This window comes from Flavobacterium sp. (assembly GCF_040383245.1).
In the GTDB taxonomy this organism is placed as follows: Bacteria; Bacteroidota; Bacteroidia; order Flavobacteriales; family Flavobacteriaceae; genus Flavobacterium.
The window spans coordinates 57672-98949 of the sequence record NZ_JBEIDX010000007.1 but is presented as its reverse complement, the minus strand read 5'-3'; the positions used below and the strand labels follow the sequence as shown (position 1 = coordinate 98949).

Annotated in this window: 38 protein-coding genes and 1 riboswitch (1 of these 39 running past the window's edge); of the genes, 29 read left to right on the top strand and 9 right to left on the bottom strand. The window is 33.5% G+C overall.

Going from position 1 to position 41278, the window contains the following annotated elements; translation table 11 throughout:
- Positions 1 to 284: 284 nt before the first annotated feature.
- Positions 285 to 1535 (bottom strand): methionine adenosyltransferase, encoded by a 1251-nt coding sequence (gene metK / locus ABWO08_RS04945; RefSeq protein WP_353083948.1) that lies wholly within the window; start codon positions 1533 to 1535, stop codon positions 285 to 287.
- Between the two features lie 298 nt (positions 1536 to 1833).
- Positions 1834 to 1938: riboswitch (SAM riboswitch) on the top strand.
- A 210-nt stretch (positions 1939 to 2148) separates the two neighbouring features.
- On the opposite strand from metK, the gene ABWO08_RS04940 reads away from it, so the two are divergent.
- The 3 genes from ABWO08_RS04940 to metF all read left to right on the top strand — a co-directional run bounded on the left by ABWO08_RS04940 (position 2149) and on the right by metF (position 6842).
- Complete coding sequence (locus tag ABWO08_RS04940) at positions 2149 to 3120, top strand: homocysteine S-methyltransferase family protein (protein WP_353083947.1); 972 nt, start codon at positions 2149 to 2151, stop codon at positions 3118 to 3120.
- Between the two features lie 14 nt (positions 3121 to 3134).
- Positions 3135 to 5810, top strand: a complete 2676-nt coding sequence (metH, locus tag ABWO08_RS04935; RefSeq protein ID WP_353083946.1) for a methionine synthase — start codon at positions 3135 to 3137, stop codon at positions 5808 to 5810.
- A 72-nt stretch (positions 5811 to 5882) separates the two neighbouring features.
- The gene (gene metF, locus ABWO08_RS04930; protein WP_353083945.1) at positions 5883 to 6842 is read left to right on the top strand and encodes a methylenetetrahydrofolate reductase [NAD(P)H]; all 960 of its coding nucleotides are present in this window, start codon (positions 5883 to 5885) and stop codon (positions 6840 to 6842) included.
- 1 nt (position 6843) lies between these two features.
- On the opposite strand, the gene ABWO08_RS04925 is transcribed toward metF, so the two are convergent.
- From ABWO08_RS04925 to gldA, 3 genes are read right to left on the bottom strand one after another with little or no spacing between them, the layout of a single operon-like run.
- Positions 6844 to 7593 carry a head GIN domain-containing protein gene (locus ABWO08_RS04925; protein WP_353083944.1) on the bottom strand — a complete coding sequence of 250 codons (750 nt, stop codon included), beginning with the start codon at positions 7591 to 7593 and terminating at the stop codon, positions 6844 to 6846.
- Positions 7594 to 7596: 3 nt separating this feature from the next.
- A complete protein-coding gene (locus tag ABWO08_RS04920; protein WP_353083943.1) occupies positions 7597 to 8685 on the bottom strand; it encodes an acyloxyacyl hydrolase in 1089 nt (362 codons plus the stop codon).
- 18 nt (positions 8686 to 8703) lie between these two features.
- Complete coding sequence (gene gldA / locus ABWO08_RS04915; RefSeq protein ID WP_353083942.1) at positions 8704 to 9603, bottom strand: gliding motility-associated ABC transporter ATP-binding subunit GldA; 900 nt, start codon at positions 9601 to 9603, stop codon at positions 8704 to 8706.
- Positions 9604 to 9804: 201 nt separating this feature from the next.
- Between gldA and ABWO08_RS04910 the strand changes: the two genes are divergently transcribed.
- The 11 genes from ABWO08_RS04910 (at position 9805) to dnaG (ending at position 20377) form a co-directional block, all read left to right on the top strand.
- The gene (locus tag ABWO08_RS04910) at positions 9805 to 10887 is read left to right on the top strand and encodes a chorismate mutase (protein ID WP_353083941.1); all 1083 of its coding nucleotides are present in this window, start codon (positions 9805 to 9807) and stop codon (positions 10885 to 10887) included.
- Between the two features lie 96 nt (positions 10888 to 10983).
- Positions 10984 to 11961: a ribosome small subunit-dependent GTPase A gene (gene rsgA, locus ABWO08_RS04905; protein WP_353083940.1), complete on the top strand. Its 978-nt coding sequence runs from the start codon at positions 10984 to 10986 to the stop codon at positions 11959 to 11961.
- A gap of 30 nt (positions 11962 to 11991) precedes the next feature.
- Entirely contained in the window at positions 11992 to 12351 is a 360-nt protein-coding gene (locus ABWO08_RS04900) for a four helix bundle protein (RefSeq protein ID WP_353083939.1), read from the top strand.
- A 50-nt stretch (positions 12352 to 12401) separates the two neighbouring features.
- Complete coding sequence (dtd, locus tag ABWO08_RS04895; protein WP_353083938.1) at positions 12402 to 12854, top strand: D-aminoacyl-tRNA deacylase; 453 nt, start codon at positions 12402 to 12404, stop codon at positions 12852 to 12854.
- Between the two features lie 2 nt (positions 12855 to 12856).
- On the top strand, positions 12857 to 13183 hold the full coding sequence (locus ABWO08_RS04890) for a nucleotide pyrophosphohydrolase (RefSeq protein ID WP_353083937.1): 327 nt from the start codon (positions 12857 to 12859) through the stop codon (positions 13181 to 13183).
- 2 nt (positions 13184 to 13185) lie between these two features.
- Positions 13186 to 14442 (top strand): 3-phosphoshikimate 1-carboxyvinyltransferase, encoded by a 1257-nt coding sequence (aroA, locus tag ABWO08_RS04885; protein WP_353083936.1) that lies wholly within the window; start codon positions 13186 to 13188, stop codon positions 14440 to 14442.
- Positions 14443 to 14613: 171 nt separating this feature from the next.
- Positions 14614 to 15663, top strand: coding sequence for a tRNA preQ1(34) S-adenosylmethionine ribosyltransferase-isomerase QueA (gene queA, locus ABWO08_RS04880; RefSeq protein ID WP_353083935.1), 1050 nt, complete (start codon positions 14614 to 14616; stop codon positions 15661 to 15663).
- A 197-nt stretch (positions 15664 to 15860) separates the two neighbouring features.
- Positions 15861 to 16421, top strand: coding sequence for an RNA polymerase sigma factor (locus tag ABWO08_RS04875; protein WP_353083934.1), 561 nt, complete (start codon positions 15861 to 15863; stop codon positions 16419 to 16421).
- The gene (locus tag ABWO08_RS04870; RefSeq protein ID WP_353083933.1) at positions 16408 to 17127 is read left to right on the top strand and encodes a hypothetical protein; all 720 of its coding nucleotides are present in this window, start codon (positions 16408 to 16410) and stop codon (positions 17125 to 17127) included. The genes ABWO08_RS04875 and ABWO08_RS04870 overlap by 14 nt, the downstream gene beginning before the upstream one ends.
- A gap of 47 nt (positions 17128 to 17174) precedes the next feature.
- Positions 17175 to 18278: a hypothetical protein gene (locus ABWO08_RS04865; RefSeq protein WP_353083932.1), complete on the top strand. Its 1104-nt coding sequence runs from the start codon at positions 17175 to 17177 to the stop codon at positions 18276 to 18278.
- Between the two features lie 122 nt (positions 18279 to 18400).
- Positions 18401 to 20377 carry a DNA primase gene (gene dnaG / locus ABWO08_RS04860; RefSeq protein ID WP_353083931.1) on the top strand — a complete coding sequence of 659 codons (1977 nt, stop codon included), beginning with the start codon at positions 18401 to 18403 and terminating at the stop codon, positions 20375 to 20377.
- 43 nt (positions 20378 to 20420) lie between these two features.
- On the opposite strand, the gene ABWO08_RS04855 is transcribed toward dnaG, so the two are convergent.
- Both ABWO08_RS04855 and nadE read right to left on the bottom strand, forming a co-directional pair.
- Positions 20421 to 21035 (bottom strand): LuxR C-terminal-related transcriptional regulator, encoded by a 615-nt coding sequence (locus tag ABWO08_RS04855; protein ID WP_353083930.1) that lies wholly within the window; start codon positions 21033 to 21035, stop codon positions 20421 to 20423.
- 79 nt (positions 21036 to 21114) lie between these two features.
- The gene (gene nadE / locus ABWO08_RS04850) at positions 21115 to 21921 is read right to left on the bottom strand and encodes an NAD(+) synthase (protein WP_353083929.1); all 807 of its coding nucleotides are present in this window, start codon (positions 21919 to 21921) and stop codon (positions 21115 to 21117) included.
- A gap of 58 nt (positions 21922 to 21979) precedes the next feature.
- Between nadE and gldB the strand changes: the two genes are divergently transcribed.
- Together gldB and gldC are read left to right on the top strand one after the other, a co-directional pair.
- Entirely contained in the window at positions 21980 to 22945 is a 966-nt protein-coding gene (gldB, locus tag ABWO08_RS04845; protein WP_353083928.1) for a gliding motility lipoprotein GldB, read from the top strand.
- Positions 22938 to 23270: a gliding motility protein GldC gene (gene gldC / locus ABWO08_RS04840; RefSeq protein ID WP_353083927.1), complete on the top strand. Its 333-nt coding sequence runs from the start codon at positions 22938 to 22940 to the stop codon at positions 23268 to 23270. The genes gldB and gldC overlap by 8 nt, the downstream gene beginning before the upstream one ends.
- A gap of 41 nt (positions 23271 to 23311) precedes the next feature.
- Here the strand turns inward: gldC and ABWO08_RS04835 are convergent, their stop codons facing one another.
- From ABWO08_RS04835 to ABWO08_RS04825, 3 genes are all read right to left on the bottom strand, one after another.
- On the bottom strand, positions 23312 to 23878 hold the full coding sequence (locus ABWO08_RS04835; protein WP_353083926.1) for a hypothetical protein: 567 nt from the start codon (positions 23876 to 23878) through the stop codon (positions 23312 to 23314).
- A gap of 136 nt (positions 23879 to 24014) precedes the next feature.
- Positions 24015 to 24635 carry a ribosome biogenesis GTP-binding protein YihA/YsxC gene (gene yihA / locus ABWO08_RS04830; RefSeq protein ID WP_353083925.1) on the bottom strand — a complete coding sequence of 207 codons (621 nt, stop codon included), beginning with the start codon at positions 24633 to 24635 and terminating at the stop codon, positions 24015 to 24017.
- A gap of 4 nt (positions 24636 to 24639) precedes the next feature.
- Entirely contained in the window at positions 24640 to 25431 is a 792-nt protein-coding gene (locus ABWO08_RS04825) for an alpha/beta fold hydrolase (RefSeq protein ID WP_353083924.1), read from the bottom strand.
- 403 nt (positions 25432 to 25834) lie between these two features.
- Between ABWO08_RS04825 and mraZ the strand changes: the two genes are divergently transcribed.
- The 13 genes from mraZ to ftsZ form a co-directional block, all read left to right on the top strand.
- Positions 25835 to 26308: a division/cell wall cluster transcriptional repressor MraZ gene (gene mraZ, locus ABWO08_RS04820; protein ID WP_353083923.1), complete on the top strand. Its 474-nt coding sequence runs from the start codon at positions 25835 to 25837 to the stop codon at positions 26306 to 26308.
- Complete coding sequence (gene rsmH / locus ABWO08_RS04815; protein ID WP_353083922.1) at positions 26295 to 27191, top strand: 16S rRNA (cytosine(1402)-N(4))-methyltransferase RsmH; 897 nt, start codon at positions 26295 to 26297, stop codon at positions 27189 to 27191. Before mraZ ends, rsmH begins: the two co-directional genes overlap by 14 nt.
- Before the next feature lie 39 nt (positions 27192 to 27230).
- Complete coding sequence (locus ABWO08_RS04810; RefSeq protein WP_353083921.1) at positions 27231 to 27578, top strand: FtsL-like putative cell division protein; 348 nt, start codon at positions 27231 to 27233, stop codon at positions 27576 to 27578.
- Positions 27569 to 29575, top strand: a complete 2007-nt coding sequence (locus ABWO08_RS04805; protein ID WP_353083920.1) for a PASTA domain-containing penicillin-binding protein — start codon at positions 27569 to 27571, stop codon at positions 29573 to 29575. Before ABWO08_RS04810 ends, ABWO08_RS04805 begins: the two co-directional genes overlap by 10 nt.
- Before the next feature lie 10 nt (positions 29576 to 29585).
- Positions 29586 to 31034: a UDP-N-acetylmuramoyl-L-alanyl-D-glutamate--2,6-diaminopimelate ligase gene (locus ABWO08_RS04800; protein WP_502902955.1), complete on the top strand. Its 1449-nt coding sequence runs from the start codon at positions 29586 to 29588 to the stop codon at positions 31032 to 31034.
- Positions 31035 to 31057: 23 nt separating this feature from the next.
- A complete protein-coding gene (gene mraY / locus ABWO08_RS04795) occupies positions 31058 to 32284 on the top strand; it encodes a phospho-N-acetylmuramoyl-pentapeptide-transferase (RefSeq protein ID WP_353083918.1) in 1227 nt (408 codons plus the stop codon).
- Entirely contained in the window at positions 32284 to 33618 is a 1335-nt protein-coding gene (murD, locus tag ABWO08_RS04790) for a UDP-N-acetylmuramoyl-L-alanine--D-glutamate ligase (protein WP_353083917.1), read from the top strand. The genes mraY and murD overlap by 1 nt, the downstream gene beginning before the upstream one ends.
- Before the next feature lie 66 nt (positions 33619 to 33684).
- Positions 33685 to 34977, top strand: coding sequence for an FtsW/RodA/SpoVE family cell cycle protein (locus ABWO08_RS04785; protein ID WP_353083916.1), 1293 nt, complete (start codon positions 33685 to 33687; stop codon positions 34975 to 34977).
- A gap of 7 nt (positions 34978 to 34984) precedes the next feature.
- Positions 34985 to 36079 carry an undecaprenyldiphospho-muramoylpentapeptide beta-N-acetylglucosaminyltransferase gene (gene murG / locus ABWO08_RS04780; RefSeq protein WP_353083915.1) on the top strand — a complete coding sequence of 365 codons (1095 nt, stop codon included), beginning with the start codon at positions 34985 to 34987 and terminating at the stop codon, positions 36077 to 36079.
- Positions 36080 to 36098: 19 nt separating this feature from the next.
- Positions 36099 to 37439: a UDP-N-acetylmuramate--L-alanine ligase gene (murC, locus tag ABWO08_RS04775; protein ID WP_353083914.1), complete on the top strand. Its 1341-nt coding sequence runs from the start codon at positions 36099 to 36101 to the stop codon at positions 37437 to 37439.
- On the top strand, positions 37436 to 38158 hold the full coding sequence (locus ABWO08_RS04770; protein ID WP_353083913.1) for a cell division protein FtsQ/DivIB: 723 nt from the start codon (positions 37436 to 37438) through the stop codon (positions 38156 to 38158). Before murC ends, ABWO08_RS04770 begins: the two co-directional genes overlap by 4 nt.
- 44 nt (positions 38159 to 38202) lie before the next feature.
- A complete protein-coding gene (ftsA, locus tag ABWO08_RS04765; protein ID WP_353083912.1) occupies positions 38203 to 39603 on the top strand; it encodes a cell division protein FtsA in 1401 nt (466 codons plus the stop codon).
- Between the two features lie 44 nt (positions 39604 to 39647).
- Positions 39648 to 41278 carry the 5' portion of a cell division protein FtsZ gene (gene ftsZ / locus ABWO08_RS04760; RefSeq protein WP_353083911.1) on the top strand. Its footprint extends 292 nt past the window's final position, so the window shows 1631 of its 1923 coding nt (coding positions 1-1631); the start codon lies at positions 39648 to 39650; its stop codon lies beyond the right edge, outside the window.

The window sequence follows — 41278 nt, the reverse complement described above, 5'->3', positions numbered from 1 at the left end:
TTATGTGGGAGAGTATGTCGCCGCCTTTTTTTATAAAACTCCAATCTGAAAAGATTGGAGTTTTTTTGTTTTAGTGCGGCGTGTTCGCAAGCTCGGTTCGCCGCCTTGTCATTGTGAGGAGGAACAACGTGGCAATCTCATTTTCGCGTGAGGGATGGCAGCGATAATCCTTTGTGAAACAAAGATTACAGCGAACAGCCCGACCCAGAGGGGCACGCCCAAGTAACATAAAAAAAACAGCAGCCCTTTCAGACTGCTGTTAATGAAATAATAATTGGTTTCTTTTATAATTTAAAAGCTTCTTTCACTACAGCTACATAATCTAATTTTTCCCAAGTGAATAGTTCTACTTCAATAGTTTTGCTTATTCCACCTGGTGCAGCGAAGGTTTTTGTAACGGTTTTTGGAGTTCTACCCATGTGACCGTAGGCAGCAGTTTCACTATAAATAGGGTTTCTTAATTTTAAACGTTGCTCGATAAAATACGGACGCATATCAAAAATCTTTTCTACAATTTTGCTGATTTCACCATCTGTCATTCCAACTTTAGCAGTGCCATAAGTATCTACATAGATGGAGGTTGGTTTTGCAACTCCAATAGCATAAGATACTTGAACCAATACTTGATCGCATAATCCTGAAGCAACTAGGTTTTTCGCAATATGACGCGTTGCATAAGCCGCACTTCTATCTACTTTACTTGGATCTTTTCCAGAGAAAGCACCACCCCCGTGAGCTCCTTTTCCACCGTAAGTATCAACGATAATTTTTCTACCAGTAAGTCCGGTATCTCCGTGAGGCCCACCAATTACAAATTTTCCTGTTGGATTAATGTGGTAGGTAATATTATCATTAAAGAAATGTGCATATTGTGGGTATTTCGCTTTAATTCTAGGAATCAATATTGATACTAAATCGCTTTTAATTTTTGCCAACATTTTTGATTCTTCATCAAAATCATCGTGTTGTGTAGAAATTACAATCGCATCAATTCGTTGTGGTTTATTATCGTCAGAATATTCTAGAGTAACTTGAGACTTAGCATCAGGGCGTAAGTAAGTTATCTCAGAATTTTCTCTTCTTAAGTTTGCCAACTCAATTAATAAGGCATGCGATAAATCTAATGCTAAAGGCATGTAATTTTCGGTTTCGTTAGTTGCATAACCAAACATCATTCCTTGGTCTCCTGCACCTTGATCTTCTTTCTTAGCTCTGTCAACACCTTGATTAATATCGGCTGATTGCTCGTGAATTGCTGATAAAACGCCACAAGAATTAGCTTCAAACATGTATTCGCTTTTGGTGTAACCAATCTTCTTAATTACTTCTCTTGCAATGCTTTGTACATCAAGATAGGTATTCGATTTTACTTCACCAGCAAGTATAACTTGCCCTGTTGTAACTAAGGTTTCACAAGCTACTTTTGATTCTGGATCAAATGCTAAAAAATTGTCAATTAATGCATCACTAATTTGATCTGCTACTTTGTCTGGATGTCCTTCACTTACCGACTCTGACGTAAATAAATATGCCATAATAATTTTGTTTTTATACTGATTTCAGTATCAATTAATTAAATTTTTTAAGAAAAAAAGTGATTTGCAAAAAGTACTAAAGAAGAGGTTCTGCTTTAGCATTTTTTAATGAGGTTGCAATCAGTTCAAATTTTTCCTCTTATTCTGACTGCAAATGTAAGAAATCAATTTGAATTGTAAATGATTATAAATAAAATATTTTTGGCATCCTCACCCAAATGATTTGGATATTATTTTAAATAAATCTTGCATATAACAATTCTATGTCCGTACTTTGCAGAGTTCATAAACATATTGCTTGTTATCACGAAAGCCTGAGGGAATAGACCCTACGAAAGCTTAGCAACCCTACCCTGTAGAAGGTGCTACATTCTATTTCGATTTTATCGGAAAAAGATAACCACGAGAAAATCCCCTCTCCTTTCATGATAACTTTACTAATTTCAGAATTCCTTTTTGGATAATCTGAAGCAAATGGCTTGCGCATTTTAGCAATCCATTTTCCCGCTTTTCGTTGCTCCCGATAAAAAATCGGGATCCACTTCAATCGGGGCTAGCATTAAGCTATGTTTTGTGAAATTAATTATAATATTTAGTGTCAATACTATAAAATATGACTTTAATTGAACAAGCAATAAAAGAAAGAATCCTAGTTTTAGATGGAGCTATGGGAACGATGTTGCAACGCAATAACTTTTCCGAAGAAGATTTTCGCGGAGCGCGTTTCAAAGATTTTCCGCATCCTTTAAAAGGAAATAACGATTTACTTTCGATTACCCAACCCGAAGCTGTAAAGCAAGTCCACCGTTTGTATTTTCAAGCCGGTGCCGATATTGTAGAAACCAATACCTTCTCAGGAACAACCATTGGAATGGCCGATTACCACCTTGAAGATATCGTATACGAACTCAACTACCAATCAGCTAAAATTGCTCGTGAAGTAGCCAATGAATTTACCGATCGCCCTCGTTTTGTTGCAGGTTCAATTGGGCCAACCAATAGAACGGCATCTATGTCGCCTGATGTGAATGATCCAGGATACCGCGCAGTAACTTTTCATGATTTGCGAATTGCCTACAAACAACAAGTAGAAGCTCTAATTGATGGAGGTTGTGATGTACTTTTGGTGGAAACAATATTTGATACCTTAAATGCTAAAGCAGCACTTTTCGCCATCGAAGAAGTTAAAGAAGAACGAAATATTGCTATTCCAGTAATGGTTTCAGGAACGATTACCGATGCTTCTGGCAGAACACTTTCTGGGCAAACCGTAGAAGCATTTTTGATATCAATTTCGCACATTCCCTTATTAAGTATTGGCTTTAATTGTGCCTTAGGTGCCGATCAATTGAAGCCTTATTTGAAGCGCTTAGCTATGAATACCCAATTAAATATTTCGGCACACCCTAATGCAGGTTTGCCAAATGCTTTTGGACAATACGATCAAACGCCAATAGAAATGCAAGCGTTGATTAGAGAATATCTTAATGATAATTTAGTCAATATTATTGGAGGTTGTTGTGGTACAACTCCCGAACATATCAAAGCAATTGCAGAAGTTGCTAAAGATTTTAAACCAAGATAAATAGGATTTTAATTATGTCAAAAATAAACTTACAACTCTCTGGTTTAGAACCGCTTTTCGTTGATGAAAATTCCATTTTCGTTAATGTGGGTGAACGAACCAATGTTACGGGCTCTCGAAAATTCCTTCGATTAATTAAGGAAGAAAATTACGAAGAGGCACTTTCTATTGCTAGAGATCAAGTAGAAGGTGGCGCCCAAATTATTGATGTAAATATGGATGAAGGAATGTTGGATGGAGTTTATGCCATGACCAAATTCCTGAATCTTATTGCTGCCGAACCCGATATTGCTCGAGTGCCAATTATGATTGATAGTTCGAAATGGGAAATCATTGAAGCCGGACTGAAAGTAGTCCAAGGAAAAGGCGTCGTAAATTCTATTTCATTAAAAGAGGGCAAAGAGCAATTTATCCATCATGCCAAATTAATAAAGCGTTATGGAGCAGCAGTAATTATAATGGCATTTGATGAAAATGGCCAAGCGGATACCTATGAAAGACGTATTGAGATTTGTAAAAGAAGTTATGACATTCTAGTTAATGAAGTACATTTTCCGGCAGAAGATATCATTTTTGATCCTAATATTTTTCCGGTTGCTACCGGAATGGACGAACATAAATTAAATGCTTTAGATTTTTTCAGAGCCACCAAATGGATTCGAGAAAACTTGCCTTATGCTGGAGTTTCTGGAGGGGTGAGTAATGTTTCGTTTTCATTTCGTGGAAATGACAAAGTGCGTGAAGCTATGCATTCGGCGTTTTTGTACCATGCAATTCAAAACGGAATGACAATGGGAATCGTAAATCCTGAAATGCTTGAAATTTATGATGAAATTGATAAAACACTACTAGAACATGTTGAAGATGTTTTGCTTAATAGAAGGGAAGATGCTACCGAGCGATTATTAGAATTAGCAGAAAGCTTTAAAGGAGTAAGTGCACAAAATTCGGAATCGAATAAACAAGTTTTAGAATGGAGAAATGGTTCGTTTCAAGAGCGATTAACGCATGCTTTAGTAAAAGGAATTGATGAATTTATTGAAGCCGATGTAGAAGAAGCTCGAATCAATTCAAATAAAGCCATTGAAGTTATTGAAGTCAACTTAATGGCAGGAATGAATGTGGTTGGCGATTTATTTGGAAGCGGAAAAATGTTTTTGCCACAAGTGGTGAAATCAGCGCGTGTAATGAAAAAAGCAGTGGCCTATTTGTTACCTTTTATTGAACTCGAAAAAGACAGCGCTGCTTCATCCAGCAACGGCAAAATTGTTTTAGCAACCGTAAAAGGTGACGTACATGATATTGGTAAAAATATTGTGGCAGTAGTTTTGGGTTGCAACAATTTTGAAATAATTGATCTCGGGGTTATGGTTCCGCCAGAGAAAATTATTCAGGCGGCGGTAGAGCACAATGCAGATATTATTGGGTTAAGCGGATTGATAACACCTTCGTTAGATGAGATGGTTTATTTGGCCAAAGAGTTAGATAAATTAAATATTAAAATTCCGGTAATGATTGGTGGTGCCACTACATCTCGCGCCCATACTGCAGTGAAAATTGCTCCAGAATATAAAGCAACCGTGGTTCATGTTAATGATGCTTCTCGAGCCGTAACTGTAGCCAGTAATTTGCTTCAAGCAGATACTAAAGACGATTATACTAAGTCCATTCGCGAAGAATACGATACGCTTCGAGAAGGGTATTTAAGCAGAAGCAGAGATAAGAATTTCTTATCAATTGAAGAGGCGCGAAAAAATAAATTGCAGCTAAATTGGGATCAATTTACTCCAGTTAAACCCAATTTTATTGGCACCAAAACTGTTGAAGTTAACTTATCGGAATTGGTTGATTTTATCGATTGGACTCCGTTTTTTAGCTCTTGGGAATTGTATGGAAAATATCCAGCTATATTAACTGATGAAGTAGTTGGAGAACAAGCAACTAGTTTATTTGCGGATGCGCAAATGATGTTGCATAAAATTGTCTCTGAAAATTGGCTTACTGCAAAAGCGGTGCTTGGAATTTTTCCTGCTAATACTATAAATGACGACGATATAGAAGTTAATCTTCCAACTTCTAGCTTCCAACTTCTAACATTAAGACAGCAATCTCAAAAAACAGCAGGCGCTCCAAATATTGCGTTAGCTGATTTTATTGCGCCAAAAGAAACCGGAAAGCAAGATTATATTGGATGTTTTTGTGTTACAACAGGATTTGGTGTGGATGAAAAAGCAGCCGAATTTGAAAAACAATTAGACGATTACAATGCAATTTTAGTAAAAGCATTGGGCGATCGTTTCGCTGAAGCCTTCGCAGAATATTTACATTTAAAAGTTCGTAAGGAAATTTGGGGTTATGCCTCCGATGAAAATTTATCTAATTTGGAATTAATTTCCGAAGAATATAAAGGAATTCGCCCGGCTCCAGGTTATCCAGCTTGCCCAGATCATTTAGAAAAACCAACCATTTGGAAGTTGCTAAATGTAGAGCAAGAAATAGGAGTTAAACTAACCGAAAGCATGGCCATGTGGCCTGCAGCATCGGTATCGGGGTATTATTTTGCAAACCCACAAAGTAAGTATTTCGGTCTTGGAAAAATAAAAGAAGATCAAGTAATAAATTATGCCAAACGAAGAGGAATTTCCACCGAAATGGCGCACAAATGGCTTAGCCCAAACATAGCAGATTAATAATAAGGTTAAGGTTTAAGGCGTTAGTTTTAAGTACTATTACCCTAGACCTAAGACCCAAAACCCAAAAATATGAAAGTAACGCAACATATCGAAAACGCTAAAGGAAAACCCTTGTTTTCTTTTGAAATTTTACCGCCTTTAAAAGGACAAAACATTCAATCAATTTTTGACAGTATTGATCCGTTAATGGAATTCAATCCACCATTTATAGATGTAACTTACCATCGCGAGGAATATGAGTTTAAGGAGTTGTCAAACGGTTTATTGCAAAAGAAAATTGTAAAAAAACGTCCAGGTACGGTTGGTATTTGTGCGGCTATTCAAAATAAATACAATGTAGATGCCATTCCGCATATTTTATGTGGTGGATTTACGAAAGAAGACACCGAAAATTTATTAATTGATTTGGACTTCCTAGGAATTGATAATGTAGTGGCACTCCGTGGCGATGCATTGAAAAATGAAACCTATTTCAAGCCCGAAAAAGAAGGAAATGAATTTGCCTCCGATTTGGTATTGCAAATAAACAACTTAAACAACGGAATTTATTTGGATGAAGATTTGAAAAATTCTGCAAAAACAAATTTTTGTATCGGAGTTGCAGGTTATCCAGAAAAGCATATGGAAGCCCCAAGTTTGGATAGTGATATTCATTTTTTGAAAGAAAAAATAAAAAATGGAGCAGATTACATTATCACTCAAATGTTTTTTGACAATAAAAAATTCTTTGATTTTGTAGAAAAATGTAGAGCAGCAGGAATTACTATTCCAATTATTCCGGGGTTAAAACCTATTTCAACTAAGAAGCAACTGAATTTAATTCCACATCGATTTAGTATTGAATTGCCTGATGATTTAATTATGGCTGTAGTGAAAGCTAAAGATAACGATGTGGTAAAACAAATAGGGATTGATTGGTGTATCCAGCAAAGTAAAGAATTAGTTGCTGCCGGAATTCCGGTATTGCATTATTATTCGATGGGGAAAGCAGAAAATATTAAAGCTATTGCTTCAAAAGTATTTAAATAGCCTAATTGTAAATTACATGCCCTTGATACAATTGCTGCACATCTACAATTGGCGGGTTGTTTTTTAGAATTATATTTCCCGTGCTTACCATTTTACCGGTTATGCTTTGAATTGGTCTTACAATCATGTCGTTTGAAGCTCTATGAAACACACTTATATTTTGTGCAATTAAATTAGAAGCATCAATTCTGCTATCACCAGACCAAAAATTAATTATTTCTGTATTTGTGGTTCCCGAAATATAAAATCGGGACACATTATTACTTTCTATTTGCATAATATCGTTATTTACAATAAAATGAAAATCTCCTGTGCCAGCACTATTTTCTCCATCTCCAATTTTATCAATTGAAAATAATTTTAAAACAGGAAATGTTACCACTCCGTTTGAGCTGATATCTTGTTCTGTTTTTGAATAAATTTCTTCTAATGTTGGTGTTGTAATATAAATAGTAGTTTGGCCATATTCTCTAAGCCAATTGCAACTCGAATTATCAGTAAAAACCAGTTGATTGTTAATTTGAGTAACCGAAATATTATCAATTATATTACTTCCCGATTTTATTTCTACTCTATACTCAGGTCCTTGAGTAATTTTTACCGCTATTCCTCGGTATACTTTTATTCGTGTAAACGGATTTACAGATACTGTTTTTGTAACCATTTCTCCAGCACTTTCAATGCATTCGCTTGGCTTTTCACACGAAATGAAAATTAGAAGTAAACTAAATAAAAAGTAAATTTTTCTCATATTTTATAATCTTACTCCTATGCCAAATTCCAGTGCTTCTGCATAAAACATATGAGTTTTTACTGAAAAACCTGTGTAAATTTTTGAGTTGAAATGATACTTAAATCCAATTCGGTCATAAACTACTAAATCATCTTTAAATGGACGGTAAATATAATATCCTACTTGCCCTTCTAAAGAAATTTTATTGATAAATAATTCATATCCAACAAATAAACCTACTCTTTTGTAATCGGTGTTGGCATCTAAATTCATTTCTGGATAGGCAATCGACATGTATCTTATATAATCTTTAATTGAATTTGTTAAGAATAATTCGGTTCCAAATTGCAATGCACTCTTCCTGTTGAATCGTTTATCAATAAAAAACGAAGCATGATAAAACGGATATTGTCCACTGCCAATTATAGCACTTTCATTGTAACCACTTCGTAAAACAAAATTATATTTAATTGGTTCACTATAGTCTTTCTTAACTAATGTTGTGTCGATACTTCTTTTGTTATTGTTTGAAAAATCATAATTCAATCCAACATTTACTAAAAATGTATTGATGCCACTATTAGGAGTTTTAGTTCTGCCATTTGAAAAATGAGTAAATAAGAAACCAGCTTGTACTCCTAGATTATCAATTAAATGTTCTTTTTTATAAGATAATCCAATGTTGGTATTCGCCATTAAGGTTGACCCAAATGCTCTGTTTTTACTGTTTTCTACTTTATCATAAGGATTTGTAGCATAACCAATTCCTTGGGAAACTTTTAATTGCAGGTGCCTATTTAAAAAATAAAAATTATATAAAGCACCAAGCCCAAAACACTTTCCTAAAAAGTCGTTATTGTAGTTTTGATATTGTAAATACATCCCATAATCTGGGTAATTATACGCTTTATGCCATTCTTCTTTTCCGTGTGTTTGTTTCAATAAGCTAACCATCATTCCGTTTGGATGACCTTGCAAATGATATAAATCGATTGTATGCGGAATTACATTGCCACGAAATAAGGAAACTTCAATGGCATTGGTGTCGTTGTTTTCTTGACCAAAAACAGCTAATGAAAATAAGAGAAAAACGAAGTAATACTTTCTCATTCTATAATTTTAGCATCTTTATTTTGCTGTTTTTTCTCTAAAAATTTCTTCTAAGTTTTTGCTTTTCAAGTTAAGTTGTAAGATTTTTAATCCGTTTTCTTGTGCAAAATCAAATACCGAAGAACGGCAATCGTTCTCGGTTTCAAAGGTCAATTCCCAAACTTTATCGTGGGTATTTTTTGTATTTTTTAATTGGGCTAATTTTGAAAATAAACTTTCTTCCACCGCTTGATCAAATTCTACTTCAATAACTTGCTCCTGAATTTCAGATACCAGTTTATCTAGTTTTTTATCAGTAACTATTTTGCCGTTATTAATGATAATCACTCTATCGCAAATGGCTTCCACCTCTTGCATGATGTGCGTTGAAAGAAAAACTGTTTTATTTTTTCCTACATTTTTTATAACATTTCGAATTTCTACCAATTGATTTGGATCCAATCCGGTGGTAGGCTCATCCAAAATCAAAACATCGGGATTGTGTAAAAGTGCTGTGGCCAACCCAACTCGTTGTCTGTACCCTTTAGATAATTCGCCAATTTTCTTATGGCTCTCCGAAGTTAATCCAGTCAACTGGATTACTTCTTCTATTCTAGTTTTTGCAACTTTATACACATCGGCATTAAAAGCCAAATATTCTCTTACATATAAATCCAAATACAACGGATTGTGTTCTGCTAAATACCCAACCGAAAGTTGCACCACCTTTGGACTTAGGGTAACATCATTCCCATTTACTATGGCAGTTCCTTCATCGGCGTTAATATAAGTCGTTAGTATTTTCATTAAGGTAGATTTTCCAGCACCATTTGGACCAAGAAAACCAACTATTTCACCCTTTTTTACAGAAAAAGTAACATTGTCTAATGCTTTTTGAGCACCATAACTTTTAGAGATATTTTGAACTTCTATAGACATAGACTTGATATTTGAAGCAAATGTAATAATTAATATAGGAAAACTAAAACCATTAAAACAGATAACGAATAAATAGCACTATTATGATAAATTTGAAATTATTAACGCAGTTTTGGTATTTGTTTCTATGTAAGTTGCTATTGGTTTAGTAATTTTGTCACAAATCAATCCATTTTATTATTGGATTAGACGAAAACCCAAATGAACAATAGTAAAGCAAGTAAGACCTGGTTAAACGAACTTAATTTTTCTCACCCTCTAATTATAGCTGGACCTTGTAGTGCAGAAACGGAAGAGCAAGTTCTTAAAATAGCTCATGAATTGAAAGATTCTAAAGTCTCCATTTTTCGTTCTGGAATTTGGAAACCTAGAACGCGTCCAGGAGGATTTGAAGGTGTTGGAGAAATTGGACTTAAGTGGTTGCAAAAGGCAAAAGCAGAAACCGGTTTGCTAATGGCGGTAGAAGTTGCAAATGCAACCCATGTAAAACTGGCATTAGAGCATGATATTGACGTGCTTTGGATTGGTGCTCGAACAACGGTAAATCCCTTTGCAGTGCAAGAAATAGCTGATGCTTTGCAAAATACGGATAAAATCGTTTTGCTTAAAAATCCGGTAAATCCCGATTTGTCTCTTTGGATTGGTGGTGTGGAACGATTACAAAATGCCGGAATTAAAAAACTAGGAATTATACATCGTGGTTTTTCAACTTATGAAAAAACTAAATATAGAAACAACCCCGAATGGCAAATTGCTATTGACATACAACATAAATATCCCGATTTGCCAATAATTATTGATCCTTCGCACATTACTGGAAAACGCGATATGATTTTTCAAGTTACCCAAGAAGCACTCGATTTAAATTATGATGGGATGATTATTGAAACCCACATCGATCCCGATAATGCATGGAGTGATGCTGCTCAGCAAGTAACCCCAACGCGGTTAAAAGAGATTATTTCGAATTTAATTATTCGAAAAGAAACAGATGATGCTGATGATTACCAGCAAAAGTTATTAAAATTGCGTTTACAAATCGATGAATTTGATTCAAAATTATTGGATGTAATAGGAAAAAGAATGCAAGTAGCCGAAAGTATTGGAGCACTTAAAAAAGAAAAAAATGTGGCCGTGTTGCAAAATAAAAGATGGAATGAAGTTTTAGAAAAAATGATTTCCGATGGAAGTCAGAAAGGCTTGAGCGAAGAATTTATAGTTCAGTTTTTTAAAGCCATTCACCAAGAAAGCATCACCCACCAAGAGAAGATATTTAATTCATAAGATTTTTGAATGTGATTAACGATATTTGATTTTTGAATTGCTTATTTTTGCATAAATCTAATTTCTAAAATCGACAATCATCAATCGTTAATTTCTATGACCGGACTTGTTTATAAATCTACTGGAAGTTGGTACACCGTAAAATCGGAGGAGGGCACTTTTGTAGAATGTCGTATCAAAGGTAAATTTCGGGTAAAGGGAATTAAAAGTACCAATCCAATTGCGGTTGGCGATATAGTAGATTTTGAATTAGACGAAACTTCAGATGTAACTACAGGAACTATTCATAAAATTCACGACAGGAAAAATTACATTGTTCGAAAATCAGTAAACTTGTCTCACCAAATGCATATAATTGCATCTAATTTGGATTATGTTTTCTTGCTGATCACCATTGATAATCCGCCAACTACCTTTAGTTTTATAGATCGATTTTTAGTAACTGCCGAAGCCTATGGAATTACCACCATTTTGGTTTTTAATAAAATAGATACCTTAACAGATGAAACCCTAGAAGAGCAGCTTTACATGCAACATGTATATGAGCAAATTGGCTACCAATGTTTACGAGTTTCCTCAACCCAAAACAAAGGTGTTGACAAATTGAAAGAACTTATGGTGGGTAAAATCACCATGTTTTCTGGACATTCGGGTGTTGGAAAATCGACTTTGGTAAATGCATTAGAACCAAGTTTGTTGTTGAAAACAAAAACAATTTCTGAGCAAAGTAAACAAGGACAACATACAACTACATTCGCTGAAATGTATGATTTATCATTTGATGCAAAAATAATTGACACACCAGGAATAAAAGGATTCGGGATTGTAGACATGGAAAAAGAAGAAATTAGCGGGTATTTCCCTGAGTTTTTCAAATTAAAAGACCAATGCAAATTCAATAATTGCCTACATAAAGAAGAACCCCATTGTGCCATTAAAAAAGCATTGGAAGAGGACAAAATTTCTTGGACACGCTACAATAGTTATTTGAAAATTTTAGAAGGTGATGACGAGCATTACCGTACCGATATTTACAAAGACGATCGAATTGCTAGCGATAAGACAAGAGAATAATTGTAAATTATAAATGGTAAATTATGAATTATGGCAGACAATATAATTAAGTTAAAATCATTTAGTTTTGCATTACGAATTGTGAAATTGTATCAATTTTTAAGTTCCGAGAAAAAGGAATTTGTATTGAGCAAGCAATTGTTACGAAGTGGCACTTCAGTAGGTGCATTGGTCAGTGAATCTGAACATGCAGAGAGTAAACTTGATTTCATACATAAACTTGCTATTGCTCAGAAAGAGGCTAACGAAAGTAGTTATTGGTTAGAATTGTTATTTCAATCTGAATATATAACCGAATCTCAATTCCATTCTTTAAACTCAGATGTTTTAGAGATTAATAAAATTTTAGCTTCTATAATTATTACAGCAAAGAATAACTTAAAAAGATAATTTTGTAATTAAAGTAATTTACAATTCATAATTTATAATTCACAATTGATTTGAAAGCAGTAATCCAAAGAGTAACCCAAGCATCGGTAACCATTGAAGGAAATGTTGTAGCTGAAATTCAAAAAGGTTTGCTTGTTTTTGTAGGAATTGAAGAAACCGATAACCAAGATGATATTCAGTGGTTGGTTTCAAAAATTGCAAATCTTCGCATATTTGAAGATGAAAACCAGGTTATGAATCTTTCAGTAAAAGAGTGTGCTGGCGAAGTATTAATTGTGAGTCAGTTTACGCTACACGCATCAACAAAAAAAGGCAACCGTCCTTCGTATATAAAAGCAGCAAAGCCCGAAATTGCAATTCCGGTTTATGAGAAATTCATTGCTCAAATGGAATTTGAAATTGGTAAAAAAGTACCAACAGGACAATTTGGTGCCGATATGAAAATAGCTTTGCTAAATGATGGCCCGGTGACAATAGTAATAGATACAAAAAATAAAGAGTAAATATGGATATCAAAAACGCCCAACTCGAAGTAGACAATTGGATTAAGAACCATGGAGTTCGTTATTTTAACGAATTAACCAATATGGCTCAACTAACGGAAGAAGTAGGTGAAGTGGCACGAATCATTGCCAGACGTTACGGCGAACAATCTGAAAAAGAATCAGATAAAAATAAAGATTTAGGCGAAGAATTGGCAGATGTGGTTTTTGTGGTGCTTTGTCTTGCAAATCAAACAGGCATCGACTTGCAAGCGGCATTTGACAAAAAATTAGACTTGAAAACCAATCGCGATCACGACCGCCATCAAAATAATGCAAAGCTAAAATAGGTGTGAATCTGAAAATTCAAAATTCAAAATTCAAAATTCAAAATGTTACAATAGCAATCACTGGGTCCAAATCGGAAACCAACCGATTATTGTTGTTGCAAGCGTTGTATCCCAATATTAGCATCGAAAACACCTCCAATTCTGATGATTCAGAGGTTATGGTAGATGCACTTCAAAAATCAAAAATCAAAAATCAAAAATCGTTGCGCATTGATGTCCACCATGCCGGGACCGCCATGCGTTTTTTGACTGCTTATTTTGCAATTCAGGAGGGTGCTGAAGTAGTATTAACGGGTTCTTCAAGAATGCAAGAAAGACCCATTCAAATTTTAGTTGATGCATTAAATCAGCTTGGTGCCGAAATAACTTATATTGAAAAAGATGGCTTTCCGCCCATAAAAATTGTAGGCAAGAAACTAACTCATAGCAAAATTTCGCTTCCGGCAAATGTCAGCAGCCAATATATTTCGGCCTTATTGTTAATTGCTCCAAAGCTTGAAAACGGATTGGAATTGACCCTAGAAGGAGCAATCACTTCAAGGCCTTACATAGAGATGACGTTGGCTTTACTAAATAAAATTGGGATTGTAACCTCTTTTGAAACGAATTGCATTTCGGTTAGCCCAATGGCAATTAGTGAAAACCAACAACCAATTCAGATCGAAAGTGATTGGTCTTCGGCGTCTTATTATTATTCTATTGTGGCGCTTTCTGAAATTGGTACCCAAATACATCTTTCTACTTTTAATGAAAATAGCTTGCAAGCAGATGCTGTTTTGTCTGAACTGTATAAAAATTTTGGTGTAGCTACAATTTTCAATGCTGATAATTCCATTACAATCAGTAAAACTTCGAATAGCAAACCTCATGCTATAAACTTACAGCTTAACAGTTCTCCAGATATTGCTCAAACTATTGCAGTTACTTGTTTCGGACTTGGAGTTACTTGCCAATTAAATGGTTTGCATACGCTTAAAATTAAGGAAACCGATCGATTGGTAGCCTTAAAAAATGAATTAACTCCGCTAGGAGCAAAGGTTGAAATTACTGCGGATGCTATTTCAATTGAAGGTTGCCCTAATTTAGAAATGAAAAATGCAGTAATAAAAACCTATCAAGACCATCGGATGGCCATGTCATTTGCTCCCTTAGCAATAAAAATACCCTTGGAAATTGAACAAGCTGAGGTAGTTTCAAAATCCTATCCCACTTTTTGGAATGATTTAAAATCTTTTGGATTTCAAATTTCAGAAATATAAACTGCATAAAACCCAAGTTACTCAGTACCTAAGCAACTTATAAAAAAAATAAAGTGCAAAACACTTGACAACGCCTATCTCACAATCGTATATTTGCCAACTTGATTTAAACGGCTATGGAAAAACCATAAACTTTAAATTTTAAACCATAAACTTTTAAACTTTTTATAAATGAAATTATCTCATTTTCAATTCAATCTTCCACCAGAATTACTTGCAGAATTTCCAGCAGAAAACCGTGACGAAGCACGTCTCATGGTTGTGGACAGAAAAAAAGGAACAATAGAACATAAAATGTTCAAAGATGTTATCGATTATTTTGATGATGGTGACGTGATGATTTTAAATAACACCAAAGTTTTTCCTGCAAGAATGTATGGAAATAAAGAAAAAACAGGAGCTAGAATTGAAGTTTTCTTATTGAGAGAATTAAATGCAGAGCAACGCCTTTGGGATGTACTAGTAGATCCTGCTAGAAAAATTAGAATTGGAAATAAATTATATTTTGGCGACGACGATTCGTTGGTAGCTGAGGTAATTGATAATACCACATCAAGAGGAAGAACGTTGCGTTTTCTTTATGATGGATCTTATGAAGAATTTAGAAATAAATTAACGGAACTTGGAGAAACACCAATTCCAAAATACATCAATCGTGAAGTAACCGAAGAAGATGCAGAGCGTTACCAAACAATTTATGCTAAAGAAGAAGGAGCGGTAGCTGCACCTACTGCTGGTTTGCATTTTTCTAAACATTTATTGAAAAGATTAGAGATAAAAGGAATTGATTTTGCTGAAGTTACACTTCATGTTGGATTGGGATCATTTAATCCTGTTGAAGTAGAAGATTTATCTAAACACAAAATGGATTCTGAGGAGTTAAAAATTACTCAAGAGGCATGTGATATTGTAAATAATGCGAAAGTTAAGAAAAAGAGAATTTGTGCAGTAGGGACGACTTCGATGCGTGCTATTGAAAGTTCTGTTTCTTCGCAAAGAACATTAAATCCATATCAAGGTTGGACCAATAAATTTATTTTCCCTCCTTATGATTTTAGTATTGCAGACGCTATGATTACTAACTTCCATACTCCAAAATCTACTTTATTAATGATGATTTCGGCTTTTTGTGGACACGATTTAATGAAAAAAGCCTACGAAGAAGCTGTAAAAGAAGGATATAAATTCTATTCTTATGGAGATGCAATGTTGATATTATAACTTATTTAAGTATCAATTATAAATAAAAAAGTCCCACCATTAGGTGGGATTTTTTATTAGATTTATATTCAAATTTATATAAATTAAGATTTTTTTATTTATTGATGCAACCATTTTACATTGACTCTCGTCTAGGCTAATAGAACTAGGGTATTTAGTTGGCAAACAAAACAAGAGGTGATTGCTGAGAACGAATTATGAAAGTTATTAACTTACATATTGCAGAAAAAGAACTGATCGAGCAAGCCGTCCAGAGTAATAGACATGCTCAACATCAGATTTATTCTAAATTTTCTCCGAAAATGTTAGGGGTTTGTAGGCAATATATTAAAGATATGCATTTGGCAGAAGACGTAATGATTACCGCTTTCATGAAAGTCTTTGTCAGTTTGAAAAATTTTAAACATGAAGGCAGTTTTGAAGGTTGGGTTCGGAGAATAATGGTAAACGAATGTATTTCTTTTCTTAGAGTTCAAAAAAAAGTAAAATTTCTTGAAGAGGAAATTTATATAGAGGAAAGTGGCAATACTACTGAAAGTCAGTTTTCTGTTGACGACATTCAATTTTTAATAGATAATTTGCCTGATGGATATAAAATGGTGTTCAATCTTTATGCGATAGAAGGTTATAAACACCATGAAATAGCCGAACTACTTGGAATTAAAGAAGGAACTTCCAAATCACAATTGTCGCATGCTAGAAAAATGTTGCAAAATAATATTAGTAAATTAAAAAATTTCACCAATGGAACCGAATAAATTAGAAACCCAAATAAACAATAATCTGAAAACTCGAGAAATCCAACCCAGTTCTATGGCTTGGGATCGATTGGATGCAATGTTGACTGCTGCAGAAGAAAACACATCAAAACGTTTTATCTTTTTTTCTAATAAGCACATTGGAATAGCTGCAAGTATTTTGCTTTTAGTTTCCCTTGGTACGTTTTATTTTTCAACAAAAGATGATTTGATTAAACCAGAAAATAATGTTGTTATTGGAAATATAAATAGAAAAAGCAATTTAAGTCCCAGTAAATTAGTAAGTGTAAAGAAAGAAGAGCAAGTAGTAGGAGCTCGTTATTACATGCCACAGACTCACTTCAAAGTATCGCAAAAAGTAGCCGTTCAAACAAAGACTACGGTTAATTCAGTAATTATTCAGGATAAAGAAATTGAGTTTCAAAGTAATGAAGTTATTGCGCAAAATCAATTTCCAAAAGTAGTTGAGTCTTCACAAGAAATTTTAGTTTCCAATACAGTAAAAGTAAATGTTCTTGATTTACTTGCAGCTGTAGATAAATCAACAAATTCAAATACTAATAGCAAAATTAAAATAAATGCCAACAGTCTTTTGTCTCAAGTCGACGGAGAATTAGATCAAACATTTAGAGAAAAAGCTTTAAAAAGAATTTCTAAAAATTATAAGGAAATTAAAGTTGCATTACAAGCACGAAACCAAAAATAAAAGCCATCAATGTCAAAATTCAATAATAATTTAAATCAAACAAAAAAATGAGAAATTTTACGATTTACTTAGTACTAACCTTATTACTATTTGCAAGCAAATTAATTGCTCAAGACACTTTTGAAAGCAAAGCCAAGGCTATTGCCGAGAAAATAACCTACATTACTGTAAATGAAAAAGCTAAATTAAAAATTGAGGTTGAAGAAGTTAATTTACAGCTTGAAAAAGGAACAATTACAAGAGAACAAGCCGACCAAAAAAAGATAAAGTTAGCACAAGAATGCGCTAATATAATTGAAAATAAAACTGCCCTTAATCAATTAGAATTAAAAGGTATAGTTCAAGAGCATGTAGATGAGATGATAAGAGGTTATGATGTCAAATTAAACTTACATGATAGTGTTATTTATAATGGAAAAAAAAATAAAATTACAGCTAAAATAATTGATAGCACATATATTGATGTAAATGGTGTTAAAAAGAAGTTTGTTGATAGGAAAACTAATAATGAAAAAAGAACTACTTCACAATTTGTTTTTGCATTTGGATTAAATAATTTAGTTACAGAAGGAAAAGTATCAGGCTCTGATTATAGATATTTTGGATCTCATTTTTATGAGTGGGGTATTACTTATAAATCAAGATTGTTAAAAAAGGAGAATTTATTACATTTGAAATATGGATTTTCAGTTATGTATAATAACATTCGTCCGACAGATAATAGAATCTTTAATAAAAATGGGGGTCAAACGAATTTAGAATACAGTCCAAATGAACTAAGTGATTCTCGATTTAAAAATGTATATTTAGTTGTGCCATTACATTTTGAGTTTGATTTTTCAAAAAATAAAATAATAAAAGGAATGTCTAAATTTCAAACACAAAAAAGTATAAGATTTGGTCTAGGTGGTTACGCAGGATTAAGGTTAAAATCAAAACAATATCAATTATTTAATGATGGAAATGGACATGAAGTTGAAGTGATGCAAAAAGGTGATTATAATGTAAATGACTTTATTTATGGTGTAAGTTCATATGTGGGATATAGGGACATAAGTTTATATGTTAAATATGATTTAAATCCAATGTTTAAAAACAATAATGTAAAGCAAAACAACATTTCATTAGGAATACGTTGGGATTGGAATTAAAGAGAATTTGTTAGGTTAGTTTTTGTAATTCAACCTAGAAGGTTTTTAAAAACCTTCTAGGTTTTTTTATATAAAAACATGTAACTTTGAAAACTTAGAACTTATAATCCTAGATCCTAAAATTGATTACCAAAGAAACCATAGATAAAGTATATGAAGCTGCTCGAGTAGAGGAGGTTATTGGCGATTTCGTTCAGTTAAAGCGCGCCGGTAGCAACTACAAAGGGTTGAGTCCGTTTTCTGATGAGCGTTCTCCTTCGTTCATGGTTTCTCCTGTGAAACAAATTTGGAAAGATTTTAGCTCGGGAAAAGGAGGTAATGCCATTGCTTTTATCATGGAGCACGAGCACTTTACCTATCCTGAAGCCATTCGTTATTTGGCAAAAAAATACAACATCGAAATTGAAGAAACCGAACTTTCTAACGAAGAAAAAGAGGTGGCTAATGAAAAAGAAAGTTTGTATTTGGTTTCCGAATTTGCTAGCAAATATTTTCAAGATGTTTTGCTTAACACCGAAGAAGGGAAAGCCATTGCCTATACCTATTTTAAAGAAAGAGGATTCACCAATGAAACGATTAAAAAGTTTCAATTGGGATATTCACCAAATACTTGGGATGCTTTAACCAAAGAAGCACTTGGAAAAGGTTATAAATTAGAATTTTTAGAAAAAACCGGACTTACCATAGTTGGAGAGGACAAGCAATTTGACCGCTTTAAAGGGCGTGTCATGTTTCCAATTCAATCCATGTCGGGGCGTGTTTTGGGTTTTGGAGGAAGAATTTTAACTAATGATAAAAAAGCTGCCAAATATTTAAATTCTCCCGAAAGTGATCTTTACCACAAGAGCAAAGTGTTGTATGGAATTTATCATTCCAAACAAGCCATTGCAAAAAACGACCGATGCTATTTGGTAGAAGGGTATACCGATGTGATACAGATGCATCAAGCGGGAATTGAAAATGTGGTTGCTTCTTCAGGAACTGCTTTAACTCCGGATCAAATCCGATTGATCAATCGTCTTACCAAAAATATTACCGTTCTTTTTGATGGTGATGCTGCCGGATTGCGCGCTTCTATTCGTGGAATCGATTTGATTCTTGAAGAGGGGATGAACGTTAAAGTGTGCGCTTTCCCTGACGGGGAAGATCCAGATAGTTTTGCTAAAAAAACACCACTTCAAGATTTAACGCAATATCTTGAAGACAACGCCATGGATTTCATCCAGTTTAAAGCTTCCTTATTAATTAAGGATGCTAAGAACGATCCCATAAAAAAATCCGATTTGATTCGGGATATGGTGGCGAGTATTTCTAAAATTCCAGATCGTATCAAGCGCGAAGTATATATTCAAGAGGTATCCCGAATTATGGATATTTCTGAAGAAGTGCTTTTTAATACGTTGGCCCAACTTGTTAAAAAAGACATTTCCGAATTAGGAAAAAAACAAAAAGAAGAGCAAAAAGCATTTGAAGTCGTAAAAAACGAAATGCCTATTGCTGCTCCAAGTATTGACATTCAATTTGAATTAGAGCATAAGATCATTGAAATTTTATTGATTTATGGAAATGTCGAAGATGAATTTGAAGATGTAATTCTAAAAGCCAATGAAAAAGGTGAATTACAAGAAGTGCGCGAAATGAATCGTTATAAAGTGTTTCAACGCATCTTCTTGAGCTTACAAGAAGATGAAATTGAATTGGCAAATCCTTTGTTTAAAAGTATTTATAATGATTTGATTCAGTATTTTAACCAATCTGAAACCTTTGAATTAGATCAATATTTATCTCACCTACCAAGTGAATTATCTCAAGAAGTCACCACAATATTAATGAATGACGAACGAGAATTATTGCACAATTGGGAAGCTAAAAATATATTTGTCAAAGCCAAAGACAAAACAATAAGCCAATATGTTACCGAAACGATAGTAACACTTCGTTGGTTTTTAGTAAATAAAATAATAGACGAGTTAAAAACTTCCATAGCAAAAGACGTAGCGACTGACAATGCAGAAACCTTATCCTTAGTAATGGATTATCTTGGGTTAACTAATATTTTTTCTAAAAAACTGGGAAGAGTAATCTCCCGACACAATTAATGTAATTCTAATAAAAGGAAATTTGGGGCTTTTCCTTCTGCTCTTAAACGAGTACTAAGTTGTTGGCTTTATTTACCAAATCAACTAAATTAGAAACATTTAATTTTTTTAATAGACGAAGTTTGTAGGTGCTTATCGTCTTTTCATTCAAACCTAAAATCTTAGATATTTCGCTGTTTTTCTTTCCGTTGCTTAAGAAACGCAGTACTTCAACTTCTCTGTTGGAGAGTTTTCGGTATATTTCATTTCCGGATCTATAATTTGGAAATCCTCTTATTGTTTCGCTCAAATTTAATCCATAAGCCACTTTAACAATTGTAATGCCTAAGGTTTCTAACTTGGATGATTTGTTTAAAAAACAAGACATTCCTGCTTTAATAAAATTAGAAGCATACACCTGTTCATTTAAATTAGTATACACAATAATTTTCATGTTGGGATTGTTGCTTATTAATGATTTTAAATCAAAAATATTCTTCAATCCTTTTAATTCTAGATCAATTACTAGAACATCAATTTTTTTATTTTTCAAGGCCTCTAAAATCAATGGGAATTCAGCTACATTGGCTACCACATTAATTTCTGGATGGTCTCTAAAATAAGATTTTACGCCGAAATGTACCACAGGTAAATTATCGGCAAGACAAACACTTATCATAACTTTTTGTTTAAAAATTTAACACTATTATTTTAAAGTTACGAAAAGAAATTCGAAATAAAAAGAAAATTGTAATATATTATTTATATTCTTTTGGAATAATACAAACAGGAATAGGCAGCATTTTGTGCTTATTAGAACTATTTAGTTTTTGGTAAATTTTTAAAACCTCAGTTTCTCTTTCCGAATAATTTGAACCAAGCATTTCTTTTTCATTTTCAAGCATGGCCCATTCTAGTTCATCATAACTGGCACCTAGTTGGTCCTCGTCGGTTCTGTTGTCACCAAATAAACCGTCTGTGGGCGCTGCAGTTTGGATTGACTCCGGAATAGTTAAATACTTTCCTAATGCGAAAACATCGCTTTTCATTAAATCCGCAATCGGACTAATATCCACACCACCATCGCCATATTTGGTGTAAAAACCCACACCAAAGTCTTCTACTTTATTTCCGGTTCCGGCAACTAAATAGCTATGAACTCCGGCATGATAATATAAAGTAGTCATTCGTAATCGTGCTCTGGTATTTGCTAAAGCCAAGTGATATTTGGTTTCATCATTGCTTTCGGGCATTCCTGCTTTAAAAGTATCGTATATTAAAGTAAGGTTTGATTCAATTGAACCCACATTTGAAAATCTTTTTTTAAGCTGATCAATATGTTCTTTTGCTCTATTAACTTGGCTGCTGGCTTGGTGAATTGGCATTTCTACGCATAGAGTAGGCAATCCTGTTTGTGCACATAAAGTTGAGGTTACCGCAGAATCTACTCCACCAGAAATTCCAACTACAAATCCGTTCACATTGGCTTTACTAGCATAGGATTTTAACCAGCTTACAATGTGCTCGTTTACCTTTTCTGCCTGAATAGTACTTTTTTTACTCATAGTTTAAGAATGAATTACAATTTGGTGATGTATATTTGCAAAAATATTAAAATTAACTATGCGAAAATATATATATCTTTTTGCTTTTGGATTCTTATTTTTCTCTTGCGATAAAAAAAGTAAAATTGAACGCGAAGTAGAAGAAATTCCGGTATCAATGAAAGTAATTCGTTTTGAGCAGGCCTTTTTTAATGCTACTCCGCAAGAATTACCAATGGTAAAAGCTGAATATCCTGATTTTTTTCCTGCAGCGATTGCAGATGAAGCTTGGATTGAAAAAATGCAAAACCCACAATGGCGTGAGTTGTATCAAGAAGTAGAAAAAAAATATAAAAATTTTGGAGCACATCAAACCGAAATTGAAGATTTGTTTAAACACATTAAATATTATTTTCCTACAATAAAAACGCCACAAATCTACACCGCAATTGGCGAAATGGATTATTTGAATAAAGCCATTTATGCAAACGATAAATTGGTGATAGCTTTAGAGTTGTATTTAGGTAAAGACCATCGGTTTTACTCTGAATTTCCGGCTTATTTAAGACAAAATTTCGAGCAAAGGCAAATGCTTCCGGATATTGTATCCAGTTTGTCGTATCGAATTGTTCCAGGTTCAAAAAACAAAGATTTATTGACCTTAATGATCAATTCAGGAAAGGAATTGTATCTTAAAGATATTTTATTGCCCGATTATACCGATGCCGAACGAATTGGCTACACCGAAGACCATATTAAATGGTGTCAAGAAAACGAAAGTTATATGTGGGAGTATTTTGTAAGTAATAAAATGTTATACAGTTCTGACCCAAAATTACCAAACCGATTTATAAATTTGGCTCCGTTCTCTAAATTTTATTTAGAAATAGATAATGAAACTCCAGGACGAGTAGGTCAATGGGTGGGATGGCAAATTGTTCGTTCCTATATGCAAAATAATGAAGTTTCTGTTATTCAATTATTAAAAACAGATCCTATAGAGCTATTTGAAAAATCAAAATACAAACCAAAAAGTAATGAGTAATACGAACACTTCCGAAATAAAATTCACCATTGAATTAGACGAAAATAAAATTCCAGAAACACTAAAATGGTCAGCTCAAGATGGCGGAATTGAAGATGAAGCCGCTAAAGCAATTATGTTGTCTATTTGGAATAGCGATAAAAAAGAATCGTTACGAGTTGATTTGTGGACTAAAGACTTGCCTGTAGATGAGATGAAAATCTTTATTTATCAGTCTCTTTTGGCTATGGCCGATACGTATGAACGCGCTACCAACGATGAAAAAATGACCGCAACCATGCGTGATTTCACGGATTATTTCGCTGAAAAATTGGAGTTGAAATAGCTATTAAATTAAAAATCCCCAATTTGGGGATTTTTAAAGAATTATAGAATTAAAAATAGTAATAGCCAAGCTCCGGAGCCAATAGCATAGCCCTTCCAAACCTTACCTTTTTTTATTTTATGTGCTTTTTTTGTGTAGGCTACATTATATGAAGAATTTTTCATTAATTCTGGATTTTTATTATTTAGGTTTTCATCAGAAGGTTCTGTTGAAGAACAAGCAATAGCAGGAATTAAACCTAATACAGGAGAAGTAAATACTGATGCTACGCCAGTCCAAACAGATCCTGAGTTTCTCCCCTTGTAAAAAGAAACTGCGTCATTTGTCCCTTGTGCAGTCATATCTTCATTGTTTTTAGTTTCTTTATTTTCTACATTATATATATCTTTTGTACCATTTTTATATCTGGTAATTAATACATCTGATTTTGAGATTGTAAATGTAGGTCCATCAATATTATCAAATTTTTTGTATTTTATTTCGTTTATTCCAACTTCAATGATTTTAGCACTAATATCTTGACCTGATTTCAATGTAATTAAATCTTGAGAAAAGCCAAAAGACATAATAAATAATGTAATTACTAACGTTAAATTAAATTTTTTCATTTTTGTTTATTTATAATTCTACTCTTATGGTTTTTCGATTACACCTCGTTTTTATGGTTTCTGAACTCCATTAATTTTAACAAAATTAAAATAATTTTGTAATTAATAAAATATTTGAGATTTTAATATTTTAATATTAAAATGAATTAATATCCTTATAAACCATTTCGTTAATATCTTCAATATAATTTAACAGGGCATCTTTGCCAATTATTTCTGTGGCCGAGGTTACAAAATAAGGAGGAATTTCTTCCCAGTTATTAGCATGAAGTTGCTTTTTGTAGGCTGCAATATGGGAGTCGATTTTGGTTTTACTAATCTTATCTGCTTTTGTGAAAATAATACAAAATGGAATACCTGATTCCCCAAGGTATTCTATAAATTCTAAATCTATTTTTTGTGCTTCAAGGCGAATGTCAATTAAAACAAAAGCACAAACCAGTTGTTCTCTTTTCTCAAAATAATCGGTAATGAATTCTTGAAAAACTTGCTTTGTTTTTTTAGAAACACGTGCATATCCGTATCCTGGTAAATCGACTAAAAACCAATTCGAATTTATTTTGAAATGATTAATCAGCTGCGTTTTTCCTGGTTTCCCTGATGTTTTTGCTAAATTTTTATGATTGGTTAGCATGTTTATTAAAGATGACTTACCAACGTTTGATCGGCCAATAAAGGCGTATTCGGGCAAGCGCTCTAAAGGGCATTTAGAAACATCAGAGTTGCTTATGATAAATTCTGCAGTATTTATTTTCATTATATTATTTGGTTGAAGTGCTATTTTTTAAAGTTTCACTTTTTTCGTGTAACCACACTTCTAGTAATCTGTTAAATTCATCTGGATGTTCCATCATGGCCGCATGACCACATTTGTCAATCCAATATAAAGTTGAATTAGGCAATAATCGATCAAATTCAAGCGCTACTTCTGGTGGTGTTACGGTGTCGTTTTTACCCCAAATGATGCAAGTAGGCACATGAATTTTTGGTAAATCTTTAGCCATGTTATGTCTTATGGCACTTTTGGCAATAGTAAGCGTTTTAATTAATTTAATTCGGTCATTTGCCATGGCATAAACTTCATCTACAATTTCTTTTGTGGCAATTTTAGGGTCATAAAAAACGGCTTCGGCCTTTTTCTGTATGTATTCATAATCCCCTCTTCTAGGGTAACTGTCACCCATGGTGCTTTCGTAAAGTCCAGAGCTTCCTGTAATTACTAAACCAAGCATTTTTTCCGGATACATTTTCGTGTGGTATAAAGCAATATGTCCACCCAGTGAGTTTCCTAATAAAATAACGCGCTCAAATTTTTTAAAAGTGATAAAATCCTTTACATATTTTGCAAATGCTTTTACGTTGGTCTTTAAAAGATTTTGAGTGTAAATAGGCAATTCAGGAATGACAACTTTGTATCCTCTAGTAGAAAAATAATTGGCTACTCCATCAAAGTTACTTAAGCCCCCCATCAACCCATGCAGGATTACAATAGGTGTTCCTTCGCCAATTTCTAGATAGCTGTATCTCCCTTCTTTTTTTATGATACCGTCCATATTTATCTCACTTTTTTATAGTGATACAAATATAAACTTTTAATATAAAAAACCTATTTATTGAAAATTAAATTAGTTAAAACTATTGTTTTTGTTGGGCTTCGGTGGTATTAACTACAAATTTATTTAATCTTCATCATTTCAACTACTTATTAAAATGGTATATAAATCATTCCCACTTTTATCTGATTACATTTTTCGCAATATATTCTAATTTAACACTTAATTTATTACTAAATTTTAGTAAATCACATCAAATTAGTTAGTTTTATTTAATAATTCAGTGAATATTAAAACTCAAAAATTGACCAATTTTAAAAACTTATTAACAATGTGGTAGAAAGTGGTAAAAGGTGGTAAATTATTTTATATTTTTGCTTCATATCATTAAATAATTAGTTTTTTGAATTCATTAATAGGAACATATGAGTGTAAAGTAGATGCTAAAGGAAGGCTGTTGTTGCCAGCGCCTTTCAAGAAGCAATTAGCTGCCTCTCTTCAAGACGGATTTGTCTTGAAGCGTTCTGTTTTTCAGCCTTGTTTGGAGCTTTATCCAATGAAAGAATGGGAGTTAATGATGCAGAAAATCAACAAGTTGAATCGATTTGTAAAAAAGAATAATGATTTTATTCGTCGTTTTACTGCAGGTGTAAAAGTGGTTGAAATTGATGCGCTTGGGCGATTATTAGTTCCAAAGGATTTAACTGGTTTTGCGCAAATTAATAAAGACATTGTTCTTTCTTCTGCAGTGAATATTATTGAAATATGGGATAAGAATCTTTACGAAAAAGCTATTGATGATTCAGTGGTTGATTTTGCCGACTTGGCAGAAGAAGTAATGGGTGATGTAAAAGACGACGCAGATGGAATATCATAACCCAGTTTTACTTAAAGAAACGGTAGATGGTTTAAATATTCAACCAGATGGAATTTATGTTGATGTCACTTTTGGCGGCGGCGGACATTCAAAAGAAATAGTAACTCGACTTGGCGCAAACGGAAAATTGTTTGCATTTGATCAAGATGAAGATGCCTGGGCGAACGCCTTACCAGATGAAAGATTTACTTTAATTCAAGAGAATTTTAGATATATAAAACGTTTTTTGAGATTTCATGGAGTGAAGCAAGTAGACGGAATATTAGCCGATCTAGGAGTTTCTTCGCATCAGTTTGATGTTCCAGAAAGAGGTTTTTCTACTCGTTTTGATGCCGATTTAGATATGCGAATGAGTAAAAGAAACGAGTTGGATGCAAGCAAAGTGATTAATGAATATGACGAAGCCAACTTAAAGCGTGTGTTTTTAGATTATGGAGAGTTGAAAGCGGCTCCAGCTATAGCAAGAACTATTGTAGAAGCAAGGGAAAGAGCTACGATTAAAACCACAGACGAGTTAAAAATAGTTTTGAATAAATATTTGCCTGAACAATTTAAGAATAAAATTCTTGCGCAAATATATCAGGCAGTTCGAATTGAAGTGAATCAGGAAATGGAGGTTTTGAAAGAATTTTTAGAGCAATCTCTAGAAATTTTGAAGCCAGAAGGAAGGTTAAGTGTTATCTCTTACCATTCATTAGAAGATCGATTGGTGAAACGATTCATGAAAAATGGCTTATTTGAAGGGGAGCCAGAACGCGATTTCTTTGGAAATTTCTCAGTCCCTTTCAGGATTGTTGAGAAACTTATTGTCCCAACAGAAGCCGAAATAAAGCTAAATAACAGAGCCAGAAGTGCCAAGTTAAGAATAGCAGAAAAGAAGTAGTTTTTAAATTAAGTTACAGATAAATACATAAATGCAATTATGAAAGGCGGAGTATTCAACTTATTAAAAGCAAGATTTCTTGTTAATGAAGATGCTACCAAAAATTGGCGATTTATACTTTTTATAGTGGTTTTAGCAATCATTATGATTGCAAATTCACATCAATACGATCAGAAAATATTCAGAATTGCAGATCTAACTAATGAAGTTAAAGAATTACGATCTGAATTTGTAGACAGAAGATCCGAATTAATGAAATTGAGAATGGAATCTACTGTTTCTGAAAAAATGAAATCAAGAGGAGTTGTTCCGTCTCAGGTACCTCCAGTTAAGATAAAAGTTAAAACAACTAAAGAAAAAAGTTTCTTCGATAAGTTATGGCAATAGAAGATAAAAACACCTCTTACCGTATTTATTTAGTTGCATTAGTGATCTTTTTGATGGCTACGGCAATTACATTAAAACTGACTAATATTCAGTGGGTTCATGGTGCACATTATCGAAAATTAGCTAAGGACCTTACGGTTAAAATGTGTGTTATTCGTGCAAATAAAGGAAATATTTATTCTTCGGACGGAAGTTTATTGGCTACATCAATTCCAAATTATACCATCCGTTTTGATGCAGTAGTTCCAAAAGAAGAAGTTTTCGAAAAAAATGTAAAACCACTTTCTGAAAAATTAGGAAGATTATTTGGCAAACCAAGTTCTTATTATGAAGCTATTTTAAGAAAAGCGCGAAATACTAAAAATCGTTACACGCTTATCGCTGATAAATTAAGCTACACTGAGTATTCAAAAATTAAAGCATTTCCATTATTTGAAAAAGGATCTAATAAAGGCGGAATTATAGTTGAGCAAAAGCCTGTTAGAGTTCATCCTATTGGTCAAATTGCCGAAAGAACTATTGGTTACGATAAAATTAATGAAGACGGAGAAAGAAAGCAAGTTGGTATTGAAGGTGCCTTTAGCAAATATTTGAATGGGAAAGATGGTAAAATCTTAAAGCAAAAAATTGCAAAAGGACAATGGAAACCAATCAGAGATGTAAATGTTGTGGATCCACAAGATGGATATGATGTTATTTCAAGTTTAGATGTTTACATTCAAGACATTGCGCACCATGCTTTATTGAAACAATTGCAAGAATATAATGCAGAGCACGGTTGCGTAGTAGTTATGGAAACCAAAACCGGTCAAATAAAAGCGATTTCTAATTTAGGTAAATCCGCTTCAGGTGATACTTATTATGAAACTGAAAATTACGCTATTAAGGAGGCGCACGAGCCAGGTTCTACTTTCAAGTTAGTGGATTTGATTGCATTGTTGGATGATAAAAAAGTTGATACCAGTAAGATATATGATAGAAAAGGTGGGTTAATTAAGATTTACGGTAAAGATGTAGAAGATTCTCATAGAGGAGGAACTCAAAAAATTTCTTTAGGCCGTGGAATGGAGATTTCATCCAATACGGTGATGGTTCAGGCAGTTTATGAAAACTACAGAAACAATCCAAAACAATTCATCGATCGTATTGATAGAATGGGCTTAAACAAGCCATTAGGGTTGCCAATTCAGGGAGAGGGAACGCCAATTATTCCTCATCCTGCAGATAAAAGATGGAGCGCTATTGCATTGCCTTGGATGGCTTTTGGATATGGAGTTGCCGTAACGCCATTGCAAACATTAACCTTGTATAATGCTATTGCCAATAATGGTGAAATGATTAAACCACAATTTGTATCGGAGATTAAAGAGTGGAGTAAAACAATCAAAAAATACGATAAAGAAGTCATCAATTCGAAGATATGTTCGGATGAAACGGTAAAAAAAATTCAAGCAGTTTTGAAAAATGTAGTTGAAAAAGGAACTGGGAAATCACTGTATTCTAAAGACTTTTCAATGGCAGGAAAAACGGGTACTGCTCAAGCAAATTATGGAACAAATGGTGGAAACGACAAGCATTACATTTCGTCTTTTGTGGGTTATTTTCCAGCAGAAAACCCAAAATATTCTTGCATTGTAGTGGTTCATAAACCAGATGCGGCAAACAAAGGATATTATGGAGCCGATGTTGCTGGACCGGTTTTTAAAAGAATCGCTCAAAAAATATTTACAGATGCGCCTTCTACTAACGAAATAAAAAATCTAAATAAGAAAATAGCAGTTCAAGAAAATAATTTTAGAGATAGTGATCCTAAAGCGCAAACAGTAAAAAATACGATTCCAAATTTAAAAGGAATGCCAGGTATGGATGCCGTTGCTTTATTAGGAAACTTAGGAGTTAAAGTAAAAGTTAAAGGAATTGGAAAAGTAAAAAGACAATCCATTCCGGCGGGAGGCTCTATTTCAAAAAACACTTTAATACTGTTAGAATTATCCTAGGAATATGAAAATGTTATTAAAAGACATATTATATAAAGTAAGCATCGAAGCTGTAAAAGGTTTGACAGATGTTGCTATTCAGAAAATCGAATTCGATTCTAGAAAAGTGCAAGAAAATGATGTTTTCGTAGCTATTCGCGGAACCGTTTCTGATGGACATGAATTCATAGAAAAAGCAATTAGTCTGGGTGCTGCGGCTATTGTTTGCGATACGTTGCCTGAGGTAATTGTTGCAAATATTACTTACATTCAAGTAAAAGATACCAATTCGGCATTGGCATTTATTGCTGCTAATTTTTATAATAATCCTTCAGATAAAATTCGATTAGTAGGAGTTACCGGCACCAACGGAAAAACAACTATTGCCTCTTTATTGTATCAATTATATAAGAAAGCAGGGTACAAAGTAGGCTTGTTATCTACCGTAAAAATTATGGTGGATGAAACCGAATATAAAGCAACACATACTACGCCTGATTCATTATCTATCAATTATTATTTAAACGAAATGATTGCGGTGGGTTGTGAATATTGTTTTATGGAAGTGAGCTCGCATGGAGTGCACCAAAAACGCACCGAAGGACTTCATTTTGAAGGGGGTGTTTTCACAAATTTATCGCACGACCATTTAGATTACCACCCAACATTCGCAGAATATAGAGATGTTAAAAAATCATTTTTTGATCATTTGCCAAAAACTGCTTTTGCATTAACTAATGTTGATGATAAAAATGGGGCGGTAATGTTGCAAAATACTTCGGCAAAAAAATTAACCTATGCCTTAAAATCGTATGCCGATTATAGAGCGCAAATATTAGAATATCAGTTGTCGGGATTGTTGTTAAAAATCAACGATAATGAAGTTTGGGTAAAATTAATAGGAACTTTTAATGCTTATAATTTATTAGCAATTTATGGAACTGCTATTGAATTAGGTATGGATAGCTTGGAAGCATTACGCTTATTATCAGAATTAGAAAGCGTTTCTGGACGATTCCAATATATTGTTTCTGCTGATAAAGTAACTGCTATCGTTGATTATGCGCATACTCCAGATGCTTTAGAAAATGTATTAAAAACCATCAATGACATCCGAACTAATAATGAAAAATTGATTTCGGTTGTAGGATGTGGTGGAGATCGTGATAAAACGAAACGTCCAATTATGGCAAATATCGCTTCACAAATGAGCGATACCGTAATTTTTACTTCTGACAATCCAAGAACTGAAAATCCGGCAACTATTATTTCAGAAATGGAAAAAGGAGTGGAGCCTCAAAATTATAAAAAGACACTTTCTATTGAAGATAGAAAACAAGCTATAAAAACAGCTTGTCAGTTGGCCAATGCAAATGATATCATTTTGATTGCAGGTAAAGGTCATGAAAATTATCAAGAGATTAATGGAGTAAGACACCATTTTGACGATATGGAAACTGTAAAAGAATTATTAAGCTAATAACCGAAAATACCTAAAGAACTATGTTATACTACTTATTTGAATATTTAGACAAAACTTTAGATGTTCCTGGAACAGGGGTTTTTCAATATATAACTTTTAGATCTGCATTGGCATTAATGTTATCTCTTTTAATTTCTACAGTTTATGGTAAGAAAATAATTACCATTTTAAAAAATAAGCAAGTAGGAGAAACAGTTAGAGAATTAGGTTTAGCTGGTCAAAACCAAAAGGCAGGAACGCCAACAATGGGAGGAATCATTATCATCATTGCAACGCTGATACCGGTTTTATTGCTTACAAAATTAAACAACATTTATATTGTATTATTAATCATTACCACCATTTGGATGGGTACAATTGGGTTTATTGATGATTACATTAAGATATTCAAAAAAGACAAACAAGGGTTAAAGGGAATCTTCAAAGTTATTGGTCAAGTTGGATTAGGACTAATTGTAGGTTCGGTACTTTATTTTCACCCAGGTGTAACTGTTCGTGAAAAAGTGGCAAAACCAGTTGCTTTCAATCAAACAGAAAACACAATTAGCACTCAAGGTAGAGAAGTAAAATCTACTACTACAACCATTCCGTTTACCAAAAACAACGAATTAGATTATGCAAAAGTACTAGAATGGACAGGTGAAGGATATGAGAAATGGGCTTGGTTAATATTTATTCCGATTGTAATTTTTATTATAACAGCTGTTTCTAATGGAGCCAATTTAACCGATGGAATTGATGGTCTTGCAGCCGGAACCTCGGCAATATCAGTCCTGGCGATAGGTATATTCACCTTCATCTCGGGTAACATCATATTATCAAGTTATTTAAATGTAATGTACATCCCAAACTCTGGAGAGATGACTGTATTTGTTTCTGCATTTGCAGGAGCTTTAGTAGGATTTTTATGGTACAATTCGTATCCAGCATCTGTGTTTATGGGTGACACCGGTAGTTTAACCATTGGTGGAATCATTGCTGTACTGGCAATTTCGGTAAGAAAAGAAATGTTGTTGCCTGTGTTATGTGCTATTTTCTTTGCAGAAAGTGCTTCAGTAATTATTCAGGTTGCTTATTTCAAATACACAAAGAAACGTTTTGGTGAAGGACGACGTGTTTTCCTAATGTCGCCGCTGCATCACCATTATCAGAAAAAAGGATACCATGAAAGCAAAATTGTTACTCGTTTTTGGATTGTGACCATACTATTGGCAATCGTAGCTATTGTAACATTAAAACTAAGATAATGCCAAGGTTAGTTATTCTTGGAGGTGGCGAAAGTGGAGTGGGTACCGCCATATTAGGAAAGAAAAAAGGATACGATGTTTTTGTTTCCGATTTTGGAAAAATAAAAGATAATTACAAAGAAGTTCTTACAAATAATGAAATTAAATGGGAAGACGAACAGCATACAGAAGCGTTAATTCTGAATGCTGATGTAGTAATGAAAAGCCCAGGAATTCCAGATAAAGCACCAATTGTAAAAAAATTAGTTGAAAAGAAAATTCCTGTGATTTCTGAAATTGAATTTGCAGCGCCATTTACGGATGCAATAACAATTGGGATTACCGGAAGTAATGGAAAAACAACTACTACCATGCTTACTTATCATTTACTTAAAGAAGCAGGTTTGAATGTAGGTCTTGGTGGAAATATTGGAAAAAGTTTTGCCTGGCAAGTTGCCGATGAAAACTTTGACTACTATGTTTTAGAATTAAGCAGTTTTCAGCTGGACGGAATTATAAATTACAAGCCACACATTGCAATTCTTACAAACATTAGTCCAGACCATTTAGATCGCTACGAATACAAATATGAAAATTATATAGAATCAAAATTTAGAATAACAAAAAACCAAACCAATCAAGATTATCTAATCTACGATGCAGATGATCAAGCAAGTCAAAATTGGTTACAAAACAATAAAGTTAAAGCACAATTAATACCATTTTCAATCACCAAGAACCTTGAGAAAGGGGCAATTTTAAAAAATAATACTATGGAAATCAACATCAACGAAGAAGAGTTTTTAATGGATACCGCTGATATCGCATTAGAGGGAAAACATAATTTTAAAAATGCAATGGCAGCTACTTCGGTTGCTAATATTTTACGCATAAGAAAACAAACCATTCGCGAAAGTTTATCCAATTTTCAAGGTGTAGAACATCGTTTAGAAAAAGTGCTTAAAATTCAAAATGTGCAATACATTAACGACAGTAAAGCAACTAATGTAAACGCTACTTTTTTTGCACTCGATAGTATGAAAACACCTACGGTTTGGATTGTTGGGGGTGTAGATAAAGGAAATGATTATGCTGAATTAATGCCTTTAGTATTTGAAAAAGTAAAAGCAATTATTTGTTTAGGAGTGGAAAATAAAAAAATTATTGATGCTTTTGGTAACATGGTTGATATTATGGTAGAAGTAGATAATATGCACGATGCAGTAAATACAGCAAGACATATTGCCGAAAAGGGAGATTCTGTTTTACTTTCTCCTGCATGCGCAAGTTTTGATTTATTCGAAAATTATGAAGATCGTGGAAATCAATTTAAGAGTGAAGTTAGAAATTTATAAAATAGATTCTATAGTATTTTGTCTTAGGTAAAAGTAAAAATCAAACCCAATACTCAACACCCAATTATGAAAGAATTAATAAACAGTTTAAAAGGAGACAAAGTCATTTGGGCATTCGTTGCGCTACTGGCCTTATTTTCATTTATGTCTGTTTATAGTGCAAGTAGTAATTTGGCATACACCCGCCAAGGATCTGGTAATGCGGTTACCTATTTACTAAAACATGCGCTTCAAGTTTTCTTAGGGTTTTTCATTATCTACAAAATTCATAAGATACCTTATCATTATTTTAGAGCTCTCTCTCTAATTACATTGCCAGTAATTTGGGTATTACTTGCCTATACATTATTTAAAGGAACTGTAATTGAGGGAGCCAATGCTAGTCGTTGGGTAGAAATTCCATTTATTGGAATTTCATTTCAAACTTCTACTTTGGCAGCCATTGTTTTGTATGTATATGTAGCCCGCTATTTATCAAGAAAAAGAGAAGAGAAAGTTAGTTTTCAAACTTCCTTTATAGAGTTATGGATTCCGGTGTTTATCACGCTGGCACTAATATTACCAGCCAATTTTTCTACGGCAGCCCTAATTTTTGCAATGGTAATAATGCTCACTTTTATTGGGCAATATCCATTAAAATATATAGGGATAATTATAGGAACCGGGGCTGCAGCGCTAACGCTTTTTGTATTAGTTGTTATTGCTTTTCCAGATGCTTTTAGAAACAGGGTAGATACCTGGAAAAACCGTATTGAAAATTTTACAAGTGACAAACCTGGCGAAGACGATTACCAAATTAAAAATGCCAAAATAGCCATCGCTTCTGGTGGGTTGTATGGATTAGGACCCGGAAAAAGTGTACAGAAAAACTTTTTACCACAATCTTCATCCGATTTTATTTTTGCAATCATCGTAGAAGAATATGGATTAATTGGAGCCCTAACTGTAATAGGTTTGTATTTATTATTACTTACCCGATTTGTAATTGCAGCTCACAAAGCCAATTCGCTTTTTGGAAAATTAGTAGTGGTAGGCCTCGGATTTCCAATAGTATTCCAGGCAATAATAAATATGGCAGTTGCTGTTGAATTACTTCCAGTAACCGGTCAAACGTTACCGTTAATTAGTTCGGGAGGGAGTTCCATTTGGATGACTTGTATCGCAATTGGAATTATTCTTAGTGTAACCAAAAAAGAAGAAGAGGTTGCTCAAGAATTAGAAGAAAAACAAAAAAGAGAGGATGCGCTTCAAAAATTAATTGACAAACAATTACAAGAGGACGAAGAAGAATACGAAGAAGTTGAAGACGATTTCTCAATTACAGAAAACCCATTAAAAGCAGTTCAAAACAAAAAATAATTAGAAAATGAAAAACTATAAATTCATATTAAGTGGCGGCGGAACGGGAGGACATATTTATCCTGCAATAGCCATCGCTAATGAATTGAAATCTCATTTTCCAGATGCTGAAATTTTATTTGTTGGAGCACAAGATAAAATGGAAATGCAAAAAGTGCCCCAGGCAGGATACAAAATTGAAGGTCTTTGGATTGCAGGATTGCAAAGAAAATTGACTTTACAAAATTTAATGTTTCCATTTAAATTATTAAGTAGTTTGTGGAAATCAAAAAAAATAATAAAAAACTTCCAGCCCGATGCGGTAATAGGAACCGGCGGTTTCGCTAGCGGACCTTTATTGCAAGTAGCAAACAGTTTAAATATTCCAACGGTTATTCAGGAGCAAAATTCCTATCCGGGGATTACCAATAAACTGTTGAGTAAAAAAGCAAATTCAATTTGTGTGGCTTACGATAATTTGGATCGATTTTTTCCAAAAAATAAAATTGTATTAACGGGAAATCCGGTTAGACAAGATTTGTTGGATGTAGATTCAAAAAAATACGAAGGCATAACCTATTTTAATTTGGATGCTTCCAAAAAGACGCTTTTAGTTCTTGGTGGAAGTTTGGGTGCACGTAGATTAAACCGATTAATTGAAAAAGAATTGGATTTTCTTTTGGCAAACGACATTCAAGTTTTTTGGCAATGCGGTAAGTTGTATTTTGATGAATATCAAATTTACAACAAAAGAACAGATGTTCAGGTGGTTGCCTTTATTGATCGAATGGATTTGATTTATGCCGCTTCCGATTTTGTGATTTCAAGAGCTGGAGCTTCATCGGTATCCGAATTGTGTTTGGTAGGAAAACCAACAATTTTTATTCCGTCACCAAATGTAGCCGAAGACCACCAAACAAAAAATGCCAATGCAATTGTAGATAAAAAAGGAGCAATCCTTATCAAAGAATCAGAATTGGATGAAAAGTTTGAAACAACTTTTTCCAATTTAATTTCAAATGAAAATTTACAAAAAGAATTAAGTAAAAATATTAAGATGTTGGCTAAGCCAAATGCAACTAAAGATATCGTAGCAGAAATAATAAAATTAATAAAATCTTAGAAATTAAGATTGGAATAAAATGAATAGTAACCAAATACATAACGTCTATTTTATAGGAATTGGAGGCATCGGGATGAGTGCTTTGGCTCGCTATTTTCAGAATGTTGGAAAAAAGGTTTCGGGTTACGATAAAACCCCAACCACGCTAACAGACGAATTAATTGCAGACGGAATGGATATTCATTTTGAAGACAATATTAATTTAATTCCAGCCAATTTTTATACCGAAAACACTTTGGTGATTGTAACGCCAGCGGTTCCGGTTACGCATTCGGAGTGGAATTATTTTGTGGAGCGTGATTATACAATAAAAAAGCGTGCTGAAGTCTTAGGAATAATTACTAAAGACACCTTTTGTTTTGCCGTTGCCGGAACACACGGAAAAACAACGACTTCAAGTATTCTTGGGCACATATTATATGAAAGCGGAGCTGATGTTACGGCTTTCCTTGGTGGAATTGTAGAGAATTACCATTCCAATTTAATTGGAACCGGTAAAACAGTGACTGTTGTAGAAGCCGATGAGTTTGATCGTTCGTTTTTGCATTTGCATCCAAATATTGCTTGCGTTACATCAATGGATGCAGATCATTTGGATATCTATGGAGATAAAGCAGCAATTGAAGATTCATTCAGAGAATTTGCAGATAAGGTTCAAGATAAAAGTAACTTATTTGTTCCAAAAGGAATGAATTTAGAAGGAGTTAGTATTGCAATTAATGATGAAGCAGCTTTTAAGGCCTGTAACATTAGAATAGAAAATAGCAGTTATGTTTTTGATGTGCAAACTCCATCTGAAACAATTTCAAATATTGCTTTTGGATTGCCAGGGCATCATAATTTAATGAATGCTTTGATGGCATTGGCAATGGCTAAAACGTATGGCACTTCAAGCGATGCTATTAAAAATGCATTGGCAACTTTTAAAGGGGTGCAGCGTCGTTTTTCTTATCAAATTAAAACAGATAGTTTAGTTTATATTGATGATTATGCGCACCATCCAACCGAAATCAATGCAGTGCATCAAGCTGTAAGAGAATTGTATCCGAATCAAAAAGTGTTGGCCGTTTTTCAGCCACATTTATTTAGTAGAACCAAAGATTTCGCTGATGATTTTGCAACAAGCTTATCTCAATTTGATGAAGTGCTGTTGTTGGATATTTATCCTGCTCGTGAATTGCCTATGCCTGGAATTACTTCTTCGTGGTTACTAGAAAAAATGAATAATAAAAATAAAAAATTGGTTTCCAAAGAAAAATTAATTAAAGCGATACAAGAAAGTGACGCTAAAGTAATTGTAACCATTGGGGCAGGAGATATTGGAGAATTAGTACCATCTATTAAAAAATCTTTATTATGAAAATTTTTAGCTGGATAAACCTTCGATTATTGCTGATGTTAGCGTTGGTTATCTTTTTATTTGCATTTACATCCAATAGAAATTTGCAACGAAAAATCATTAAAACGGAGGTAATTTTTGTTGAAAATGATGCAGATTTCATTAGCAAAAAAACGGTTAATAAATTGTTAATAGAAAATAAAATGGATGTGCGAAGTATAGCAAAAGAGGACTTAAATTTGAACAAATTGGAAAATTCCATCAACAATAACCCTATGGTTGATAAAGCAGAGGTGTATGTTACTGTAGATGGAGTTCTTAAGGCAATAGTCAAACAAAAGGCCCCAATTGCAAGGGTTTTTGATAGTGTAGGAACCTATTATCTAGATAATGAGGGAAATACGATGCCGTTATCAGGATTAAATACGGCTAGGGTGCCATTGGTTTTAGGTGAAATAAGTTCAAAAAACAGAAAAAAACTGGCTCAAGTTTTAAGGGTTATTAACAAAGATCCTTTTTTGAAAAAAAATATAATTGGAGTGGAGTTAGACGCAAATGACGACTTAAAAATGACCAATAGAAATTTTGATTTTCAAATTGAGTTTGGAAGAATGGTTCAAGTAGAGAATAAATTTAACAATTATAAAGCTTTTTTTCAGAAAGCAATTGTAGATAGTTCTTTAACAAAATATAAAAAAATAAATTTGAGATTTAGTCATCAAGTGGTTTGTACTAAATAGCAATTAAGAAATAAAAAGCTTGAATTAGAATAATTAGGCACAATATGGATAACAGAGAAAGCATTGCGGTAGGCTTAGACATTGGAACTACGAAAATCGTAGCGATGATTGGTAAGAAGAATGAATATGGTAAACTTGAAATTTTAGGTATTGGAAAAGCTAAAAGTTTAGGTGTGGCTAGAGGTGTAGTAAATAACATCACACAAACTACTCAATCTATTCAACAAGCCGTTAATGATGCAGAGGAAAATTCAGGTTATAAAATTAATGATGTGGTGGTTGGAATTGCTGGTCAACACATTCGTAGTATTCAACATACCGATTACATCAGCAGAGGAAATTCTGACGAAGTAATAACGCAACAAGATATTCAAACATTAATTGATCAGGTTAACAAATTAGCAATGTTACCTGGTGAAGAAATAATACATGTTTTGCCTCAAGAATATAAAATTGATGGTCAAGCAGAAATAAAAGAACCAATAGGAATGTATGGGTCAAGATTAGAAGCAACTTTTCATGTTGTGGTAGGTCAGGCTTCTTCAATTAGAAATATTGTGAGATGTGTACAAAGTACCGGAATTGAATTATCCGGAATTACTTTAGAGCCACTAGCTTCTGCAGATGCTGTATTGAGTCAAGAAGAAAAAGAAGCGGGTGTTGCTTTGATCGACATAGGTGGTGGAACAACTGATTTGGCTATTTTTAAAGACGGAATTATTCGCCATACTGCTGTAGTTCCATTTGGTGGAAATGTAATTACAGATGATATTAAAGAAGGCTGTTCGATTATAGAAAAACAAGCAGAATTATTAAAAGTAAAATTTGGTTCGGCTTGGCCTGGTGAAAATAGAGATAACGAAATTGTATCAATTCCTGGTTTAAGAGGAAGAGAGCCTAAAGAAATTTCGTTGAAAAACTTATCTAAAATAATTCATGCTCGAGTAGTAGAAATTATTGAACAAGTTTTTGCAGAAATTAAAGCATACGGTCATGATGATCCAAGAAAAAAATTAATTGCAGGAATTGTATTAACTGGAGGGGGATCACAATTGCAACACATTAAACAATTGGTAGAATACATAACAGGAATGGATACTAGAATAGGCTATCCAAATGAGCATTTAGCGGGTAATTCGGGAGATGAAATATCAAGCCCATTATTTGCTACAGCAGTTGGATTGGTAATGAATAGTGTTGCAAATAACACACAAAGTGCCTACAAATTACAAGCTTCAATAATAGATGCGCCACAGCCAACAATTACAAGAGTAGCACCTCCGGTAATAATTGAGGACGAGCCTGAAGTTAAAGATGAAGTAGAAGAAATAAATGAAGTTAAACCGGTAGCACAACCAGTTAAACCGACTAAGCCAGAAGTTAATGAATCCTTTATGGATAAAATATTAGGAAGAGTAAAAGATTTTCTAGACAACGCAGAATAAAGACAATTAAAGATATTAAGTAGAATAAAAAAACCCAAAGTTTTATGATGAGCAACTCAGAATTTGGAAACATTTCATTTGATTTACCTAAAAATCAATCCAATGTAATTAAAGTAATCGGTGTAGGTGGTGGTGGTAGCAACGCAATCAACCACATGTTTAAACAAGGCATTAAAGGCGTAGACTTTATTGTTTGTAACACCGATTCACAAGCTTTGCAAAATAGTCCGGTACCCAATAAAATTCAGTTAGGTGTAAACTTAACAGAAGGATTAGGAGCCGGAGCAAATCCAGATGTTGGACAACAATCTGCAATAGAAAGTGTTGCCGATATTGAAAAAATGTTAGATACTAATACCAAAATGGTTTTCATTACTGCAGGAATGGGTGGTGGAACCGGAACAGGTGCTGCGCCAGTAATTGCTCAATTGGCGAAAGAAAGAGATATTCTTACAGTGGGTATTGTAACTATTCCTTTTCAATTTGAAGGTAAGGTTCGTCAAGATCAAGCATTAATTGGAGTTGAAAGATTACGCAAACAAGTAGATTCTTTAATTGTCATTAATAACAATAAATTAAGAGAAGTATATGGTAACCTTGGCTTCAAAGCTGGTTTCTCTAAAGCAGATGAAGTATTAGCAACTGCATCAAGAGGAATTGCTGAAGTGATCACTCACCACTATACTCAAAATATAGATTTAAAAGATGCTAAAACAGTATTAGCAAATAGCGGTACCGCTATTATGGGATCTGCTGTTGCAACTGGAGAAAATAGAGCAAAAGAAGCTATTATTTCTGCATTAGATTCACCTTTATTAAATGATAATAAAATTTCGGGAGCTAAAAATGTATTGTTACTTATCGTTTCTGGAACTAGTGAAATTACCATTGATGAAATAGGCGAAATTAACGATCATATTCAAGCCGAAGCAGGTTACAACGCTAATATAATTATGGGTGTTGGAGAAGATGAAGCACATGGAGATGCTATTGCTGTAACTATTATTGCAACCGGATTTAATGTAGAACAACAAAACGAAATCGTTAATACAGAGCCTAAAAAGATTATTCTTCAATTAGAAGAAGATCAAAAAATGGTTCATAATTTAACTCAAAATACGGTTGCCGAATTACCATTAATTACTGATGCTCCAATTGTTGCAAAAGAAGAAAAAATCATTTTCGAATTAATTGAAGAGGAAGTAATTGAAGCGCCTGTTTTTGCAAAAGGGGATAACGATTTAGTTGCAATGAACGAATTCATTCGCAACTTGGATGTTACTTTTGAAATTGTATCTCCAATTAATGATTTAGATTTTCAAATTGAAGCGCCTCTAGTTAGCGAATTCAAAGTAAATGAAACAATATTTGCTAGAGAAGAAGAGCAAATTACATTCGCTTTTGATTTGCCTGTAGATAAAACAATCGAAACCAAACAACAAGAAAATATCTACTTTGACTTAACTGCCGAAACTAAAAATATCGAGGTTAATGAACCAATCGAGTTTGTTTCTGTAACCGAATTAAACGAGAATGGGGTTATTAAATATTCGTTAGAAGAATATATGGAAATTGATAATGATTTATTGAACTCTAAACCTACAGAGACTATTTCTGAACCATTAGAAGAATCATTAAACATTACCATGAAAGTTGCCGATGTAAGCAAACCAAC

Excerpts from the sequence above, each read along its gene's own strand:
- ABWO08_RS04900 (WP_353083939.1), top strand. The coding sequence starts at position 11,992 with ATGGCAGACAATATAATTAAGTTAAAATCATTTAGTTTTGCATTACGA.
- queA (WP_353083935.1), top strand. The coding sequence starts at position 14,614 with ATGAAATTATCTCATTTTCAATTCAATCTTCCACCAGAATTACTTGCA.
- ftsA (WP_353083912.1), top strand. The coding sequence starts at position 38,203 with ATGGATAACAGAGAAAGCATTGCGGTAGGCTTAGACATTGGAACTACG.
- ABWO08_RS04865 (WP_353083932.1), top strand. The coding sequence starts at position 17,175 with ATGAGAAATTTTACGATTTACTTAGTACTAACCTTATTACTATTTGCA.
- gldC (WP_353083927.1), top strand. The coding sequence starts at position 22,938 with ATGAGTAATACGAACACTTCCGAAATAAAATTCACCATTGAATTAGAC.
- ABWO08_RS04805 (WP_353083920.1), top strand. The coding sequence starts at position 27,569 with ATGGCAATAGAAGATAAAAACACCTCTTACCGTATTTATTTAGTTGCA.
- gldB (WP_353083928.1), top strand. The coding sequence starts at position 21,980 with ATGCGAAAATATATATATCTTTTTGCTTTTGGATTCTTATTTTTCTCT.
- ABWO08_RS04870 (WP_353083933.1), top strand. The coding sequence starts at position 16,408 with ATGGAACCGAATAAATTAGAAACCCAAATAAACAATAATCTGAAAACT.
- ABWO08_RS04920 (WP_353083943.1), bottom strand. The coding sequence starts at position 8,685 with ATGAGAAAGTATTACTTCGTTTTTCTCTTATTTTCATTAGCTGTTTTT.
- ABWO08_RS04835 (WP_353083926.1), bottom strand. The coding sequence starts at position 23,878 with ATGAAAAAATTTAATTTAACGTTAGTAATTACATTATTTATTATGTCT.
- ABWO08_RS04855 (WP_353083930.1), bottom strand. The coding sequence starts at position 21,035 with ATGATAAGTGTTTGTCTTGCCGATAATTTACCTGTGGTACATTTCGGC.
- rsgA (WP_353083940.1), top strand. The coding sequence starts at position 10,984 with ATGACCGGACTTGTTTATAAATCTACTGGAAGTTGGTACACCGTAAAA.
- mraY (WP_353083918.1), top strand. The coding sequence starts at position 31,058 with ATGTTATACTACTTATTTGAATATTTAGACAAAACTTTAGATGTTCCT.
- ABWO08_RS04770 (WP_353083913.1), top strand. The coding sequence starts at position 37,436 with ATGAAAATTTTTAGCTGGATAAACCTTCGATTATTGCTGATGTTAGCG.
- murD (WP_353083917.1), top strand. The coding sequence starts at position 32,284 with ATGCCAAGGTTAGTTATTCTTGGAGGTGGCGAAAGTGGAGTGGGTACC.
- ABWO08_RS04800 (WP_502902955.1), top strand. The coding sequence starts at position 29,586 with ATGTTATTAAAAGACATATTATATAAAGTAAGCATCGAAGCTGTAAAA.
- nadE (WP_353083929.1), bottom strand. The coding sequence starts at position 21,921 with ATGAGTAAAAAAAGTACTATTCAGGCAGAAAAGGTAAACGAGCACATT.
- ABWO08_RS04890 (WP_353083937.1), top strand. The coding sequence starts at position 12,857 with ATGGATATCAAAAACGCCCAACTCGAAGTAGACAATTGGATTAAGAAC.
- metK (WP_353083948.1), bottom strand. The coding sequence starts at position 1,535 with ATGGCATATTTATTTACGTCAGAGTCGGTAAGTGAAGGACATCCAGAC.
- ABWO08_RS04940 (WP_353083947.1), top strand. The coding sequence starts at position 2,149 with ATGACTTTAATTGAACAAGCAATAAAAGAAAGAATCCTAGTTTTAGAT.
- ABWO08_RS04910 (WP_353083941.1), top strand. The coding sequence starts at position 9,805 with ATGAACAATAGTAAAGCAAGTAAGACCTGGTTAAACGAACTTAATTTT.
- murC (WP_353083914.1), top strand. The coding sequence starts at position 36,099 with ATGAATAGTAACCAAATACATAACGTCTATTTTATAGGAATTGGAGGC.
- gldA (WP_353083942.1), bottom strand. The coding sequence starts at position 9,603 with ATGTCTATAGAAGTTCAAAATATCTCTAAAAGTTATGGTGCTCAAAAA.
- yihA (WP_353083925.1), bottom strand. The coding sequence starts at position 24,635 with ATGAAAATAAATACTGCAGAATTTATCATAAGCAACTCTGATGTTTCT.
- ABWO08_RS04785 (WP_353083916.1), top strand. The coding sequence starts at position 33,685 with ATGAAAGAATTAATAAACAGTTTAAAAGGAGACAAAGTCATTTGGGCA.
- ABWO08_RS04810 (WP_353083921.1), top strand. The coding sequence starts at position 27,231 with ATGAAAGGCGGAGTATTCAACTTATTAAAAGCAAGATTTCTTGTTAAT.
- ABWO08_RS04925 (WP_353083944.1), bottom strand. The coding sequence starts at position 7,593 with ATGAGAAAAATTTACTTTTTATTTAGTTTACTTCTAATTTTCATTTCG.
- metH (WP_353083946.1), top strand. The coding sequence starts at position 3,135 with ATGTCAAAAATAAACTTACAACTCTCTGGTTTAGAACCGCTTTTCGTT.
- ABWO08_RS04825 (WP_353083924.1), bottom strand. The coding sequence starts at position 25,431 with ATGGACGGTATCATAAAAAAAGAAGGGAGATACAGCTATCTAGAAATT.
- ABWO08_RS04875 (WP_353083934.1), top strand. The coding sequence starts at position 15,861 with ATGAAAGTTATTAACTTACATATTGCAGAAAAAGAACTGATCGAGCAA.
- metF (WP_353083945.1), top strand. The coding sequence starts at position 5,883 with ATGAAAGTAACGCAACATATCGAAAACGCTAAAGGAAAACCCTTGTTT.
- rsmH (WP_353083922.1), top strand. The coding sequence starts at position 26,295 with ATGGAATATCATAACCCAGTTTTACTTAAAGAAACGGTAGATGGTTTA.
- murG (WP_353083915.1), top strand. The coding sequence starts at position 34,985 with ATGAAAAACTATAAATTCATATTAAGTGGCGGCGGAACGGGAGGACAT.